General features: G+C 66.9%; 49 protein-coding genes and 3 pseudogenes (1 of these 52 running past the window's edge). 32 read left to right on the forward strand and 20 right to left on the reverse strand.

The genetic code is table 11. The features are described from left to right. Positions 1 to 240, reverse strand: a pseudogene (locus tag GOPIP_RS06185) (HNH endonuclease); the annotation flags it as partial. A 410-nt stretch (positions 241 to 650) separates the two neighbouring features. Then, on the reverse strand, positions 651 to 1070 hold the full coding sequence (locus GOPIP_RS06190) for a hypothetical protein (RefSeq protein WP_006368721.1): 420 nt from the start codon (positions 1068 to 1070) through the stop codon (positions 651 to 653). Positions 1071 to 1084: 14 nt separating this feature from the next. Here GOPIP_RS06190 and GOPIP_RS06195 point away from each other — a divergent pair, with 14 nt between their 5' ends. The 4 genes from GOPIP_RS06195 to GOPIP_RS06210 all read left to right on the forward strand — a co-directional run bounded on the left by GOPIP_RS06195 (position 1085) and on the right by GOPIP_RS06210 (position 5165). After that, positions 1085 to 2278: a sensor histidine kinase gene (locus tag GOPIP_RS06195; protein ID WP_006368722.1), complete on the forward strand. Its 1194-nt coding sequence runs from the start codon at positions 1085 to 1087 to the stop codon at positions 2276 to 2278. Continuing rightward, entirely contained in the window at positions 2275 to 2916 is a 642-nt protein-coding gene (locus tag GOPIP_RS06200; protein WP_006368723.1) for a response regulator transcription factor, read from the forward strand. Before GOPIP_RS06195 ends, GOPIP_RS06200 begins: the two co-directional genes overlap by 4 nt. A 126-nt stretch (positions 2917 to 3042) precedes the next feature. Continuing rightward, on the forward strand, positions 3043 to 3798 hold the full coding sequence (locus GOPIP_RS06205) for an ABC transporter ATP-binding protein (RefSeq protein ID WP_006368724.1): 756 nt from the start codon (positions 3043 to 3045) through the stop codon (positions 3796 to 3798). Continuing rightward, positions 3795 to 5165 (forward strand): ABC transporter permease, encoded by a 1371-nt coding sequence (locus tag GOPIP_RS06210; RefSeq protein ID WP_006368725.1) that lies wholly within the window; start codon positions 3795 to 3797, stop codon positions 5163 to 5165. The genes GOPIP_RS06205 and GOPIP_RS06210 overlap by 4 nt, the downstream gene beginning before the upstream one ends. Positions 5166 to 5210: 45 nt before the next feature. Here the strand turns inward: GOPIP_RS06210 and GOPIP_RS06215 are convergent, their stop codons facing one another. Beyond that, positions 5211 to 6431, reverse strand: coding sequence for an NAD(P)/FAD-dependent oxidoreductase (locus tag GOPIP_RS06215; protein ID WP_035727324.1), 1221 nt, complete (start codon positions 6429 to 6431; stop codon positions 5211 to 5213). A gap of 138 nt (positions 6432 to 6569) precedes the next feature. Between GOPIP_RS06215 and GOPIP_RS06220 the strand changes: the two genes are divergently transcribed. From GOPIP_RS06220 to GOPIP_RS06240, 5 genes and pseudogenes are all read left to right on the forward strand, one after another. Further along, positions 6570 to 7679 carry a polyprenyl synthetase family protein gene (locus GOPIP_RS06220; protein WP_006368727.1) on the forward strand — a complete coding sequence of 370 codons (1110 nt, stop codon included), beginning with the start codon at positions 6570 to 6572 and terminating at the stop codon, positions 7677 to 7679. Beyond that, positions 7676 to 8386, forward strand: coding sequence for a hypothetical protein (locus tag GOPIP_RS06225; RefSeq protein ID WP_006368728.1), 711 nt, complete (start codon positions 7676 to 7678; stop codon positions 8384 to 8386). The genes GOPIP_RS06220 and GOPIP_RS06225 overlap by 4 nt, the downstream gene beginning before the upstream one ends. Next, positions 8383 to 9210 carry a carotenoid biosynthesis protein gene (locus tag GOPIP_RS06230; RefSeq protein ID WP_006368729.1) on the forward strand — a complete coding sequence of 276 codons (828 nt, stop codon included), beginning with the start codon at positions 8383 to 8385 and terminating at the stop codon, positions 9208 to 9210. Before GOPIP_RS06225 ends, GOPIP_RS06230 begins: the two co-directional genes overlap by 4 nt. After that, the gene (locus GOPIP_RS06235) at positions 9207 to 10373 is read left to right on the forward strand and encodes a glycosyltransferase family 2 protein (RefSeq protein WP_035727326.1); all 1167 of its coding nucleotides are present in this window, start codon (positions 9207 to 9209) and stop codon (positions 10371 to 10373) included. The genes GOPIP_RS06230 and GOPIP_RS06235 overlap by 4 nt, the downstream gene beginning before the upstream one ends. After that, positions 10366 to 11851, forward strand: a pseudogene (locus tag GOPIP_RS06240) (phytoene desaturase family protein). The gene GOPIP_RS06235 and the pseudogene GOPIP_RS06240 overlap by 8 nt, the downstream one beginning before the upstream one ends. Before the next feature lie 333 nt (positions 11852 to 12184). Here GOPIP_RS06240 and crtI read toward each other — a convergent pair. The 4 genes from crtI to GOPIP_RS06260 form a co-directional block, all read right to left on the reverse strand. Beyond that, complete coding sequence (crtI, locus tag GOPIP_RS06245) at positions 12185 to 13765, reverse strand: phytoene desaturase family protein (protein WP_006368733.1); 1581 nt, start codon at positions 13763 to 13765, stop codon at positions 12185 to 12187. Next, positions 13762 to 14685 carry a phytoene/squalene synthase family protein gene (locus GOPIP_RS06250; protein ID WP_006368734.1) on the reverse strand — a complete coding sequence of 308 codons (924 nt, stop codon included), beginning with the start codon at positions 14683 to 14685 and terminating at the stop codon, positions 13762 to 13764. Before GOPIP_RS06250 ends, crtI begins: the two co-directional genes overlap by 4 nt. Next, on the reverse strand, positions 14682 to 15239 hold the full coding sequence (gene idi / locus GOPIP_RS06255) for an isopentenyl-diphosphate Delta-isomerase (protein WP_006368735.1): 558 nt from the start codon (positions 15237 to 15239) through the stop codon (positions 14682 to 14684). The genes GOPIP_RS06250 and idi overlap by 4 nt, the downstream gene beginning before the upstream one ends. Positions 15240 to 15362: 123 nt before the next feature. Next, positions 15363 to 17069, reverse strand: a complete 1707-nt coding sequence (locus GOPIP_RS06260; RefSeq protein WP_035727330.1) for an alpha/beta hydrolase — start codon at positions 17067 to 17069, stop codon at positions 15363 to 15365. A 109-nt stretch (positions 17070 to 17178) separates the two neighbouring features. Between GOPIP_RS06260 and GOPIP_RS06265 the strand changes: the two genes are divergently transcribed. Beyond that, positions 17179 to 17889, forward strand: coding sequence for a CPBP family intramembrane glutamic endopeptidase (locus GOPIP_RS06265; RefSeq protein WP_006368737.1), 711 nt, complete (start codon positions 17179 to 17181; stop codon positions 17887 to 17889). Between the two features lie 4 nt (positions 17890 to 17893). On the opposite strand, the gene GOPIP_RS06270 is transcribed toward GOPIP_RS06265, so the two are convergent. Continuing rightward, a complete protein-coding gene (locus GOPIP_RS06270) occupies positions 17894 to 18571 on the reverse strand; it encodes a TetR/AcrR family transcriptional regulator (protein WP_020173090.1) in 678 nt (225 codons plus the stop codon). Between the two features lie 116 nt (positions 18572 to 18687). Here GOPIP_RS06270 and GOPIP_RS06275 point away from each other — a divergent pair, with 116 nt between their 5' ends. Further along, positions 18688 to 19911, forward strand: coding sequence for an oxygenase MpaB family protein (locus tag GOPIP_RS06275; RefSeq protein ID WP_006368739.1), 1224 nt, complete (start codon positions 18688 to 18690; stop codon positions 19909 to 19911). Between the two features lie 39 nt (positions 19912 to 19950). Next, entirely contained in the window at positions 19951 to 21258 is a 1308-nt protein-coding gene (locus GOPIP_RS06280; RefSeq protein WP_026920468.1) for a competence/damage-inducible protein A, read from the forward strand. A gap of 117 nt (positions 21259 to 21375) precedes the next feature. Here the strand turns inward: GOPIP_RS06280 and GOPIP_RS06285 are convergent, their stop codons facing one another. From GOPIP_RS06285 to GOPIP_RS06295, 3 genes are all read right to left on the reverse strand, one after another. Further along, the gene (locus tag GOPIP_RS06285; protein WP_006368741.1) at positions 21376 to 21696 is read right to left on the reverse strand and encodes a GIY-YIG nuclease family protein; all 321 of its coding nucleotides are present in this window, start codon (positions 21694 to 21696) and stop codon (positions 21376 to 21378) included. 221 nt (positions 21697 to 21917) lie between these two features. Continuing rightward, entirely contained in the window at positions 21918 to 22961 is a 1044-nt protein-coding gene (locus tag GOPIP_RS06290; RefSeq protein WP_006368742.1) for an NAD(P)H-dependent flavin oxidoreductase, read from the reverse strand. Between the two features lie 2 nt (positions 22962 to 22963). Further along, positions 22964 to 23941, reverse strand: coding sequence for a GlxA family transcriptional regulator (locus GOPIP_RS06295; RefSeq protein WP_006368743.1), 978 nt, complete (start codon positions 23939 to 23941; stop codon positions 22964 to 22966). Positions 23942 to 24023: 82 nt separating this feature from the next. Here GOPIP_RS06295 and GOPIP_RS06300 point away from each other — a divergent pair, with 82 nt between their 5' ends. The 5 genes from GOPIP_RS06300 to GOPIP_RS06320 all read left to right on the forward strand — a co-directional run bounded on the left by GOPIP_RS06300 (position 24024) and on the right by GOPIP_RS06320 (position 29568). Then, positions 24024 to 24245, forward strand: coding sequence for a hypothetical protein (locus GOPIP_RS06300; RefSeq protein ID WP_006368744.1), 222 nt, complete (start codon positions 24024 to 24026; stop codon positions 24243 to 24245). 31 nt (positions 24246 to 24276) lie between these two features. Next, positions 24277 to 24951 (forward strand): FadR/GntR family transcriptional regulator, encoded by a 675-nt coding sequence (locus tag GOPIP_RS06305; protein ID WP_006368745.1) that lies wholly within the window; start codon positions 24277 to 24279, stop codon positions 24949 to 24951. Next, positions 24948 to 26144: a CynX/NimT family MFS transporter gene (locus GOPIP_RS06310; RefSeq protein ID WP_006368746.1), complete on the forward strand. Its 1197-nt coding sequence runs from the start codon at positions 24948 to 24950 to the stop codon at positions 26142 to 26144. Before GOPIP_RS06305 ends, GOPIP_RS06310 begins: the two co-directional genes overlap by 4 nt. Positions 26145 to 26215: 71 nt before the next feature. After that, the gene (helR, locus tag GOPIP_RS06315; protein ID WP_006368747.1) at positions 26216 to 28336 is read left to right on the forward strand and encodes an RNA polymerase recycling motor ATPase HelR; all 2121 of its coding nucleotides are present in this window, start codon (positions 26216 to 26218) and stop codon (positions 28334 to 28336) included. A 71-nt stretch (positions 28337 to 28407) separates the two neighbouring features. Continuing rightward, complete coding sequence (locus GOPIP_RS06320; protein WP_006368748.1) at positions 28408 to 29568, forward strand: acyl-CoA dehydrogenase family protein; 1161 nt, start codon at positions 28408 to 28410, stop codon at positions 29566 to 29568. Positions 29569 to 29573: 5 nt separating this feature from the next. Here the strand turns inward: GOPIP_RS06320 and GOPIP_RS06325 are convergent, their stop codons facing one another. Further along, positions 29574 to 30047, reverse strand: a complete 474-nt coding sequence (locus tag GOPIP_RS06325) for a winged helix-turn-helix transcriptional regulator (protein ID WP_006368749.1) — start codon at positions 30045 to 30047, stop codon at positions 29574 to 29576. 83 nt (positions 30048 to 30130) lie between these two features. Between GOPIP_RS06325 and GOPIP_RS06330 the strand changes: the two genes are divergently transcribed. From GOPIP_RS06330 to GOPIP_RS06345, 4 genes are all read left to right on the forward strand, one after another. Next, on the forward strand, positions 30131 to 31546 hold the full coding sequence (locus tag GOPIP_RS06330) for an MFS transporter (RefSeq protein ID WP_006368750.1): 1416 nt from the start codon (positions 30131 to 30133) through the stop codon (positions 31544 to 31546). Positions 31547 to 31766: 220 nt separating this feature from the next. Then, positions 31767 to 32552: an alpha/beta fold hydrolase gene (locus tag GOPIP_RS06335; RefSeq protein WP_020173087.1), complete on the forward strand. Its 786-nt coding sequence runs from the start codon at positions 31767 to 31769 to the stop codon at positions 32550 to 32552. Between the two features lie 10 nt (positions 32553 to 32562). Beyond that, positions 32563 to 33450, forward strand: a complete 888-nt coding sequence (locus tag GOPIP_RS06340) for an LLM class flavin-dependent oxidoreductase (RefSeq protein ID WP_006368752.1) — start codon at positions 32563 to 32565, stop codon at positions 33448 to 33450. Positions 33451 to 33456: 6 nt separating this feature from the next. Then, positions 33457 to 34287, forward strand: a complete 831-nt coding sequence (locus GOPIP_RS06345; RefSeq protein WP_170320181.1) for an SDR family oxidoreductase — start codon at positions 33457 to 33459, stop codon at positions 34285 to 34287. On the opposite strand, the gene GOPIP_RS06350 is transcribed toward GOPIP_RS06345, so the two are convergent. Then, positions 34284 to 34937 (reverse strand): hypothetical protein, encoded by a 654-nt coding sequence (locus tag GOPIP_RS06350; protein ID WP_006368754.1) that lies wholly within the window; start codon positions 34935 to 34937, stop codon positions 34284 to 34286. The genes GOPIP_RS06345 and GOPIP_RS06350 overlap by 4 nt on opposite strands. A gap of 150 nt (positions 34938 to 35087) precedes the next feature. On the opposite strand from GOPIP_RS06350, the gene GOPIP_RS06355 reads away from it, so the two are divergent. From GOPIP_RS06355 to GOPIP_RS06365, 3 genes are all read left to right on the forward strand, one after another. Next, positions 35088 to 35801 carry a hypothetical protein gene (locus GOPIP_RS06355; RefSeq protein WP_006368755.1) on the forward strand — a complete coding sequence of 238 codons (714 nt, stop codon included), beginning with the start codon at positions 35088 to 35090 and terminating at the stop codon, positions 35799 to 35801. Positions 35802 to 35838: 37 nt separating this feature from the next. Beyond that, complete coding sequence (locus tag GOPIP_RS06360) at positions 35839 to 36615, forward strand: crotonase/enoyl-CoA hydratase family protein (RefSeq protein ID WP_006368756.1); 777 nt, start codon at positions 35839 to 35841, stop codon at positions 36613 to 36615. Between the two features lie 81 nt (positions 36616 to 36696). Beyond that, positions 36697 to 38235, forward strand: a complete 1539-nt coding sequence (locus GOPIP_RS06365; protein WP_006368757.1) for an acyl-CoA synthetase — start codon at positions 36697 to 36699, stop codon at positions 38233 to 38235. Here GOPIP_RS06365 and GOPIP_RS06370 read toward each other — a convergent pair. Next, positions 38197 to 38658 (reverse strand): MarR family winged helix-turn-helix transcriptional regulator, encoded by a 462-nt coding sequence (locus GOPIP_RS06370; RefSeq protein ID WP_006368758.1) that lies wholly within the window; start codon positions 38656 to 38658, stop codon positions 38197 to 38199. The genes GOPIP_RS06365 and GOPIP_RS06370 overlap by 39 nt on opposite strands. Before the next feature lie 101 nt (positions 38659 to 38759). Between GOPIP_RS06370 and GOPIP_RS06375 the strand changes: the two genes are divergently transcribed. The 4 genes from GOPIP_RS06375 to GOPIP_RS06390 all read left to right on the forward strand — a co-directional run bounded on the left by GOPIP_RS06375 (position 38760) and on the right by GOPIP_RS06390 (position 42092). Continuing rightward, positions 38760 to 39677, forward strand: a complete 918-nt coding sequence (locus GOPIP_RS06375; RefSeq protein ID WP_006368759.1) for an SDR family oxidoreductase — start codon at positions 38760 to 38762, stop codon at positions 39675 to 39677. Then, entirely contained in the window at positions 39674 to 40567 is an 894-nt protein-coding gene (gene couO / locus GOPIP_RS06380; protein WP_006368760.1) for a 4-hydroxyphenyl-beta-ketoacyl-CoA hydrolase, read from the forward strand. The genes GOPIP_RS06375 and couO overlap by 4 nt, the downstream gene beginning before the upstream one ends. Positions 40568 to 40594: 27 nt before the next feature. Further along, positions 40595 to 41074 (forward strand): p-hydroxycinnamoyl-CoA hydratase, encoded by a 480-nt coding sequence (gene couM / locus GOPIP_RS06385; protein WP_006368761.1) that lies wholly within the window; start codon positions 40595 to 40597, stop codon positions 41072 to 41074. Between the two features lie 118 nt (positions 41075 to 41192). Beyond that, on the forward strand, positions 41193 to 42092 hold the full coding sequence (locus GOPIP_RS06390) for a hypothetical protein (protein ID WP_006368762.1): 900 nt from the start codon (positions 41193 to 41195) through the stop codon (positions 42090 to 42092). A 122-nt stretch (positions 42093 to 42214) separates the two neighbouring features. On the opposite strand, the pseudogene GOPIP_RS06395 reads toward GOPIP_RS06390, so the two are convergent. From GOPIP_RS06395 to GOPIP_RS06405, 3 genes and pseudogenes are all read right to left on the reverse strand, one after another. After that, positions 42215 to 44299 (reverse strand): annotated as a pseudogene (locus tag GOPIP_RS06395) (serine/threonine-protein kinase PknK); the annotation flags it as partial. Positions 44300 to 44353: 54 nt separating this feature from the next. Further along, on the reverse strand, positions 44354 to 44788 hold the full coding sequence (locus tag GOPIP_RS06400) for a hypothetical protein (protein WP_020173085.1): 435 nt from the start codon (positions 44786 to 44788) through the stop codon (positions 44354 to 44356). 16 nt (positions 44789 to 44804) lie between these two features. Further along, positions 44805 to 45635, reverse strand: coding sequence for an SHOCT domain-containing protein (locus tag GOPIP_RS06405; protein WP_006368767.1), 831 nt, complete (start codon positions 45633 to 45635; stop codon positions 44805 to 44807). 141 nt (positions 45636 to 45776) lie between these two features. Between GOPIP_RS06405 and GOPIP_RS06410 the strand changes: the two genes are divergently transcribed. Together GOPIP_RS06410 and GOPIP_RS06415 are read left to right on the forward strand one after the other, a co-directional pair. Beyond that, complete coding sequence (locus GOPIP_RS06410; protein ID WP_006368768.1) at positions 45777 to 46196, forward strand: nitroreductase family deazaflavin-dependent oxidoreductase; 420 nt, start codon at positions 45777 to 45779, stop codon at positions 46194 to 46196. 21 nt (positions 46197 to 46217) lie between these two features. Next, on the forward strand, positions 46218 to 48728 hold the full coding sequence (locus GOPIP_RS06415; RefSeq protein WP_006368770.1) for a type ISP restriction/modification enzyme: 2511 nt from the start codon (positions 46218 to 46220) through the stop codon (positions 48726 to 48728). Between the two features lie 16 nt (positions 48729 to 48744). Here GOPIP_RS06415 and GOPIP_RS06420 read toward each other — a convergent pair whose 3' ends face one another. The 3 genes from GOPIP_RS06420 to GOPIP_RS06430 all read right to left on the reverse strand — a co-directional run bounded on the left by GOPIP_RS06420 (position 48745) and on the right by GOPIP_RS06430 (position 51745). Then, complete coding sequence (locus GOPIP_RS06420; protein ID WP_006368772.1) at positions 48745 to 49032, reverse strand: hypothetical protein; 288 nt, start codon at positions 49030 to 49032, stop codon at positions 48745 to 48747. 243 nt (positions 49033 to 49275) lie between these two features. Further along, positions 49276 to 50568 carry a protein NO VEIN domain-containing protein gene (locus GOPIP_RS06425; protein ID WP_006368773.1) on the reverse strand — a complete coding sequence of 431 codons (1293 nt, stop codon included), beginning with the start codon at positions 50566 to 50568 and terminating at the stop codon, positions 49276 to 49278. 34 nt (positions 50569 to 50602) lie between these two features. Further along, positions 50603 to 51745, reverse strand: coding sequence for a hypothetical protein (locus tag GOPIP_RS06430; protein WP_138944082.1), 1143 nt, complete (start codon positions 51743 to 51745; stop codon positions 50603 to 50605). Positions 51746 to 51877: 132 nt separating this feature from the next. On the opposite strand from GOPIP_RS06430, the gene GOPIP_RS06435 reads away from it, so the two are divergent. Next, entirely contained in the window at positions 51878 to 56044 is a 4167-nt protein-coding gene (locus GOPIP_RS06435) for a protein kinase domain-containing protein (RefSeq protein ID WP_006368777.1), read from the forward strand. Between the two features lie 45 nt (positions 56045 to 56089). Next, positions 56090 to 57671: the 5' portion of a BREX-2 system adenine-specific DNA-methyltransferase PglX gene (gene pglX / locus GOPIP_RS06440; RefSeq protein ID WP_006368779.1), read on the forward strand. The gene runs 2015 nt beyond the window's last position; the window shows 1582 of its 3597 coding nt (coding positions 1–1582); the start codon lies at positions 56090 to 56092; the stop codon falls past the right edge of the window.

Consider the following 57671-nt stretch of genomic DNA (forward strand, 5'->3'; position numbering starts at 1 on the left):
GCGGCCGAGTTTCTCGGCATGCTCGATGACCGAACCCCACACGCTGGTCTCGGACCGACCGGCGAGATGCTCGCGATACACCCGCTCCGCCAGCGCCGCGGCAGCCAGCACCGTCCGGGCCTCGTATTTGCGGGACTCGCGTAGCAGATCAGGGCCGGTCTCGATGAGCTCATCCCGTGACATCGACGTGATTGCGGCAGCGTCGGCATCCGGATCGGTGAACGTCAACACACTCGACATCAGATACCCCCTCCCGCGATCGGTGATCGAACCTATGGGCACAAGTGTACGAGGGGGTACCGACAAAACCGGCGCGGCAGCGGTCGTGCGGCTCGAGAAATCTGTGGACAACTTTTTCCGCGCGCGTCAAGTGGGCGTCGATGTGGTTGCGATACTTGCCATCCCGCCGGGTCTCGAGGCTCGCCGCACGCGGCTCGCACCTCGACCATCGGGGAGGAACGGTCGACCATCGGTCAGGAAACGGCCATTTATCCGTTCCGATGGTCGAGGTGCCGAGGAGCGCCAGCGACGAGCCTCGAGACCCCGCTCGCCGACGAGCATCCGCACCACCTGCCGAGCCGGAACCAGGATCGGCACAAGCGATCTCGAGGCTCGACCATCGGGCGAAGCGAGGGCGTCCGCCGCGGGACCTAGCCGAACTGCCCCACCGCGAAGCCGATGAGAAGTACTGTTACGCCGCCGATCTCACCGAGGATGAGTGCGGCCATCGACAGGCGAAGGGCGCGGTCGGGGTGAGCGAACTGATTGCTGGTGTCGCGACGCATGCCGTGCCCGATGTAGGTGAGGATTGCGCCGAGGAAGAACACGATCGGGATGCCGGCGGCCACGAGATCGAGCCACGCGGGCCACGCGCTGAACTGCACGAGCGCGGCGAGCAGAGCCGTGGCAAAGGAGTACATCAGCGCCGCACGGTGGGCGATGTCGACGTAGGGGTGCGCGAGGTGATCGGGAGCGGTCAGCATCTGCTGGTACTTCCACACCCCGAGGACCAGTGCCAGCAACAAGATCAGCCCGGCGACGAACAGGACGATCGCGGCCTCGGTGCTCATGCGATCATCGTGCCATGCGCGATCCCCTCTCCACCGGTGGTCTGACCCGTCGCGGGTTGATCATCGATGTGGCGATCGCCGTCGTGTTCGCATTGGTCGCCATCCCGATTCACCTCGGACAATCCACGTCGGCCGCGGTCACCGCGGCCGTCGTGTCGATCGCCCTGGCGCTGCGGCGGCCGGCACCCAGCGTGATGATCGTGCTGGCCCTGGCCTCGGCGACGGTGCAGGTGGCCACCGACCAGATCGCAGTCGTGGCCTCCTTGGCCTACTTCCCGCTGTTCGCCACCGTCGGCGGACACCCCGATCGTCGGGTGCGGTTCGGTTCCCTGTCGGTGGCGATAGCCGGATGTGTGATCGCCGGTTGGGAATTCCCACACGTCTATGCCTCGGCCGATATCGTGGCGGCGCGGCTGTTCGGATTTGCCGGTGCGGCCGTCGTCGTCATCGGCGGCTGGGCCTTCGGTTTCATCCGCTACCAGCGCCGCATGGTGCAGCAGGCGTCGATCGCCGAGACCATCGCCGAACTCGAGCGCAAACGGTTGCTTGACCTCTACGACGAACAATCGGAGCGCACCAGGCTCGCACGCGACATGCACGATGTGGTGGCGCATTCCCTCGCCGTGGTGGTGGCACAGGCCGAAGGTGCCCGGATGGTGCTCGACGCCGACCCGGAAGCAACGCGGAAGGCGTTGCACGTCATCGCCGATACCGCGCGCGGAGCCCTCGGTGACGTCCGTGGACTCCTCGAGCAGCTCCGCAACGAGGATGTGTCGTCGGCGTCGCGCTCGGATCGCGACACCCTGTTCGACCGGATGCGGGCGGCCGGCATGACCATCGACACCCGGGAAACCGGGAACGACGAGTCGGTTGATGCGAACATCACCCGGGTCGCCGGGCGGGTACTCAGCGAGGCACTCACCAACGCGCTCAAGTACGGCGACCTCGCTGTACCCGTCGTCGTGCGCATCGAGTGGACGCACGGGTGCTCGATGACGGTGTGGAATGCCCTGTCGGACAATCCCTTGGCTCCCGGCGGCGCCGGACACGGTATCGCGGGTATGGCCGAGCGGGCAGCGCAGATCGGCGGAACGCTTCGCAGTGCCCGCGACAACCGCGACGGCTGGCTTGTCTCCCTGCAGATCCCCGCACCGGTCTCCGATACGACACGGAACACCCACGAATCCGGAGGGACACAGACCCGATGATCCGCATCGCCCTGATCGATGACCAACCGCTGTTCCGCGGAGGCATCGCCATGATCATCGGGAGCCAGCCCGACATGGAGGTGGTCACCGAGGAGTCGACCGCGATCGGCCTTGCCACGGTGGTCCGCACCACCCGACCCGACATCGTGTTGATGGATGTGCGGATGCCCGGCGTCGACGGCATCACCGCCACCGCCGACCTCATCGCCGATCTCGGCGACGATGCACCGAAGGTGTTGGTACTGACCACCTTCGATACCGATGAGGCAGCTGCGTCGGCAATCGCCGCCGGTGCCAGCGGGTTCGTGCTCAAGGACGCCCAGCCCGACTTCCTCCTCGCCGCCATCCGCGCCGTCGTCGACGGCAGCCAGGTGGTCGCCGCATCGGCGACCCGCCGGTTGTTCGAGACACATCGGACACGTGCGGGAGAACCCGGCCCGGAGTACTCGCAGTTGACCCCTCGGGAACGCGAGATCCTGGTGCGGGCCGCGCACGGCCTGTCCAACGCCGAGATCGCCGCGGCCGAGGTGCTGTCCGAGGCCACGGTCAAGACACACATCTCCCGCATCCTCACCAAACTCGCTCTGCGCGACCGCGTTCAGCTGGTCGTGTACGCCTACGATCACGGCCTCGTCTGACCCGGGACACCCGTCCTGCGCGGCCCGAGGTACATCTCCAGATGTACGACCGACCGACCTGCGATGTATCCGATTTCCACACCGCGGCCGACGATCTCACGGACACACGAACGTAGCGTCGAGCCCATGAACGCACCCCACACACCTGCCGTCGTCCTGCGCGACGTGTCACGCACCTACGGCGACGCCGCCAACCCCATCCACGCACTGCGTCACGTCTCCCTCGATCTGCATCGCCGCGAGTTCACCGCGATCATGGGACCCTCCGGGTCCGGCAAGTCGACGCTGATGAACGTCATCGCCGGACTCGACGACATCAGCTCCGGGCAGATCTGGCTCGGCGACACCCCGATCGCCGGACTCGACGACACCGCGCGAACCCTGCTGCGCCGCACCACCATCGGCTTCGTCTTCCAAGCCTTCAACCTGATTCCGACGCTCACCGCCGACGAGAACATCCGACTTCCACTCGTACTCGCCGGGATACGACCCGATGCCACACAGCAGGCGTGGATCGCACACCTCGTCGCGACGCTCGGCTTGCGCGACCGGCTCGATCACCTGCCGTCGGAACTATCCGGCGGACAACAACAGCGGGTTGCGATCGTGCGTGCTCTCGCATCCCGCCCGACGATCATCCTCGCCGACGAGCCGACCGGTGCCCTCGACACCCGCACGGGCCGAGAGGTGTTGACACTGTTGACCACCGCGGCCCGCGAATACGGTCAGGGCATCGCGATGGTCACCCACGATCCGGTGGCCGCGTCCTACGCCGACCGGATCGTGGTACTCACCGACGGCGCAATCGCCGGCGAGTACCGGGGTCTGAATCCCCGCCAGATCTCCGACCTGTTGATCGGGTTGCAGGAGGTTCCGGCATGAAGGCCACCTCAACGCGCCTGACCGTCGGGTCGCTGCGCGAGTTCGCCACGATCGGTGTGGTGTCGGCACTCTCGGCCACCTACGGCGCCGCCCTGGTCACCACGTCGCAGATGCTGTCGACGATCTCGGCGCACAAAGGCGGCTCCGCCGGGGCCGCCCTCGACGTCGTCGCCTCGGTCTTCATCATGATCGCCCTGTTCGTGTCGGCAATCGTCATCACCAACGGCGTCACCACCGTGATCGCCGGACGCCGCAACCAGTTACGGCTACTGCGTCTCATCGGCGCGAGTTCGGCACAGTTGCGTGCGAGCCTGACCCGGGCCGTCGCCCTCGACGCGGCCATCGGCGCCGTCATCGGGGTGATCCTAGGCACCGTCGGCACCGACATCACTCGAATCATATTGGTACACAACGGCACCATTCCCGGTCTCGACTATCCGTCGTTTCCACCCGGGGTGATCGTGGCCGGGCTCGCCGTCGTCGCCACCGCCGTGGTGGCTGCTCGGGTCGGCACCCGCGGCGTGCTGACCGGTATGGCAGCCGCCCCGGCACGAAGGGAGATCGGCATGGTTCGACGCGTCGTCGCCGCGGCACTGCTCCTGGCGGGTGCCGGTCTCCTCACGCTGGCTGCACTGTTGGGCGAGCGCGGCAGCCTTGCGGGTTTCGTTGTCGCATTCTTCGGTGCCGCAACACTTTCCGTCGGCGTACTGATCGGCGCACCGTTGATCGTGCCGAGCCTCGTGCGGCTGAGCGGACGCACTCTCGGCGCCGGCGCGCCGTCGGTGGTGGCCCGCAAGAACGCGGTCAGCGACCCGCACCGCACCACCCGGTCGACCCTGGGTCTGTTGATCGGGGTCACCCTGGTGACCACGATCGCCACCGGTATGGCTGCGCTGACCCGTTCGGTCGACAGCTGGGACCTGTCAGCCGCCAACGCTGCGGCCACCCGTGAGACGTTGTCGGTGATCACAGCGATCTTGATCGCCATGGTCGCCATCTCGGTGATCATCTCCGCGGTCGGATTCGTCTCGACGATGTCGCTCACCGTCATCGGGCGAACCCGGGAGATCGGCATGCTCCGCGCGATGGGATTCACGACGGGACAGATCCGTTCGATGATCTTCCGGGAGTCGCTGGCGATGTCGGGGACCGCGGTCGCAGCCGGCCTGGTACTCGGCATCGTGTTCGGGACGGTCGGCAGTCAGTCGCTGGTCGGAGCACTCACGTCCGGTATTCCGCTCGGATTGCCCTGGGCGGCACTGGCATCGATCATCGTGGGAACGTTCGCGCTGGCTCTGGTGGCGTCACTGCCGCCGAGTCGGCGCGCGGTGGCGGTGACCCCGGTCGATGCCTTGGCGGTGCAGTGACCCAGCGGTGCAGTGACCCAGTGGTGCAGTGACCCCGATACCGGATCAGAGTAGCTGCGCCAGCGGCACATCGGCGTCCGCTGCCCGATCGAGATCGACGGGGCGGCCCGCGGTGATGAGCGCCTTGATGTCGTCGAGCTGATCCCAGATGTTGACCTGCATGCCGGCGAGCACCCGCGCATCCTCGGACACCCACAGCGCCACGAACTCGCGGGCCGCGACGTCGCCGCGCAGGATGACGGTGTCGTCGGCGCCGGCGAGTCCGGCGTATTCCATCCCGAGGTCGTACTGATCGGTGAAGAAGTACGGGAGGTTGTCGTACTCAGCCGACCCGCCCAGCAGATTTCGCACCGCAACCGCCGGCTGGTTCAGCGCGTTCGCCCAGTGTTCGGTTCGGACCCGCCGCCCAAGGACCGGGTGCTCGGCGTTGGCGATGTCACCGACGACGAAGACGTCGGGATTGCCACTACGCAGCCCGGCGTCGACGAGGACACCACCACCGTCGATGTCGAGGCCGGCGGACTCCGCAGGCCCGAGCGCCGGAACGGCCCCGGCGGCGACGAGCACCGCATCGGCGTCGACGGTGGTGCCGTCGCCGAGCCGGAGGCCGGTGGCGAAGCCCTCCGTCTCGAGGATCTCCTGCACCTGCACGCCGGTACGCAGATCGATGCCGTGCTCGCGGTGCAGGTCGGCGAAGACCTGCGCAACCTCACGGCCCATCACCGTGAGCAACGGCAGTTCACCGACCTCGGCCACGGTGACCTCGGCCCCGCGCTGGCGCGCCGACGCCGCGACCTCCAGGCCGATCCATCCGCCACCGATGATCGCCAGCCGACGCCCGGGACCGATGTCGTCGCCGAGCGCGGTCGCCTCGTCGAGCGTGCGCAGATGATGCACGTGCGCAGCGTCCTCGCCGGGAAGATTCAGGTGTCGGGAGGACGAGCCCGTGGCCAGCACCAGCTTGTCGTACGGGACGGTCGAACCATCGGGCAGCACAACCCGTTTGGCGTCGGCGTCGACGCGCTCGACGGTGGTGCCCGGACGGAGGTCGATGTTGTTGTCGCGATACCAGTCCGCGTCGTGGACGGTGAACTCGGCGGGTTGCTTCTTGCCCGCGAGGAATTCCTTGGACAGCGGCGGCCGCTCGTAGGGCAGGTGGTCCTCCGCCCCGATCAGGACGACGTCGCCGTCGAAATCCTGTTCGCGCAGCGCCTCGGCGGTCTTGGCTCCAGCCAGGCCGCCGCCGACGATCACCACTGAGGTCATGGCGTTCCTACCTTCCTGGTGGGTACTCGTCCCACCGTACGCGCGCCCATCCGGGGTCGGACCGGCTCCGAATGGTCCATGAGCATCCTGTCCACCCGACCTGTCCTGTCCCGACCTGTCCCGTTCTGAGGAGGCCGAATGGATTCGTTGCGCGAGCATCCCGCATGCCGCGCGGCGGAGGTGATCCGCACGTGTGTCGACCGGATGCTGCTGGCCACCATCGACGGCCACGCGACGATCCTCACCGGCGTCGACCCGGACGTCGGGCGTCTCACCGACGCCATCCGCGGTGCCGCGATCGGCGGCAAGCGGCTGCGTGGGCAGTTCTGCGTCTGGGGCGCGCGGGTCGCCGCCGAGGTGAGCGGCACCGCCGGGGCCCTGAGCACGCCCGGCGTGTGGGAGACGGCCACCGCGATCGAGATGTTCCACCTGGCCGCACTCATCCACGACGACATCATGGACGGCAGCGACGCACGGCGCGGGATGCCGACGGTCCACCGCGCCTTCACCGATCGGCATGTGGCCGAGCACCTGTCGGGGGACGCGCGGGCGCACGGGTCGGCGATGGCGATCCTCGCCGGCGACCTGTGCCTGATGTGGTCGGACGAGTTGCTCGGCGACGCCGTCGCCGACCTCGATCGCGCCACCCGATCGGTCGTCCGGTCGATGTGGTCGACGATGCGCGATGAGGCCTTCGCCGGGCAGACCCTCGACATGCTCGCACAGACGCGAGAAACCATCACCCGCCAACGCGCCCGGACCATCCTGCACTACAAGAGCGCCAAGTACACGATCTCCCATCCGCTGCGGCTCGGGGGCGCGCTGGCCGGTGCGCCCGCCGACCTGCTCGCGCGGTACGACGAGATCGGCGTCCTGGCCGGCGAGGCGTTCCAACTGCGCGACGACGTCCTCGGCATGTTCGGCGACCCCGCCGAGACCGGCAAACCCGTCATCGACGACCTCCGCGAGGGCAAACGGACCCTGCTGGTCGCCCTGACCCAGGAGCGCGCCGACCCCGCCGGCAGGCGCCTGCTGAGCACGTCGCTGGGCAACCCGGAGGTCACCGACGACGACCTTCTCGCGGTGCGGGAGCTGATGGCGGCAACGGGCGCCCTCGCCGAGACCGAGGTCCGCATCGATGATCTGACCGCGGCTGCGCAGGAGGTGATCGATCGCATCGAGGTCGACGAATCCGCGCGCGAGGCACTGCGGGAATTGGTGCGGCAGTCGGTGAGGCGACGCTCATGACGGTGGCACCGTCGGCGAAACCGGTCGTCGAACTGCGCATCTGGGGCGTCGATCGGGTGGGACCTGCACTCCTGCGCGTCGCGTCGGGTCGTACGGCGTTGCGCCATCTGCCCGGCCTGCGGTTCGCGAAGGTGATGGGGACGGGATCGGCGCGCACGTTCACCCCGCGCGACGCCGACACCCATCATTGGGCGCTGCTGACGGTGTGGGCCGACGCCGATGCCGCGGCCACCGGTGCGGCGTCACGTTATCTGCGGTCCTGGGATCGAGCGGCGAGCGAGGCACTGACCGTGCGCATGGTGCCGCTGGCCTCGCGCGGGCGGTGGTCGCGGCGAGAACCGTTCGGCACCAACGCCCCTCGAGCTCGCCGTACCGACTGGACAGGCCCGGTGGCGGCATTGACCCGGGCCCGGCTGCGGCCCACGCGCATGGCGTCGTTCTGGCGGGCGGTGCCCCCGGTGGTCGGCGACCTCACTGCCGCACCGGGAGTGCGCCTGGCACTCGGAGTCGGCGAGGCACCGATCGGTCTGCAGGGCACCTTCTCACTCTGGGAGAACTCCGGCGCACTGACCGACTTCGCCTACCGGAGTGCAGGTCACGTGTCGGCGATCCGTGACACGGGCCCACAACGCTGGTACGCCGAAGAATTGTTCGCCCGGTTCGGCGTCGAGTCGGTGATCGGAACCTACCGGGGGATTACGCCGTGACCGCCGACGACGTGGTCGATCGCACCGAAGCCACATCCCGACGGCGACCCCCGCCCCTACGGGTGGCGGCGTGGATTCTGTTGGCCACCAGTGTCGGTGTGCAGATCGCGTTCCCCCTCACCGGTGGCGGCAACGTCGTGCTCACCACGATCGTCGTGGTGGCGATGTCGGCAGCAATGCTGTGTCATAGTGCGGCGACGCACGGTGTGCGGGGACTGCTCTGCCTGCTCGTCGTGGCCGGCGGTGGCGGTCTGCTCGCCGAGGCCGTCGGGGTTCACACCGGAATCCCGTTCGGGGACTATGCCTATACCGGAGCACTCGGTGGGGAGATCCTCGGCGTCCCGGTGGTGGTGCCGCTTGCCTGGATCATGATGAGCTGGCCGGCGTTCGTCGTGGCACGACGGATCTCGGGCCGAAAGCTCTGGGCGGTACCGCTTCTGGGCGCGTATGCGTTGACCGCGTGGGATGTGTTCCTCGATCCGCAGATGGTGGACGCCGGGTACTGGCGATGGTCGTCGCCGCATCCGGCGTTGCCCGGTGTCGAGGGGATTCCGCTGACCAACTTCCTGGGTTGGCTGCTGGTGTCGGCGTTGATGATGGCGGTGCTCAGCGTGGCGATCGGGCGTCGGGAACCGGCATCGACGACCGATCGTCGCGCCGCGGAGTTGCTTCCGCTGGTCGCCTACCTGTGGGTGTATGGGTCGTCGGTGATCGCTCATCTGGTGTTCTTCGGTCGTCCGCCGGTCGCACTGGTCGGCGGACTGGTGATGGGCGTTGTCGCAATCCCGCTGGCCGTCAGCGTGTTTCGGGAGGTTCGACGATGATCATCCGGCCGCGGGACGTCCTCCGATGGGTCGTGAACTCCGGTACCGCATTGGCGTCGGCCTCCCTTGTGCTGACGATCTCCAATGCCCGACGGATTCGTACCCCGGATGTCGATGCGCTGCCCGTCGCCGAGCCGTTGTCGGTGCTCATCCCGATGCGCGACGAGGCCGCGAACGCGCCGGGGTGTCTGCGTGCGGTGCTCGCGGCGATCGATCGTTGGCCAGGGCCGGCCCGGATCGTGGTCGTCGATGATGATTCGACCGACGACACCGCGGAGATCCTCGCGATCTGCGCGGCCAACGACCCGCGCGTCACGGTTGTCGCGGGAACACCGCCGCCGGCCGGATGGCTCGGCAAGTCGTGGGCGTGTCATCAAGCAGCACAAAATGTTCCGTGTGGCGGGATTCTCGCCTTCGTCGACGCCGATGTGCGGGTCAGCCCGTTCGCCTTCACCGCGACCGTCGCGGCCCTGCGCGTTGCCGGGCTGGCACTGTTGTGCCCGTATCCCCGTCAACTCGCCGACAGCCCGGCCGAGCGGCTGATCCAGCCGCTGCTGCAATGGTCGTGGATGAGCACGCTGCCGCTCGGGATCGCGGAGCGGTCGTCGCGTCCGAGCCTGTCCGCGGCAAACGGCCAGTTCCTCGTCGTCGATGCCGAGATCTACCACCGAGCGGGCGGCCACGCGGCCGTCGCGGGTGAGGTTCTCGAGGACATCGCCCTGCTCCGTGCGATCAAGTCCGTCGGCGGCCTGGGCGGGGTGGGTGCCGGTGCGCACCTGGCGCAATGCCGGATGTATCACGGCCACCGCGAGATTCGGGAGGGCTACCGTAAGTCGTTGTGGTCGGCGTTCGGCTCACCCGCCGGGGCCGTCGGTGTGGTGGCGATGCTGGTGCTGGCCTACATCGTCCCGGCGGTGGCGGCGCTCACGGGTTCTCGGATCGGGCTGCTGGGGTACGCCGCCGGGGTGGCGTCGCGAGCGATCTCGGCGTCTGTCACCGGCGGGCGCGCGTGGCCGGACGCGTTGGCTCATCCGTTGTCCATCGCGGGTTTCGCGGCGCTCACCGCGGATTCGCTGCAGGCGCATCGCCGAGACCGATTGCGCTGGAAAGGGCGTTCGCTTCCCGGGACGACACCGCGAGGGCGGGTGACTCGCCGTGGCTGAGGTCATCGTGGTCGGGGCGGGCGTCGGCGGGCTGGCCGCAGCCCTCCGGCTGCAGCACGCCGGGCATCGGGTGAGCGTCCTCGAGCAATCGACTGCGGTGGGCGGCAAACTCGGAACCCTGGAGCACGACGGCTTCGTCTTCGACACCGGCCCGTCGTTGGTGACGATGCCACACATCCTCGCCGAACTGTTCGCGGCGACCGGCGCACCCGTCGACGACGTTCTCGAACTGCAGCGGCTGCCGATCGCCGCCCGGTACCGGTTTCCGGACGGCACCGGTCTCGATCTTCCCGGCGATTTCGCCGAGATCCCTGCTGCACTCGACGCCGCTCTCGGAGCCGGATGCGGCGCGCAGTGGTCGGGGTTCCTCGATCGCGCCCGCAGGATCTGGGACGCCACCCACGGGCCATTCCTCGAAGCGCCGATCAGCCTGCGCGACATGGCTTCGCTCGCGCGCAGTGTGGACGACATGCGGACTGTCGCCCCGTGGTCGTCGTTGCGGGGCCTTGCGTCCCGGTATCTGCGCGACCCACGGCTGCGCATGATGGCCGACAGGTATGCCACCTATACCGGCTCCGACCCGCGTCGCGCCCCGGCCGCGCTGGCGAGTGTTCCCTGGGCCGAACAGCGCTGGGGCTCCTGGTATGTGCGCGGCGGCCTCGGCCGCATCGCGGTCGGTCTCACCGATCGGCTCAACGCTCTCGGCGGACACATCGAGACCGGGACCGCGGTGCGCGAGATCCGTGTCCGCGACGGCCGCGCCGACGGTGTCGTCACCGCGTCCGGCGACCTGCGTCGCGGATCTGGTGGTCGCCAACGCTGATGCAGCTCAGGTGTATTCCTCACTTGTGTACACATCGACGGCGCGGCGACAGCTTCGCCGATTGCAGCGGAGCACACCGTCGTTGTCGGGGTTCGTCATTCTGCTCGCCCTCGACGACGAGCCACCCGGACAGCCACATCATCGGGTGTTGTTCCCCGCCGACTATGACGCCGAGTTCGACGCGGTCTTCGGCCGCCACGGAGCACCACGTCCCGTCGCCGATCCCACCGTTTACATCACCGCACCGGACGACCCGGCCATCGTCCCCGCCGCGGGAACCGGCGCGTGGTTCATCCTGGTGAATGCGCCGCGCCACGACCCGGATTCGGGGATGGATTGGGACAGCGACGGTCTCGTGCAGACCTACGCCGACCACGTGCTGGAGGTGATGGCCGCTCGCGGAACCGACGTCCGCCATCGCATCCGTCACCGGTTCGTACTCAGCCCCGCTGATCTCGCCCGCCGCACCCTGACACCCGGCGGTTCGATCTACGGGAGCTCATCCAACGGTCCGCGCGCCGCGTTCTTGCGCCCCGCCAACGCCTCCCCCATCCCCGGTCTCTACCTCGTCGGCGGTTCGGCCCACCCCGGCGGCGGCCTGCCGTTGGTTTTGCTGTCCGCGAAGATCACCGCAGGGCTCATCGGCCGGGCGTAGGCGAGCGCTCCATCGCCACACCGGATACCCTTCGGCACAAGAGGTCTCGAGGCTCCTCGCTAGCGCTCGCCGGCACCTCGACCACCGTATGGAAGCCGTCCCCCTCTCGATGGTCGAGGTGCGAGGCGCATGCGCCGAGCCTCGAGACCACCGTCGCCGGTACTGTTTTCGTCCCACCGTGGCCCGGAAACCCTTCAGCACAAGAGGTCTCAAGGCTCCTCGCTAGCGCTCGTCGGCACCTCGACCAGCGTAGTAATACCTCGATGGTCGAGGTGCGAGGCGCATGCGCCGAGCCTCGAGACTGCCTGCCACAGAGTCGGTTTCACACCACCACTAGGGAGCCACCGACGGCCCGGTGGAATGGTCTCCGCGTAGGCGCTTGCGGATCAGTTCGGCGCTGATCAGGCACATGGGCAGTCCGATGCCGGGGCGGGTCGAGCCGCCGGCATAGTAGAGGCCGTCCACCTTGCGTGATCGATTGGTGGCGCGCAGGAAAGCGCTCTGGCGCAACGTATGTGCGGGCCCGAGCGCACCACCGGACCACGAGTTGACGTCGACGGCGAAATCGCCCGGACCCATCGTGCGGCGTACGACGATCCGATCGGCGAGGTCCTCGATGCCCGCCCAGTCGGCGACGAGTTCGATGGCGCGGTCCGCGGCCTGCTCGATCACGGGATCGCCTGCCCCGTCGACACCACCGCGCCCCAGCGAGGGATCGGGCGGTACGGGTACCAGGATGAACAGATTCTCATGCTCGCTCGGCGCCACCGTATCGTCGGTCGCCGACGGCCGACACACATACAGCGATGCGGGCTCGGGGACGCGGGTGGGTTCGGTGAAGATGGCGTCGAAGTTCGCGTGCCAGTCCTGCGTGAAGAACAGCGAGTGGTGCGCGAGTTGTGGCAGCCGCCCACGCACCCCGAGAAAGACCAGCACCGCCCCGGGCCCCGACATCCGGCGGTCCCACCACCGTTGCGGGAATGTCTGCAATCTTCGTGGCAACAAGCGAGTTTCGAGGTGATGCAGATCGGTCGCGCCGATCACGATGTCGGCAGGCAACACGTGCTCGGCACCGTCCGCAGCGGTCACCCGCACCCCGGTGACCGTCGCCCGCCTCCCGACCGGTCCGCGACCCGAATCGCGGGTACAGATCTCGGTTGCCGCCACCCCCGTTTGCAGCCGCGCGCCGTGATCGACGGCGACACCGACGAGCGCGTCGACGAATCGGGTGAAACCCCCTTGCGGGTATCGGACTCCGTCGTCGAGATCCAACCAGCTCATCAGGTGATACATCGCGGGCGCACGCTCGGGCGACGCCCCGAGGAACACTGCCGGGTAGCCGAGGATCTGCCGTAGTCTCCGGTCACGAAAGTGCCTGGCGGTGAACGACTCCAGGCTCTCGGTCAGCAGTCGCGCCAGCCGCGGGAGACGGCGCAGCAGTTCGGTGGCGGTGAAGGCCCGGGCCGACTCGAAGCTGGTGTACAGGAATCGTCGAACGGCCACGTCGTAGGTGTCGCGTGCCGACTCCAGGTACTCGTCGAATCGCACGCCTGCACCGGGTTCGTTGCGCTCGAACAACTCTCGGTTGCGAGCACGGTCACCGGAGATCTCCAGCGGGTCCTGCTCACCTTCGAAGAACACCCGGTAGCCGGGTTCGAGTCGGGTGAGCTCCAGTTGCTCCGCCGTCGACGTCCCCAGCAGCGCGAAGAAGTGGTCGAAGACCTGCGGCATCAGCCACCACGACGGCCCGGTGTCGAAGCGGAAGCCGTCTTTCTCCCAACTCCCGGCCCGCCCACCGGGATTCGCGTTCTTCTCGACGATATCGACGTCGTGCCCGTCGGCGGCCAACAACGCCGCAGTGGCCAGCCCGGCCACACCGCCGCCGATGACGACGACCTTCTTCGGTGTGGTCACCGGCTCGATACCCCTCCCGCTCGTGGATACCCGCGACGCACCGCCGCCGCAGCAGCGATACGGGCCTTCACCGGTCCGGGCACCCGTACGCGCGTGGTCACCGCGTCCGCCGGTGCCACCTTGCGCAGACGCGCCGACAACTCGGCGAACAGATCATGGGCGGTACATACCGCGACCCGTGCCTCACCGGGCAGGTCGGGAATGATGCGCGCCGCGGCGGCCAGATCGTCGTCGACGTCGTCGAGCCACCGCTGCCACGCCTCATCGCTCGGGGCCTGCGGGTCGAGGCCGGTCAGATAGCGTCGGCCGAGTTCACCATCATCGACTCCGAGGTCGCGCAAGAAGTTGACCTTCTGAAAAGCGGCCCCGAGACGCTTCGCCCCCGGCGCCATCGCCGCGTAGCGGACGTCGCGGTCGGGTTCCTCGGCAAGGAACGCCCGCAGACACATCAGCCCGACCACCTCGGCCGACCCGTAGATGTAGGTGGACAGACTGTCCTCGTCGTGCACTCGGCAGGTCAGGTCGGTGCGCATGGACGCGAAGAACGGCGCGGTCAGCGCGGCGTCGACGCCGACCCTGCGGGCGGTGCGGGCGAAGGCGTGGACCACCAGGTTGGTGCTCGCCCCGGTGTCCATCGCCGCGAGGGTGTCCGCCTCGAGCTGATCGAGCGCGACCCGCCTGCTCTCGACGTCCTGGCCGGGCCGCGGGGCGTCGACGATCTCGTCGGCCACACGCACCAACGCATAGATGTTGCGGACGTCTCGGCGGATCGGGCCGGCCAGTAATCGAGAGGCGAGGCCGAAGGAGGACGAATACGAGCGGATCACCAGGTCGGCGCTGGCGTCGGCGACGTCGTCGTAGCGCACATACGGACGGGTCATCGCAGCCGATCGGTGCGACCCCATCTGGCGCAGGCTCATGACGTCTCTCGCTCCGGCACACGGTAGGGGTGAGCACCGAGCGCATGCACCTGATCGACGAACCACGGGCTGAGCAGCCACGGGGTGCGTCGCGCCGCCGACCACACGTCGTCGACGTCGGTCCACGCGACGTCCATCACCTCATCGGGGTTGGGCCGCAGTGGACCGGCCGGGCGCGCGACGAACACCGGGCACACCTCGTTCTCCACCACACCGCTGGCATCGACGGCCCGGTAGCGGAAATCGGGTAGGACACAGCGCACATCGGTGACGTCGAGACCCAATTCCCGTTGCGCGTAGCGATGCACGGCGTCGACGGCACTCTCCCCGGGTCGGGGGTGTCCGCAGTAGGAGTTGGTCCACACACCCGGCCAGGTCTTCTTCCTCAGCGCCCGGCGGGTCATCAGCAACCGGCCGGCTTCGACGAGATGGCAGGAGAAGGCAAAGTGCAGCGGGGTGGAGGTGGTGTGCACCGATGTGCGGTCGGCGGTACCGCACGGCGTGCCGTCGGGCTCGACGAGTACCACCAGGTCCTCGGCCAGGTCCTCGGTCATGCGCGGTCTGCTCCTCGTTGGTCGGTCGGGCCCCGATCGGCCCGGCGTGCCTCCAGACAACAGCACTTCGACGCCGACGCAAACTCGGATGGGCCCGGCCCGCAGCCCTCGTGAACGGGTGGCTCAGTCCCGATGCAGCAGCGGCAACAACCGCTCGGTCTTGTCCTGGGTCCAGCCGGGCGGTTGCAGGATGTCGGCCCACGAGTACGGGATGGCGCTCAGATAGTTGTGGCCGTGCCCGTCGGGCACGTTCACCGACACGGCCATGTCCGCCGACACCTGCAGGAACGTGACGAACGGCATCCACGTCATCGCCCCGAGCACGTCACGGCCGTGCTCTTCCTTCAGCCACTCCGGCTCGTTGAGGATGAGCCGCGGCGACCACCAGGCGATCGGGTCCGACGCGTGCTGCAGGTAGACGACGCGGGGGTCGAGCCACGGCGTGTCGGGACGGTTCAGGTCCGAGGCGTCGGCGATGAACCGGACGTGCCGGCCGTCGTCGTAGATCGGCAGGACCTGTGGCGAACCGGGATCGCGGGCAGCGGTGGCGTCACTCCACAACTGGTTGTTGAACGTCGGCCCGACGAACAGGGCACCGTTGGTGCGGGCGACGACCGTCGGCACGGTACCGAAGGCGGCCTCGGCACCGAACGAACCGAGGCTCTCCCCGAACACGACGACCTTGGGTCGGCGGCCCTCGGGCAGTTGCTGGATACGTGCGTCGACGGCCTCGAACAACGCACTGCCGGCCTGACGCGCGCGTTCGCTGTCGACGAGGAACGACAGCCAGCTCGGCAGATACGAGTACTGCATCGACACCGTCGCGACGTTGCCGTTGTACATGTACTCCAGTGAGTCGACCGTCGCCTTGTTCAGCCACCCCGATCCGGTGGCCGACCCGATGGCCACCACGGCCCGGTCGAGACCGCCGGCACGGACCAGCTCATCGGCGGCCAGGGTGGCGTTGGCGCGCAGATCATTTCCCGATCCGAGCCCGACGAACGCGCGGATCGGCTCCATCGCGGGCGCCCCGTTGAACGCCGAGAGCTGTTGCACGTCGGGGCCGTTCGCAACGAATCGCCGGCCCTCCCGGCCGAGCGAGCCCCACGTGACCAGCGAGCCCGGACCACCGGATCGAACCGTGGTCGTCGGTGCCGACGTGGTCGCATCGGTCTCGTCGTTCGCCGCGGCAAAGGAGGCATTGAGCCACTTCATCGAGTAGTTCGCGACCACGCCGTTGAGGATGAACACGGTGATCAGGACGATCACCGTCGCACCGGCGACCGCAGAAATACGGGGCGGCGCAAAGCGATTGAGCTTGCGCACCGACCAGACGACGAGTGCGGCCCAGAGTTGTCCGATCACCATCAGCAGCACGAACACGACGACGGAGACGACGATGATCAACGGGTAGGCCGTCCACGAGAGCTGGTCGACCTTCATCAGCGAGCGGATCTCGGTCTGCCACACCGAATACCAATAGAACATCACCGAGGTGCCCACCGCGAAGATCACACCCAGCGCGGCCCATAGGTACCACGGTGGTGAGGGCCATCGCCGATCCCTCGACAACATGAACCGCACCAGCCAGGCGAAGAAGGCGCCGAGACAATAGCCGACGGCGGCCGCGGCGCCGCTGACGATGCCCTGGAACAGCGGCCCGCGCGGTAACAGTGACGGTGTCGCCGAGAACCAGAGGAATGCCGTTGCCACCGCCAGGCCGGAGTAACTGATCCGGCCGAGGTAGGCCACGGCGCGTTCCCGTGCCCGTGACCGGTGCGGCTCCGGATTCACGTCCTGCGGGGCGTCGGCGCCGTCGACGGCGTCCACATCAGATTCCGGCACTGGCCACGCTCCTGTCGTCCGCGCCCCGACGGTCGGGCACAATCGGTCGGAAACATCTTGTCAGACGGCATATCGCGGCAGAAGGGCAGAATGTATGTCTCTCCCGGGGCGCCGGTTCGCGTGGCTGTGCGTCGGCGTGGTGGCGGTTCTCGTCGGGGTGCAGGTGCTGATCTTCGTGACCCCGGTTCCCGGTGTGCAGTGGGCGGTGCCGATCGCCGCAGTGCTCATCCTCGTTCTTGCCAAGGTCGTTGGTCTCTCGTGGACGGATCTCGGTCTGGGTCGACGATCACTCGGTACGGGTCTGCGCTACGCGGCGGTCATCATCGGTGCGGTTGCCGTGGTCACCGCGGTCGGCGTCGCCCTTCCGTGGACGCGCGATCTGTTCCACAACGACGCCTATCGGGACGTCCACGCGGCGCTGGTGTCTGCACTCGTCCTCATCCCGATCCACACCATCCTGGCCGAGGAGGTGATCTTCCGCGGTGTGCTGCTCGGTGCGCTGCGGCGGATCTGCAGTCCCCGGACAGCGCTGATCGTGCAGGCCGGGCTGTTCGGACTGTGGCACGTCGGCTCGTCGATGGGGCTCTCGGCACACAATCAGGGCCTCGGTGACATCGTGGGCAGCGGCCCGTTGGCCACGTTCGCCGGTGTCGCGCTCGCCGTCGTCGTGACCGGCGGCGCGGGAACCTTGCTCGGCTGGTTACGGATTCGCAGCGGGAGCCTGCTCGCGCCGATCGCCTTGCACTGGTCGGTCAACGGCCTCGGCGCGATCGCCGCGGCGATCGCGTGGCAGCTGCCGGGGTGAACGGTCAGCTCGGGGCGTCGAGCATCGGCACCAGATAGCGCCGGGCGATGTCGGCGAGCTGATCGTCGTCGTCGGTGTCGACGAGCGCACTCGGCGTGGTCAGAAACGACGCCGAGATCCGCGCCATCATCTCGGCGGTGAGGTCGGTGTCGAGGTCGGCGCGCAGGGTTCCCGCGCGCTGCTCCTGGCGCAGCTGCTGGGCGATGAACTGTGCAACGGTGGCCAGCAGCCGCCCGTCGGCGCCGAGCGCACCGGCCAGCAAGGTGGGTTCGGTCTGCTGCAACCCGCTGATCAGCGGGTTCGTCGACACCGCGCGATAGGAACTGACGAAGGCCAGCACCAGGCGCTCGGCGATGGTGCGCGCCGGGGCGATGTCGGCGAGAAACTGAACGAGGTAACGCCGGAACTCCCGCAGCATCACCTCCTCGACGAGCACCTCCTTGTTGGTGAATTTGCGGTAGATGGTGATGCGCGAGGTGCCCGCGCGCTTGGCCACCTCTTCCAGCGAGGTGCGTTGAATACCGAAACGACAGAATTGTGCATATGCGGCATCGAGCAATTTCTCTCGGGTCGCGTCCGCATTCGCGCTTTCTCCCCCTTCGGCAACGACGTCGTCATATGCCCTCTCCAACAACGACTTCGGTGCCGACGACGCCGAGACCACCATGAACCTCCAACGCATTCGGGGTGAATCTGTTGTGATGCCAATCACTGTATGCTACTCCTGATGTTACAACGTTACTCACGTTGTTACATCGCGTCATCGAGTCGGGTGGCGATAGACGGGAGCACAACATCATGGAACAGCTCAACAGGCGCGCGGTCCTGCGCGCCACAGGCACGATCGGCGCCGCAGGCGCCCTCGCGACACTCACCCAGGCCACGCCCTGGACGTGGGCACCGGCCAACTCGATCCCGGGTGTGGGAACGGGAGCCGATCCGCGAACGATCTTCGACGACGAGGCCGACCAGGTGATCGCTCGGGTCATCGACAGCGGCAAGGTCGTCGAGGTCAACAATCTGCTCAATCAATGGCGCACCAACTCCCAGCCACTACCGGCCGGGTTGCCGCCGGAATTGCGGGACTTCATCGAACACGCCCGCCAACTGCCGTCGTGGACCGATCGCGGCAAACTCGCTGCCGCGGTGCGATTCAATCAGCGACGGGGCACCTACCTCGGAGTGCTGTACGGCTTCGCCAGCGGCATGATGAGCACCGTCATCCCCAAGGAGGCGCGCGCGGTCTACTACTCCAAAGGCGGCTGGGACCTCAAGGACCGGATCTCCAAGACGGCCAAGCTCGGTTACGACATCGGGTCGCTCAATGCCTATCAGCCCGACGGTGAGATGGTCGTGACCTGCGTCAAGACCCGGATGGCCCATGCGGGTGTGCGGCATCTGCTGCCCAAGTCCGCACACTGGGTGCGCTCGGCTCCCGAGGAGAAGCCGATCAGCCAGGCCGACATCATGGTCACCTGGCACAGTCTGCCGACGACGGTGATGCGCAACCTCGAGAAGTGGAAGGTGCCCCTGCCGGCCGACGAGTCCGAAGGGTTCCTGCATTCCTGGCAGGTGACCGCGGCGATGCTCGGCGTGCAGGACCAATACATCCCCAACTCGTGGGCCACCGCCGATTCGCAGGCCAAGCAGGTTCTCGATCCGATCCTCGCATGGACGCCGGAGGGCCAGAAACTCGCCGACATGCTCCTCGATCTGGGGATGGATCTCGACCTCACCCTGCTGTCGCGCCCCATCCTCGGTGCGCTGACCCGGTTCATGCTCGGCGACAAGATCGCCGACTGGTTGCACATCCCCCGTGAGCCCGTCTGGACTCCGCTGTTGGAAACCGCTTGGGGCCCTTACGTCGCGGTCCGCGAGGGCCTGCTCAACGCCGGCCTGCCGCGGGAGACCTACTGGCTCTTCGACGAGTTCCTCCGGCAGTTCGTGCTGTTCTACATGGCCGAGTTGCGGATGCCGATCAGCATCCAGATTCCCTACTTCAACAACCCGAACTACAACTGACGCCGCGGCCCACGATCCCGCCGCACTATGCTCGATTGCGTGAATGTGCGTGCGGGAATCGTGGTCACCGGAACCGAGGTCCTCACCGGTCGGATCTCTGACGCGAACGGCCCGTGGGTGGCCCGGCGCCTCCTCGACCTCGGCGTCGACGTCGCCCACATCACCATCTGCGGCGACCGGCCGGACGACCTGACCGCGCAGCTACACTTCCTCGCCGCGTCCGGGGTGGACCTCATCGTCACCACCGGCGGTCTGGGCCCGACGGCCGACGACCTCACCGTGGAGACGGTCGCCCGGTTCTGCGGACGCCCGCTGCATCTCGACACGGAGATGGAAACCCTTATCGCGCGAATCATCTCACGCTGGCAGCAGCAGCGCGGCGAGCCCGCGACGGAGTCGTCGCAGGCCGGCACACGCAAGCAGGCGATGATTCCTCAAGGGGCGCAACCGATCCCTCCGGTCGGCACCGCGCCAGGAGTCGCGATACCCGCGGTCGCCGAGGACGCACTCCGCGCACCGGCGATCCTCATCCTTCCGGGCCCGCCGCGTGAGCTGCAGGGCATGTGGGACACGGCGATCGGTACCGAACCGATCGCCGCGGCGATCGCCGGACGCGGCGACTTCCGCGAACAGACCATTCGCGCCTTCGGGCTCTCGGAGGCCGACCTGGCCGCCACCCTGCGCACCATCGAGCCCGGGATCGACGGCGCCGACGAGTTGGAGGTCACCACCTGCCTGCGCCGAGGTGAGGTGGAGATCGTGACCCGCTATCCGATCGACGCCCAACCCGCCTACGACGCCCTGGCCGAAGGGTTGCTCGAACATCATCGGACACAGATCTTTTCGGTCGACGGTTCCACCATCGACGATCTCGTCGCCGCGGCGCTGCAGGGCCGCAGCGTCGCCACGGCCGAGTCGTGCACCGGCGGCATGATCGCGGCGCGCCTCACCGACCGCGCCGGGTCCTCGGACTATGTGATGGGCGGGGTCGTCTCGTACTCCAACGAGGCCAAGGCCGGAATGCTCGACGTCCCAGCCGAATTGATCGTCGAACACGGCGCCGTGAGCGAGCCGGTCGCCGCGGCGATGGCCCAGGGCGCGGTCGGTCGCTTCGCTGTCGACATCGCCGTGTCGACCAGCGGGATCGCCGGCCCGGGTGGCGGAACCCCCGACAAACCGGTCGGCACCGTCTGTTTCGGTGTTGCGCTGGCCGGTACGGCACCGCGCGCACGGACGCTGCACCTGCCCGGTGACCGCGCCGCCGTGCGCGAGCGGTCGGTGACCATCGCGATGCATATGCTGTACCGCGCGCTGCGATCCGATGGTCGAGCTGACAGCCTCAGCTGACGGCGGTCTCGAGGCTCGTCGCTATCGCTCCTCACACCTCGACCATCGGGCAAAAGACCCCCATTCCGATGGTCGAGGTGCGTAGGAGCGCCAGCGACGAAGCCTCGAGACCCCTTGCTACGGTGCTGGTTCCGCCCCACGAGCGTCCTTTGCCCGCGCACCGGGACGACGCGCCAGATCCCGGAGTAGGTCGAAATCGCCATCGATCAACGCTCGCCGCTTGCCGCGTGACCACCCCTGTATCCGCTTCTCGAGCCGGTACGCCTCTTCAACAGTCGGAAACTCTCGACTGAACACCACCCGCACCGGACGACGGCGACTGGTGTACGCAGCACCCTTCCCCTCATTGTGTTCGTTCACTCGTCGGTCGAGATCCACCGTGCTGCCAACGTAATAGCTGCCATCGGAGCATTCGAGAATGTAGACGTAGCCGGACATGGGGTCAGTATCGCGTGCGATCGAGCGGTGGCCGGAAATCTATCCACAGGTAGGGAAACAGCCTTGGCTGACGGCGGTCTCGAGGCTCGTCGCTATCGCTCCTCACACCTCGACCATCGGGCAAATAGACCCCGTCGCCGGTGACCCGCCCGGCCGTCGGCTTCCCACACCGATGGTCGAGGTGCGTAGGAGCGCCAGCGACGAAGCCTCGAGACCCCTTGCTACGGCACTGGTTCCGGGCCGCGCTGGGCGTCGGACCACAACTCCGCGATGATGTCGGACGCCGACCCGCCGCGGATGGAGGCGAATGAGGTTCCGGCCCAGAGGTTCACGTCGCGGCGCTCACCCGCGGCGACTGCGGCCCTGCGAAGCGGGCTCGTCAGATGGTGGACGGCGGGGTACTCCGCCGGGGCGAGGGAGTCGTAGGTATCGACGAAGCTGTTACGTAGGGCCCGCGCCGGTCGGCCCGAGAATGCGCGTGTGACAACGGTCTCCGCCGACGACGGGCTCCGCAGAGCGGCGCGGTGAACCCCGTTGGTGCCCGCCTCGTCGGAGTCCAGGAGCGCGGTACCGATCTGCACGGCCGTCGCCCCGGAGGCCAGGGCCGCTGCGACAGCTCGGCCGTCACCCACCCCGCCGGCGGCAATAACCGGAACTTCGTTCCTGGACACCACTTCTCGCACCAGATCCACCGTGGGGGTGTCGTTCGGCGTCGCGTCGAGATCCAGGGTCCCCCGATGCCCACCCGCCTCGGTTCCCTGCACGCACAACACATCGACACCGACGGCCACCGCGCGATCGGCATCGGCAACGCTCGCCACGGTCGCTATCACCGTGATGCCGGCGTCGTGCAGCCGCCCAACGACGTCGACCGACGGCAGACCAAAGGTGAACGACACCAACCCAACCCGTCTCTCGATGACGAGGTCGATCTTCGCGTCGAAGTGATCGTCGTCGGCGTCGACGATGTCCGGCAGGTGCACACCGTAGCGCTCGGCCACCGGAGCCAGCGCATCCCGGTAGCGTTGCACGGCACCACGATCACGGATCGGCGGTCCAGGCGTGAAGATGTTGACGCCGAACGGTATTCCCGCCTCGGCGACCGCGGTGATCTCCGATTCCAGGAGCTCGGGGGACTTGTATCCCGCTGCCAGGAAGCCGATCCCGCCGCCGTGCCCGGCCGCGATCACCAGACCCGGCGTCGACGGCCCGCCTGCCATCGGGGCCGCGATGATCGGCACCTCGAGATCCCGAAGATCGAACATGCTCACTCCTGTCCCACCGCATGGTCGGTGATACCGCCGGCGAATCGTCTGCGGTAAATGACCGGCGCCACCCCCACAGTCGTCGTGAAGTGGTGGCGTAGCAACGTCGCCGATGCGAATCCCGACAACCGGGCCACCTCCTCCACCGACAAATCGGTCGATTCCAGCAGGTTCTTGGCGTGCAGGACGCGCTGTTCGGTGAGCCACCGACGTGGCGGAATGCCGACCTCGTCGACGAATCGGCGCGCGAAGGTCCGTCCCGACATGTGCATTCGAGCAGCGAGGGCATCGACGGAGATGTCGCTGTCGAGGTGCGTGACCATCCAGTCCAGTAGCTCGCCGAAGCCCTCGTCGGCGCACGTGGGCATGGGCGCATCGATGAACTGCCGTTGCCCGCCGTCGCGGTGCGGCGGGACCACCATTCGGCGGGCGATGCGATTGGCAACGGTCGGTCCCCAGTCCTCGCGGACGAGGTGCAGCGCGGCATCGATACCCGCGGCGGTACCCGCACTGGTGGTGATCGGGCCGTCGTCGACGAAGAGGACGTCGGTGTCGACCTCGGCTTCGGGGAACATCCGCGCGAGCTTGTCGCCGTAGCGCCAATGTGTGGTGCAGCGTCGCCCGTCGAGAAGTCCGGCAGCGCCGGCAGCGAATGCTCCGGAGCAGACCGTCAGCACCCGGCCACCGCGGTCGACCACCGTACGCAAGGTGTCGAGGATCTCCTGCGGATACTCGCCGGACGTACTGCCCCCGGGAATCGCGACGAGGTCGACGTCGAGGCAATCGTCGAGCGTGTACGGCGCGGCAATCGTCACGCCGCCATCAACCCGCAGGGCAGCATGCGGAGTCGGTGAGGCGACGCGGAAATCGAAGGCGGGGACGCCGTCATCGGTGCGATCGAGTCCGAACACCTCGTGCAGCACCCCGAACTCGAAGAGTGCGACGCGCCCGTAGAGCAGAACGGCAACAGAATTCAACACCCCACCAGTCTGGCAGATAATTTGCGAAGCATGTCACTTCGGCCACTGGTGGCAGGTAATTTATGGGCGCATTGTTTCTGTCATGACCGCACTCATCGTTCTCCTCGCCGTACTCGTCGTCGTCCCGACCGTCGTCATCATCTACCGTGTACACCGCAAAGTCGATGACGCACAACCCATTCCGCTGGGACATCTCGCCGGTCTCGCGGTCGGCGACGATCGTCCATGGAAACGCGGACCGGACTCCGACCGCATCGCCGCGGAACTACGCGTACTCCATCTGCAACGGCGAGACTCGGCCTAGACATCCAAACATGGGATGTTAGGCTCTTTGGGTGCCGCCTCTGATCACCCCACCGCCCCGTACCAGTTCGCTCGTCGTCGATCGCATGCACGAGTTGATCCGGGACGGGGTGTGGGCGGTCGGAGCCCGAATCCCCGCAGAGCCCGAACTCGTCGAACAATTCGGCGTGGGCCGCAACACGATTCGTGAGGCGGTGCGCGCGCTCGAACACTCCGGGCTGCTGATGCCGCGCCGCGGTGACGGCACCTATGTGCGCAGCCGCAACGTTCTCGCCGCAGCGCTGCAACGCTGTGCTCCCGACCCCGAGATCACCGATCTGCTGAGCACCCGGCGGGCTCTCGAGACCGAGGCCGCCGACCTCGCTGCCCTGCGTGCCTCGGCCGCCGACGTCACCCGACTGCAGAACAAGCTCGACGCTGCGCTCGCCGCCATCGCCGCCGGAGACCTGGGCCGCTACGCCCGGCTCGACATCGAGTTCCACGCCACCATCGTCGAGATCTCGGGCAATCGGCTCCTGATCGAACTCTATGAGGGTGTCGGCGAGGTGATGCGCCGCACGCATGAGGCGATTGCCGCGGCAGCGGTCGACGACGGACATCCCGACGGTCACCGCGAGGTTGTCGCGGCGATCGCTGCCGCCGACCCGGCGGCGGCACGTGCGGCTGTGCACACCTACCTCGACCTCGCCCACGAGATCGTCCGATGAGCGTGGCCAACACCGCGCCCGTGACGTCCGAACCGCGTGGACGCCGACCTCTCGGCACGGTGATCACCGCCGTCGGCGTGATGCTGGTGGCGGCGAATCTGCGGCCCGTCGTCGTGTCGGTGGCACCGCTGATCGACGAGATCACCCGCGACGAAGGCTTTTCCAGCGCCACCGCCGGCCTGCTGACCACCCTTCCGGTTCTGTTCTTCGGGCTCAGCGCGCCCGTGGCGCCACGGTTGGCGGCCCGGTTCGGGATCGAACGCACCATCTTCGGGGCGCTGCTCCTGCTGACCGTTGGCACCCTCATGCGCCTGATCCCCGGTGCGCCGATGCTGTTCATCGGGTCGGCGGTGGTCGGTGCCGCGATCGGTATCTGCAACGTGGTGTTGCCTGCGCTGATCAAGCGCGATTTCGCCCATCGGTCGGGATTGATGACGGGGTTGTACTCGATGACGCTGTCCGGCGGTGCCGCCGTTGCCGCCGGAATCACCGTGCCCCTCGACAATGCGTTGGGCAACAACTGGCGGCTCACGATCACCTCGTGGGCGATTCTCGCCGTGATCACCGTCGTCATCTGGGCACCGCAGATCGTCCGGCACCGTCCGGAAACGGTCGCCGGCACCGGATCGTTGCGCCGCAACACGATTGCGTGGGCGATCACCGTGTTCATGGGCGCACAGTCGCTGGTGTTCTACACCTTCACCGCCTGGCTGCCCGCATTTCTCATCAGCGAGGGACATTCGCGGGCGTCGGCCGGCACCATCCTGGCCATCGGTCAGGTCGTCGCGCTGCTGGCGTCGTTACTCATCCCGATCATCGCCGGGCGCTACCGGGACCAACGTCTGATCACGCTCGTCGTGATCGTCCTTTGCGGAATCGGATTGGCCGGACTCCTGCTCAGCGACCACGCCACACTGCTGTGGACGATGCTGGTGATGTTCGGCCCCGGGTCGTCGATCAGCCTCGCGTTGTTGTTCATGGTGCTGCGCAGTTCTTCGGCCGAGCAGACCGGCCAGGTGTCGGGAATGGCGCAATCGGTCGGCTACATCCTGGCCGCGTTCGGGCCCATCGCCGTGGGAGCACTGCATGATTCGACCGGATCGTGGACGATCGCGCTGTCGGTGCTGGCGATCCCGCTGCTCGCGCAGGCTGCCTCGACCCTGATCGCCGGGCGTGATGTGAAGATGGACTGACCTCTTCCCCTTCCCCTTTCACTGTAACCCGCCGGTGGGGGCTTGCCGCAAGGCCCCACCTCGGGTTCACAATGGCGCCCATGGTTTTTCGCGCCTCGTGCGATCCTGCCGTCATCGGTGACGACGACCGGCATTTCGCCGTCATCACTGACCACCTCACCCACACCATCGCCGACCTCAACGAACGCCTCGACGCGCTACGTCTCGCCGACGGCGGTGGCGGCCGTCGCGCACTCGACCGCGACCTGGAGATCCACGAGACGAATCGCCGGCTCCGTGTGTTGCGCCGGTACAGCCTGGATCTGTGCCTCGGACGTATCGTCCGCACCGACGGCACCATCAGCTACATCGGCCGCATCGGGATGACCGATCGTTGCGGCGAACAATTACTGGTCGACTGGCGTACCCCGGCGGCCGCACCGTTCTTCGCCGCCACCCACGCCGATCCCCAGGGGTTGGCGAGTCGGCGGCGGTACCGGTGGAGTCAGGGACAGGTCGTCGACTTCTGGGACGAATCATTCGACGGTGAGATCGCACATCTCGCCCTCGACGACGATTCGGCGTTCCTCGCCGGCCTCGGCGCCTCCCGCGAGCCGCGTATGCGAGATGTGTTGGGCACCATCGCCGCCGACCAGGACGCCATCATCCGAGCCGACAGTCACGGTGCCCTCGTCGTCGACGGTGGCCCCGGCACCGGCAAGACCGTGGTCGCGCTACACCGTGCGGCGTATCTGCTCTACGCCGACCCGCGGCTGGCGGGCAATCGCGGTGAACTACTCGTCGTGGGACCTCACGAGGAGTACCTCGGTTACATCTCCGACGTCCTGCCCAGCCTCGGCGAGGACGGCGTCCGCACCTGCACCTTGCACGACCTCGTGCCCGAAGGTGACGGTGCGACAAACGAATCCGATCCCGTCGTCGCCGCACTCAAGGACGGCCTCGACCCGATCGCCATGATCGAGCGGGCCGTCGCCTTCTACGAACAGCCGCCCACCAACACCGTGGAAGTCGAGACACCCTGGGGTGAAACGGAACTCACGGCCCCCGAGTGGGCCGAGGCCTTCAGTACCCCCGAGCCCGGCACCAGCCACCACGAGGCGCGCGAACAGGTATGGGACGCACTCACCGACATCATCGCCGACGCTCTCGATACTCGTGATCTGCCCCGGCTCCGTCGAGCGTTGGCCGGCAACGACGACCTCGTCTCCGCGTTCACCACGGCATGGCCGATTCTCGACGCCCCCACCCTGGTTGGCGATTTGTGGTCGGTGCCGGCGTACTTGCGTCTGGCCGCGCCGGAGCTGAACACCACCGCACTCCGAACATTGCAGCGGGAGAACCCGACCGCGTGGACCACCTCGGATATCCCGTTCCTCGATGCGGCGCGGCGTCGGCTCGGCGATCCCGGCTTCTCCCGACGCCGACGCCGGCGTGAGGCGGTGTTGGCAGCCGGTCGAGACGCGATGGATCGCGTTGTCGACGACCTCCTTGCCGCACACACCTTCGACGACGGCGAGGGTCTCGCGCCGATGCTGCGCGGCGAGGATCTGCGGAACTCACTGGTCGACGACTCCGCTGCGCCTGGCGCCGAACATGATCCATTGGCCGGGCCGTTCGCCCACATCATCGTCGACGAGGCGCAGGAGTTGACCGACGCGCAGTGGTCGATGCTGGTGGCACGCTGCCCGTCTCGCAGCGTCACCGTGGTCGGCGACCGCGCCCAGTCGCGGCGCGGATTCACCGAAAGCTGGCCGGAGCGATTGCGCCGGGTCGGATTCGGCGAGGTCCGTGTCGCCGGTCTGTCGATCAACTACCGCACGCCCGAGGAGATCATGGCGCAGGCCGCGCCGGTGATCACGGCCGCGATACCCGACGCGAATGTCCCGACCTCCATCCGGAGCAGCGGCATAGAGGTCGGCCACGGCACAGTCGCCGACCTCGCTGCGATCCTCGACGAGTGGGAGCGGACTCATCCCGAGGGTGTCGCTTGCGTCATCGGCGATCCGAGCAGCCTGCCGGCACCGATCCACCGCCCGCGCGTGCGGTCGCTCGCACCCGAGCGCGTCAAGGGTCTCGAGTTCGACCTGGTGGTTCTCGTCGCGCCGGATCGCTTCGGTGCCGGCATCACCGGCGCCGTCGACCGTTACGTCGCGATGACCCGCGCCACCCAACAGCTGGTGATCCTCTCCTGAGCAGACGCCAGGCTTGCGCATCCCTCAATTTTCCATAGACTATTTTTTACAGAGTTGAGAGGAACACTGCCATGGCCATCAAGCTGTCCGTCGAAGAAGAAGCCATCGTCAAGACCGTTCGCGACTTCGTGGACAAGCAGGTGCGTCCGGTGGTGCGTGAACTCGAGCACGCCAACACCTACCCCGAAGAGCTCATCGAGACGATGAAGGAGCTCGGGATCTACGGCCTCGCGATCCCCGAGCCCTACGGCTTCGCGCAGGTGTCGATGCCCTGTTATGCGCAGGTCACCGAGGAGTTGGCCCGCGGCTGGATGAGTCTGGCCGGGGCGATGGGCGGGCACACCGTCGTCGCCAAGCTGCTGCTCACGTTCGGCACCGAGGAGCAGAAGCAGAAGTATCTGCCACAGATGGCCAGCGGCGAGCTGCGCGCGACGATGGCGCTCACCGAGCCGGGCGGCGGCTCGGACCTGCAGAACATGCGGACCGTCGCGGCCAAGGAAGGTGGCGAGTACGTCATCAACGGGTCCAAGACGTGGATCAGCAACGCACGCAAGTCCGGGCTCGTCGCACTGCTGTGCAAGACCGATCCCGCCGCGCAACCCGCACACACCGGCGTCTCGATCCTGCTGGTCGAGAAGGTGCCCGGCTTCACCGTCTCCAAGGATCTACCCAAGCTCGGATACAAGGGCGTGGAGAGTTGCGAACTCAACTTCGACGGCGCCCGCGTTCCCGTCGACGCCGTGCTCGGTGGCGTGGAGGGCAAGGGCTTCGCGCAGATGATGAAGGGGCTGGAGACCGGCCGCATTCAGGTGGCCGCCCGCGCGACCGGTGTGGCCCGCGCCGCCTTCGACGACGCACTGCAGTATGCACAGGACCGCGAGAGCTTCGGCCAGCCGATCTGGAAACACCAGGCCGTCGGCAACATGCTCGCGACGATGGGCACCAAACTCGCCGCCGCCCGCAGCCTGCTGCTCGACGCGGCCGAACGCGTCGACACCGGCAAGCGCGCCGACATGGAGGCAGGTATGGCCAAACTGTTCTGCTCGGAAACGGCGATGGAAATCGCCCTCGACGCGGTGCGCATCCACGGCGGATACGGCTACTCCACCGAGTACGACGTCGAACGGTATTTCCGCGACGCGCCGCTGATGATCGTCGGCGAGGGAACCAACGAGATCCAGCAGAACGTCATCGCCAAGCAGCTCATCAAGCGGGGTGGGTTGGACCTCTGAGGGGATCAGCGTTCGGGCAACGGGGAATTCGGTCCCGCGCCCGGACCCCGGCGCACTGTCACCGATCCCCGATCCACGTGCTCACCACACTCGGAGCACACCGGTTCGAGCGTCGTCGTGTGACCGCAGCCGGTGTGCACGAGCTCGACCGGAGCGCCGTCGGGTGCCGACCACTTGTCGCCCCATTGACGCAGGGCGTTGATCACCGTCCACAGATCGCGGCCTTTGTCGGTCAGCCGGTAGTCGTAGCGAACCGGATTGTCCTGGTACGGATCCCGGATCAGGATTCCATGCTCGACGAGCGTGTCGAGCCGCTGGGTGAGCACGTTGCGAGCGATACCCAGCCGGGTCGAGAAGTCGTCGAAGCGCGTCACCCCGAACAGCGCGTCGCGGATGATGAGTAGCGTCCACCACTCGCCGACGACCTCGAGGGTCTGCGCGACCGAACAATTCATTCCGGAGAAGCTGGCGCGGCGCATGCGTCGAGTCTAGTGGGTTGCGTCAGACAACTCAATCTGCTTTCCTCAGTTTCGTCACGAAACTCACGACTGAGGAGACCCCGATGACCGACGTGGCTCATGCCCAGGAATCCGGCGTCGCGTCGGCTCCTCGGCGTCCGGCATTGATCCTGGCGTTGCTGTCGCTGGCAGCTTTCATGGCGAGCCTGGATGTGTTCATCGTGAACGTGGCATTCGACGACATCGGACGCGACTTCCACGGCGTCTCACTGTCGGAACTGTCGTGGGTACTCAACGCGTACACCATCCTCTACGCCGCATTGCTCGTCCCCGCCGGCCGGATCGCCGACCGCTACGGACGCAAGGCAGGCTTCTTGATCGGCGTCACGATCTTCACGCTCGCCAGCGCGGCATGTGCTGCCGCTGAAGGTATTTGGTGGTTGGTCGCTTTTCGCGCCATCCAAGCGGTCGGGGCCGCGATCCTGACCCCGGCAAGCCTCGGGCTCGTCGTCGCCGCCATGCCGACGGAGGTCCGCGCGCGATCGGTGCGGATCTGGGCCGCGACCGGTGCAGTGGCCGCGGCCCTCGGGCCGGCCGTCGGCGGTGTACTGGTGGAGGCCTCCTGGCGGTGGGTGTTCCTCGTCAACCTGCCCGTGGGCGTGCTCGCGCTCGTCGGGGGCGCGGTGTTGCTCCCGCGATCGCGCAACGAGGCCGCCGAGCACCTGCCGGACCTTCTCGGTGCCGGTTTGCTCGCAATCACCATCGGCGCGTTGACCCTCGGCCTCGTCGAGGGGCCGACCTGGGGCTGGACCGACGGCCGGATTCTGCTGGCGTGGGCCGTCACCGTCGTCGGACTGATCGGTTTCCTGATCAGTTCGGCACGACACCGAGAACCGGTGATCGACCCGAACCTGTTGCGCGTGCGCGCATTCTCCTTCGCCAACATCACCGCCGTGCTCTTCTCCATCCCGTTCGCCGGTGCGCTGCTCGCGAATATCCTCTGGATGCAGCAGGTATGGGGGTACTCGGCCATCAAGACCGGATTCGCGGTCTCTCCCGGACCACTGATGGTCCCGATCTTCGCCGCCGTCGGGCACCGGCTCACCGCCCGGATTCCGGTCGGCGTGGTCATCGCTGCCGGATGTGCACTGTTCGGCCTCGGTGGTCTGCTGATCTCGCTGTCGATCTCGTCCACACCCGCCTACGCGACGGCACTACTGCCGGGCTGGCTGATCGGCGGCGTCGGTGTGGGCCTGGCGCTGCCGGCGATCCTGTCCTCGGCAACCGCGGATCTGCCTGCCACACAGTCGGCGACGGGCAGCGCCGTGGTCAACATGAGTCGCCAGATCGGGATGGCGTTGGGTGTGAGCGTCCTGGTCGCCATCATCGGCAGTCCCGTCGGCTACGACGCCGTACATGCGGTCTTCCAGCACGCATGGTGGACACTGGCCGTGGTCGCGGCAGCGGGTGCGATCACGGCATTCGGGATGACGCCTCGCCAGGGTGGCTCCGAGGCGTAGCGGGTAGAGACATCCGAGAAATCTTCCCGTCGCGGGCGGTGACCCGGCGACGAACCTCGAGACCGCCGACGCCGATGCGGTAAGGGCGCAGTACGAATACAGATTCCACATGAGCGGACGAAAACCCCGATTTTTCGGGGTCAAGCACCGCTCACGTGGAATCTGTATTCGTAGTCGGCGATGGTGGGGTGCCGCGGGCAACGCTATTAGGCTCACCCACGTGCCCGCCGCCGAATATCACGAGATCGCCCGCACCCGAGACCGGGTGCGGCTGGCGGTGCAGGTGCGCGGGTCCGGGCCGACGCTGCTACTCCTGCCCGGGCAGGCCAACAATCACCACTGGTGGGATCGCACCCGCGGCGACTTCGACGCCCACCACACCACTGTCACCTTCGACTATCGCGGGACCGGCGCAAGCGGTTCCGGTGGCGAACGCTACAGCACGCGATTGTTCGCCGAAGATGCTCTGGCGGTGATGGATTCGCTCGCCATCGACAAGTTCGCGGTGTACGGCACGTCGATGGGCGGTCGTGCCGCGCAGTTCCTGGCGGCATCGGCACCACGTCGAGTGCGCCGGCTGGTCCTCGGATGCACCACGCCCGGTGGGGTTCATGCCGTCGAACGAGACGAGTCGGTGCGTCGTGCCCTGGCCGGTCCGGACGCAACCGCGGCGCTGCTGGATTACATGTATTCGCCGCAGTGGCGTGCCGCCAATCCCGGCCCGTATCACGTACTCGGCGATCCGGACATGTCCGACGCCGACCGGCGGGCGCATCTGCTGGCGAGCAATCGACACGATGCGTGGGCGGTCCTGCCCGACATCGCGAGCCCCACCCTGATCCTGCACGGCACCGACGACCAGATGGCGCCGGTGGCCAACGCCGAGATACTCGCCGAGCGCATCCCCGACGCCCGCGCCCACGTTCTCGATGGCGCACGACACGCCTACTTCGACGAATACCGTTCGCAGACAGTGCCTCTCGTTCTGTCCTTCGTGACCGGCTAGGCTGGGTGCCATGCGTTTCGGCATCTGCATCCTGCCCGATCTGACCTGGCGAGAGTCGCGCCCCCGGTGGCAACGCGCCGAGGAGATGGGCTTCGATCACGCCTGGACCTACGACCACCTGGTCTGGGGTGGCCTGCCCGACTCCCGCTGGTTCTCCTGCATCCCGACCCTGACCGCCGCCGCGACCGTCACCCGACACATCGACCTCGGTGCGTTCGTCGTCTCCCCCAACTTCCGCCATCCGGTCGCGTTCAGTCGCGAGGTCGCCACCCTGGTCGACATCTCCGACGGCCGCTTCCTGCTCGGCCTCGGTGCCGGCGGGACCCCCGACGACACCGTCCTCGGCGGCGACCGCCTCCCACCCAAGCAACGCGTCGACCGCTTGCAGGAGTTCACCCTGCTGCTCGACCGCACCCTTCGTGACGATCACGTCGATGCCGACGGGCAGTATTACCGCGCCCGTGACATGCGCCTGGTCGGCGAACCGGTACGGCCGCGCGTGCCATTTCTGTTGGCGGGCAACGGTCCCCGATCGGTGCGCTTCGCCGCACGGCACGGCGACGGCTGGATCACCACCGGCACGCCGTCGGAGACCGTCGACGACTGGTTCGACGGGATCCGCGCGAGCTGCGATGTGCTCACCGAGACGCTCGGCAAGGACCGGATCACCGAGGAGTTCCCGCGCTACCTGAGTCTCGACGCCTCGCCGCGCAACGCTCTGGAGAGCATCGACCTCTTCGACGAAATGGTCGGACGCGCATCGTCTTTGGGATTCACCGACGTCATTGTGCATTGGCCGAGATCCTCGGAGCCCTACCTGGCTCCCGACCACGTCCTCGACGAGGTTGCCGCCCGACTGCAACCCGGGCGTACCGACACCGTCGATGTGACAGACTGAGTGGCCATGAGCAAGGGCACACCGATAGCGGGCAGGGTCATCGCCATCACCGGCGGCGCAGCGGGCATCGGACGCGAGATCGCCCGGCACCTCGCCGACGCCGGGGCACGGGTGGCCATCGGCGATCGCGACCTTGACGGTGCGCGTGTCACGGCGAGTGAGATACCAGGCGAGGCACATGCTTTCGCGCTCGATGTCACCAACACCGAGTCCTTCGAGGCCTTTCTCAATGCGGTCGAGTCGTCCGTCGGACCGATCGACGTCCTGGTGAACAACGCCGGGGTCATGTGGGTCGGCCCCTTCGACGCCGAGACCGATGCGGCAGCCGACGCGATGCTGGCGGTCAACCTGCACGGCGTGATCCGCGGGGTCCGACTCACCGCGCCGCGGATGCGCCACCGCGGACACGGCCACATCGTCACGATCGCTTCTGCCGCTTCCAAACTCGCCCCTCCCGGCGAGGCGACGTATGCCGCGAGCAAGCACGGCGTGCTCGGCTACCTGACCGCAGTCCGTGAGGAACTCCGCGGCTCCGGGGTTCTCCTGACCGCCGTCATGCCGACCGTCGTCGACACCCAACTCGCTGCGGGCACGGCGACCGGTTCGGCAGCCATGCTGCAGCCGGCCGACGTCGCCGCCGCCGTCGTCGCGGCGATCGAGAAGCCGCGCTTCGAGGTGACCCTGCCGTCCTTCGTGGGTCCCGCGGTGCGGGCGGCAGGGCTGCTCCCGCAGGCGATACGAGATCTGTTGATGCGCCGGATGGTGCCCAACCAGGTTGATGCGGTGCGCAATTCGACGACGCGAGCCGAGTACGAAGCCAAGGCGCTGGGCGACTAGGGCACCCCGACACCGGTGGCGATCCGAAGTTGTTCGGGGTCACGCCCGTTGGCGGCATTCATGTCGCATCGCACCGTTCCGTAGCCCTCCGGCAGGCCGTGCCCGTAGCCGTCTCCGTTGGTGTACTGGTGTGCGATCATCTGTCTGCGCAGATCGTCGGTGCCGGCCGGGAACCTCGGAAGGGCCCCGTAGGACGGGATGACGAAGCCGATCGGTGGCCGCACCCGCCAGATGCGTGCGTCATTCGGGTTGAGGTAGCCGATGACGCGGCGGGGCCGGCCGTCGATGTGCGGCCCGCGCCAATCACCGAGTCCCCACACCAGACGGTTGATGGAATCGCTGTTGTCGGTCCGGATCTGGCCGCCCCACGATTCCACGTCGACCATCGACACCACGTCGGGTCGGTTCTCGCCCTGCATCTCGATGTGCGTGGTCATCACGTCTCGCCAATTGGATCGGTAGACGCAGTACACGATCAGCCCGCGCAGTCGACCGGAGTCCAACCAGGAGCGGGCGATCGTCCAGTTCTCCTGGAAGTGTCGGTCCCGATAGGTCCCGTCGTTGGACCGGATGGACAGCCACCGGTACGGGTAGGAGTCGTCGAGCACGGGCTGCCATTCGGAGATGTCGGCGAACAGGATGTCGGTCATGGTCCTCCCGATTGACGGCGGTCGGGTTCTCTCGACGATCACGTATAGCCATCGATGTCGCACGGCAAACCCGCCGGGCCCCGCCCGACTCTCAGCAACTCGACAACCGGATGTCAGGAATCGGTTAGACCCAGGTCACATGCTCTGTTCATGCGACTGATCATGGGAATCCACCTGACCGACGACCAGGTGGTCGTCGTCACCGGGACGGCGGCCTCGGTCGCCGGCTCGCATCCCGGTCCACCGCACCTCTCGTCGCATCCGGCGCGGTTGTACTGGCCGCCGACCGCGGCACCGAGGTGGTCGCGTCCCGCCGACAACCCCGACGACGTCTATGGCCACTTCCTCACCCGCATCGCCGATCTGACCGCGGTGCGCACCGCGTCGGGTCGCGGCCGTGCTCCGCATCAATTGGTCACCGCAGCACTGCATGTGGCGATCGATGGCACCGAGCGCTCCGACCACGGGCACGTGGTGTCGGTGACGATCGCCCATCCCCCGCACTGGTCGGCCGAGCAGATCGGGATGCTACGACGTGCCGCGGGCCGCGCGGTCGGTGCGACCACGAGCGTGTCGGTGGTCTCCGAGTGCGCCGCGATCTCCCGTTGTGTGCGGTGGTCGGCGCAGATGGGTACCGCCGATCTCGTCGCCGACCACCCGTCGTTCCTGGGCGCGTGGGGCGCGGCGATGCTCGCCGCCACCGCCGTCACCCGGGTGCCGGTACCCACCGACCGGACCGCGCGCAGACCGGTTCGCACCGCCCCCGCGCACCGCATGGCGACGATCACCCATCCGATGCGCCACATCGTCGATTCCTCCGTCGCCGACCTGCGATTACGGTGGAACGCGCTGGGTCACGCCTGACCCGGCGCCGTTCTCACCGTCGCGAAAGGTCTCCCACATGCATTCACCTCTGGACATCGCCACCACCGGCGCGACCCAGATCTGGACGATCAACAAGCCCGAGGTCGGCAACGCGATCACCGACGTGGAGTTTGTCGAGGCCTTCGAGGCAGCGGTCGACGCCGCCAACGCCGACCTCGAGATCAGGGCGATCATCCTGACCGGGGCGGGCAAGATCTTCTCCGCGGGCGGCAATGTCAAGGAGATGGCAGACCGGACGGGCATGTTCGGCGTCGACGAGCGAGCGCAGCGACGTGCCTACGTGGCGGGTATCCAACGTCTGCCCCGTGCCCTGGCTCGCCTCGAGGTGCCGATCATCGCCGCGGTCAACGGTGCGGCCGTCGGCGCGGGCTGCGACCTGGCGATGATGTGCGACATCCGGATCGCCTCCGAGCGCGCATCCTTCGCGGAGAGTTTCGTGCAGGTCGGGCTGATCCCGGGCGACGGCGGAACGTGGTTCCTGCCGCGTGCCGTCGGATATGAGCGGGCCGCGGAGATGACGTTCACCGGCGACCGCGTGGATGCCGCGACGGCTGCCGAGTGGGGCATGGTGAGCCGCGTGGTCGGCCCCGACGCTCTCCTCGACGAGGCCCGTACGCTCGCCGAACGCATCACCAAGAACCCCGCTGAGGCGCTGCGGATGGCCAAGCGCCTGCTGCAGGAATCACGAACCAGCCCTTTGGAATCGGTCCTCGGCATGGCCGCGGCGATGCAACCCCTGGCCCATCTCTCGCCCGAGCACACCGAGCGGGTGGAGAAGTGGCGCTCCCGCTGACGACACCACGTAACCATTGACATTCTCAACGATTGCGTTCTATCGTGATCTCGATTACATCGGGCGATCGAGGAGTACACGATGCGCAATCAGGGCGTGGGCACGTGGCCGCTACGGGCCTCCCGGCAGGCGCCGGACACCGAGGCCATCGTCTTCCGTGACCAGGCGATCACCTATCCCGAACTCGACGAGCGCACCACGCGGCTCGCACACGCCCTCGCCGATCTCGGCGTCGGACGTGGCGACCGCGTCGCACTGCTCAGCGCCAACCATCCCGCGTATCTCGAGGCGCTCTTCGCGGCCGGCTTGCTCGGCGCCATCCTGGTGCCGCTCAACGCCCGGCTGACCACTCCCGAGGTCGCCTACGCCCTGACCGATTCCGGCGCCACGGTGCTGATCCACTCCGCGGCGTTGGCGGACGTGGCGATCGCGGCCGCGGCCGAAGCCGGCGCGACCACCCGCATGGTCGTCGACGGCGATCCCGACCCGGACGCCGTCGGCTACGAGACCAGCATCGCCGCCGCATCCACCGACCGCATCGATCTGCCCGTCACCCACGACGACCCGTGCTTCATCATGTACACCTCGGGAACCACCGGAAACCCGAAAGGTGTTGTCCTGAACCACGGGACGGTGACCTTCGCGGTCCTCAACCCGATCCTCGACCTCGACCTGCGCAGCGACGAGGTCGCACTGGTCGTGGCACCGTTGTTCCACACGGCCGCATTGAATTTCATCTCGCTGCCCATCCTGCTGAAGGGCGGCACCGTGGTGATCGAGGAAGGCTTCGAACCGGGCCGGGTGCTGCGGGTCATCGCCGAGCGCAACGTAACCTACGGCTTCGGGGTGCCCACCATGCTCGACGCCATGAGCTCCCACCCGGACTGGGCGTCAGCGGATCTGAGCTCCATCCGCCGCTGGATCGTCGCTGCGGCACCGGTTCCGCCCCGCACTCTGCACACCTACACCGAACGCGGCATCGCACTGTGCCAGGGCTACGGGCTGACCGAGACCGGGCCCGGTGCGCTGGTCCTCACCCCGTCGCACACCGCCCGCAAGCTCGGAAGTGCCGGTGTGCCACACTTTTTCACCGATGTTCGGGTCGTCGGTCCCGATGGGGACGAAACCGCGCCCGGGGAGCGCGGCGAGATCCAGATCCAGGGCTCCAACGTCATGGCCGGCTACTGGAATCGCCCCGACGCGACCGCCGCGGCGTTCACCGACGACGGCTGGTTCCGTTCCGGCGACGTCGGCGTCCGCGACGACGAGGGCTACATCACCATCGTCGATCGTCTCAAGGACATGATCATCTCCGGCGGCGAGAACATCTACCCGGCCGAGGTCGAGGCCGTCATCCTCTCGATGCCCGGAGTGGTGGCGTGCGGGGTGTTCGGGGTCCCCGACGACAAGTGGGGTGAGGTCGGTTGTGCGGCCATCACCCTGGCCGACGGCGCGACGCTGACCTACGAGCAGCTCGCGGCGTTCCTGGGTGAACGGTTGGCGCGGTACAAGATCCCGAAGTCGATGGTGTTGCTCGAGGAGATCCCGCGAAATGCCACCGGCAAGATCCGCAAGGACCGGTTACGGTCGATGTTTTCCGGCGCGCCCGTCCACGCCTGAGAAGGCGATGCGACGCAACAGTTCCCGTGCAGCCGCCACATCCCCCGCATCGGTGCCGGCCACGTACTCGGCGGTCACCGCGGCACTGCGCCTGCGCGCCTCGTCGCACAGCTCCGCCCCGGCCTCGGTCGCGACGATGAGCTTGTTGCGCCGGTCATTGATGTCGGTGGTGCGCTGCACCAGCTTCCGGTCCTCGAGATCGTCGACGAGAGCGACGATCTGACTGGGGTCGAGGCCCACCACGGTGGCCAGTCGACGCTGGGTGATGCCGTCGGGTTCGTCGCAGACGGCCGCGAGCGCACTGTACCCACGCACCTTCAGCCCCAGGGGCGCGATGGCGCGATTGGTCTCCTTGCTCAGCACCACGCTGGCGCGAGCCATCAAGAAGCCGAGATCGTCGTCGAGCATTCGCCGGGATGTCATGGGCCCTCCCATCGCGAGCACGTTACCACTTCCACAATCATTGACTTTCTCAATGGTTAGCGTTCTAATCGAATACGTATCCCGAGCCTGAGGAGGCAACCATGGATCTGAACGGAAAAGTCGCCGTCGTCACCGGCAGTGGGCAAGGGCTCGGTCTGGCCTACGCCCGCGAACTAGCCCGCCGCGGAGCGGCAGTCGTCGTCAACGACGTCTCGGAGGAGACCGCGCAGGCCGCCGTCGCCGCGATCACCGCCGACGGCGGCCGCGCCGTGGCAGTGGTCGCACCCGTTGGATCGACGGAGACCGCGCAGGCGCTGGTCGCCGCCGCCGTGGACACCTTCGGACGCCTCGACGTCATGGTCACCAACGCCGGCATCCTGCGCGACAAGGTGCTCTGGAAGATGACCGACGAGGATTTCGACGCCGTCATCAACGTGCATCTCAAGGGCACGTTCACGTGCGTGCGCGAGGCCGTGCTGCGATTCCGCGAGCAGGGCGACGGCGGCCGCATCATCTGCATCGGCTCGCCCGCCGGGCAGCGCGGCAACTTCGGGCAGACCAACTACTCCGCCGCCAAGGCCGGCATCGTCGGCATGGTCCGCACCTGGGCGATGGAACTGAAGAAGGCCGGGATCACCGCGAACGCCGTCTGCCCGGTCGCCGTGACCGCGATGACCGCCACCATCCCGATCTTCAAGCCGTTCATCGACGAGGCCGAGCGGACCGGCTCCCTCCCCGACGTCATCCGTCGCGAGGTCGGAATGGGCACGCCCGAGGACGTTGCCGGACTCATCGCGTTCCTCGCCTCCGATGCCGCCGCCGACATCACCGGTCAGGCCATCTCCATCGGCGGCGACCGTCTCGCTCTGTGGACGCACCCGGAATTGTCCGAAACCGCCTATCACAACAGCGGTTTCAGCGCCGAGGACGTTGCGGCGGTCTGGCCGGGCGCCTTCGCCAACCAGCTCGAGACGGTCGGCGAAAAGTTCCCCGACGAAGTACTGGCGGCCGCGAAATGAGCACCCGCTACGAGTGCGCGGTGGACTTCGATGCCATCGACGCCATCGACATCCACACCCACGTCGAGATCGACGGCTGCGGGCATCGTTCGCTCGACGACGAGTTGATGGCCGCCTCCGAGAAGTACTTCCGCTCCGGCGAAGAGCGCACGCCGGGAATCGAATCCATCGCCGAGCACTATCGGCAACGCAACATGGCGGCGGTGGTGTTCACCGTCGACGCGCACTCGGCGTCGGGCCACTCGCCGAACTCGGTGGAGGAGATCGCCGAGCGCGCAGCGGAGTTCAACGACGTCCTGATCCCGTTCGGTTCCGTCGACCCGCTGCAGGGCAAGGCGGCGGTCAAGCGCGTGCACCGGCTCGTGGACGAATTCGGCGTGCGGGGCTTCAAGTTCCACCCGAGCATGCAGGGTTTCGAACCCAACGACCGCCGGTACTATCCGGTCTACGAGGCGATCACCGAAGCCGGCGTGCCCGCACTGTTCCACACCGGGCAGACCGGAATCGGCGCCGGACTCCCCGGCGGGCACGGCATCAAGTTGCGCTATTCCGATCCGATGCTGCTCGACGATGTCGCCGCCGACTTCCCCGACCTCACCATCGTGATGGCACACCCGGCGGTGCCGTGGGTCGACGCCCAGATCTCGATCGCCACGCACAAGGCCAACGTCTACATGGATCTGTCCGGCTGGTCGCCCAAGTACTTCCCGCCCCAGTTGGTCAAGGCCGCCAATTCGATGCTGCGCCACAAGGTCTTGTTCGGATCGGACTTTCCGGTCATTCAGGTCGACCGATGGCGCAAGGACTTCGCCACCCTCGACATGAAGCCCGAGGTGCTGCCGTTGATCTTCAAGGACAACGCACTCACCGTCCTCGGCGTCAAACACTGAAACCCACCCAGAGAAGGACTCGTACCGATGACCACCGCGTCACCCACCACCACACACCTGGCCACCCTCGCCGAGCTCGACGATCTCGTCGGCACCGTCCTCGGCGTCAGTTCGTGGCTCGAGGTCACCCAGGAACGCATCAACACCTTCGCCGACGCCACCGGCGACCACCAGTGGATTCACGTCGACCCCGAGCGCGCTGTTGCCGAGAGCCCGTTCGGCGGGCCGATCGCCCACGGATACCTCACGCTGTCACTGATCATCCCGATGTGGGGTGAGGTGCTCGCCGTCGACAGCGTGACGATGGCGGTCAACTACGGGCTCAACAAGGTTCGGTTCACCAACCCCGTGCCCGCCGGCGGACGCGTGCGTCTCAAGGCGACTCTCGCCAAGGTGGAGCACCTGCCCAAGGGCGGCGTCCAGGTCACCGTCGAGGGCGTCATCGAACTCGAGAACAGTGAGCGTCCCGCCGTCGTCGCCGAGGTCGTGTACCGCTACTTCGAGTGATTTGCCGGTTTTCGCCTACATCGGCCGAACGACTTCGCACCTTTGAATGACGTCGCAGGGCAACCGGTCTGGATATTCTGCCCGGGTGAGAACGAACATCGCCGAGCCACGCCGCCGCATGGCCGTGGCCTGTGTCGCGGCGGCCGCATTCGTCGCGGTCGCCGCGAGCGCGTGCGGCACCTCCACCGCCCCGAGACCCGCCACCCCGGCGACGCCGCAGATGACGGTGGCGGCGGATGCCGCGAAAGTCGATTTCGCGTCCGCTGATTCGGCGACGATCACCCCCGGCGTCCAGACCTACACCGGCGATGCGCAATGCACCACCAACTACGTCTTCGTCGACAAATCCGGCAACGTCTACCTCGGACAGGCCGCACACTGCTCGGGAACGGGTAAGGACACCGAGACCAACGGGTGCCAGAACAACAGCCTGCCGATCGGCACCGCCGTCACCTTCAACAAGGGCGGCAACCCGATCACCGGCGTGGGCACACAGCTCGGTGCCGGCACCCTGGTCTACAACAGTTGGCTCACCATGCATCAGAAGGGCGAAACCGATCAGAACACCTGCAGTTTCAATGATCTCGCACTGATCAAGGTGAAGCCGGACGACGTCGGCAAGGTCAATCCGTCGATACCGTTCTGGGGTGGACCCACCGGCATCGACACCGACGGCACAACCCCCGACGAGAAGATCTACAGCTACGGCAGTTCGAGCCTGAAGTTCGGATTCAAGAAGCTGTCGAAGCAACACGGCGTCAGCAAGGCCGACCAACCCGCCGACAACGGCTGGTCGCACATCGTGGAGATGCGTTTCCCAGGCATCCCCGGAGACAGCGGCAGCGCCTACCTCGACGCACAGGGGCGTGCCCTCGGTGTGCTCTCCACCATCGGTCTGGCGCTACCCCCGCTCAACAACATCGGCGACATCAGCCACGAATTACAGTACGCACGAGCCAATTCCGGGATCGACGGGCTTCAGCTGGTACTCGGGACCGCACCGTTCAAGGGCGAGTAGGGGCGATCACACCTGGACCGTCACCTGGCCGGCAACGGTAGGACACAGAACTTTGACATCCTTCGAACCGACTTTCGTGCGTCCGCCGACACATACGTCGACGACGCACGCAAGGCTTTGTCTCTGTCGGTGTCGCCGGCCGCCAATGCGTGATCGACAGCTTCCGAGAGCATTCCGTGCTCGCCGAACCACGTCGAGGCGATGCGGTGCAACTCCGAGACCTGCTCGGGCTGGTCGCGTTCGAGCCGTCGGCGCAGGAACTCCAGGAACAGCGGATGGAAGCCGAACCAGTCGCCATCGGCATCGATCCTGCGCAAGAACAGGTCTCGCGCCTCGATGTCCTCGAGCAACGCCTGCCCACGGATCTCACCGCTGAGCGCTGTCGCCAGACCCGCGCACACCTTGTCGGGGATCGACGTGGTGATCAGGAAGTGCAGGATCTCCGACGGGAGGGCACCGAGTACGTTCTCGGCGAGGAAGTCGCCTATCGCGCGATGCCGACCGGAGATGTTGGAGATCAGCTCGGCCGGGGTGTCGCTGCCGCGCAACGAGACACAGGCGAGTTGCAGTGCGGCGACCCACCCGTCGGTAGAGTTCCACAGTTCGGTGATGTCACGGCTCTCGAGGTCGAGCCCGGAGACGTCGACGAGAAACGACCGGGCTTCGTCGGCGTCGAAACACAGTTGTGCGATGTCGATCTCGACGAGTTCGTCGAGCACGCGCATGCGGCTGATCGGCAGACGTGTCCGCGACCGGCTGGTGATCAGCAACTGCAGGTGATGGCAGCCGTGCTCGAGCAGGAAGTCCATCGACGCGACGGCCGCCGGATCGGTGACCCGATGCCAGTCGTCGACGATGACCAGCATCCGGTTTCCGCGGTCGTGGATCGCATTGATCAGCGTGGCCAGCGCATGCTGGTCGGAGTGTTCGCGTCGTTCGTCGAGTAGATCGTCGAGTCCGGCGGTGACGTCGGGGTCGGTGCGTCGGATCGCCTCGATCAGATGCGTCACGAACCAGGAGGCGTTGTTGTCGTCGTCGTCGACGGTCAGCCAGGCCACCTCCACACCCTCACGGTGCAGGTATTCGGCCCACTGCGCGGCGACGGTGGTCTTGCCGTAGCCGGCCGGGCCGTGGATGAGGATGAGCCGTCGGCGTTCGCCTGCCCGCAGGATGTCCAGCAGTCGCTCCCGGACCACCTGTGCACGCGGACGCAATGGCGGCCGGAACTTCGTGGCCGGTGTCGGCGGTGCGGTATCGGTGCGCGACCTGCGAGCCGACGCCCCGGTCAGCGGATCCTGGGTGGCCTGCGCGGGGATCGCCATGTCGGCGACTGCCTGCCCGAATTGCGCCTGGATCGCCCGCAGTTCCTCGCCGTAGGCGGCCGCGCTGTCGGGACGGTCCTCGGGTACGCGGGCCATCGCGTGCTCGATCGCGCGGGACAGTTCGTCGGGGACATCGGTGGAACTCAGATCCGGGACGGGCTCACTGGCGATCCGCAGGAATTGCGCCACGACCTGCTCGCCGCTGCGTCGCTCGAACGCGGCGTGCCCGGTCAACGCGCAGAACAAGGTGGCGCCGAGGCCGTAGAGATCCGAGGCCACGGTCGGCGGATCGCCGGTGAGCAACTCGGGTGCGGTGAATGCCGGCGATCCGGTGACCATGTCGGCGCCGGTCTCGAAGCCACCGACGATGCGGGCGATACCGAAGTCGGTGAGCTGCGGTTCGCCGTACTCGGTGAGCAAGATGTTGCCCGGTTTGATGTCGCGGTGCAGCGTGCCCGTCCGGTGCGCGGTCTCCAGCGCGCCGGCCATCTTGATCCCGAGACGCAGCACGTCGGGCCAGTCGAGTGGGCCGTGCTTGCGGATGCGCGCGTCGAGCGAGTCGTGCGGGTGATACGGCATGACGATGTAGGGCATGCCGCCCGGCGTCGACCCCACCTCGAGGATGTTCACGATGTGCGGGTGCCCCGACAACCGGCCCATCGCCCGCTGTTCGCGCAGGAATCGTTCCAGACTCGCTTCGTCGAGGTGGTCGGTGAGGATCTTGATCGCGACGGTGCGCTCGAGGTTGGGTTGTTCGGCGCGATACACCGCGCCGAATCCGCCACGGCCGATCAACAGGGGATCGCTGAATCCGGCCGCAATGAGCTCCGAGGCGGCGTCCGGAACGACGTCTCGCTGCGTGTCCTGCGGATCGAACTCGACCATGGTGCCATCCAGCGTAGTCGGGTGTGACGCAGGACACAGTCCGAATTGGGGCGTCTACCTTCGCGGCGGAACCGGCGGCCGCCCGCACTGCACCCAGTTGCCCACGAGAACCGCGTGACACAGCACCGCGACGAGAAACCAACCCGACGCCACACCCAATCCGGTCTGCGTCGACCAGTAGCCGAGCACCGACAGCGGAACGGCGATCCCACTGACCGCGCCGGCCAGGACGCACCACCCGAATCGACGCCTTGTGGCCGCCGCTGCGGAGAGCACGGTGCCGCCGACGCCGAGCCCGATCGCGATCTGACCGAGCAGTGTCCGGTCGCCGCCGACGTCGCTGGTCACCCAGGCACCGATACTGGAGGCGGCCAGCACGACGATTGCCAGCCAGATCACCCGCACCGACCGGGGCCGCAACGGCACCTCGGCAAGCACCTGCCGCTCGATTTTGCGGAGCGAGGCCGCCAATCCCGGTTCGAGTTCCACCACCAACGCGCTTCCCCTACAGCCGGGCGAGCAGTTCGGCCTTCTTGGTTGCGAACTCCTCGTCGGTCAGGATGCCGCGCTGATGCAGACCGGCCAGCGACTCGATCGCGGCGAAGATGTCCTCGGAGCCGGCCGGAAGGTTCTGGGCCGGAGCATTCTGGGCGGGACCGTTCTGATCTGAAGGAATCTGGGCGGAGGAATACTGGGCCGAACCGTTCTGGGCTGGGGGTTCGGGCGCCGCCACCGGTGTGTCGACGATCTCCTGCCCACCGATTTCCCGCAGGCTCGAGACGTCGAAGGTGCCGTATTGGCTGGAGAAGCTCACCGAACCGGGGTACCCACCCTGTTGCTGCTGTACACCACCGATCTGGTGGTCGCCGGTGTCGAAAACCCTTGTCACACCGTTGACCTGGATGGCCAAACGCCGCGTCGCGGGGAACACCGCATAGCGGGAGTCGTTCTGTCCGCCGCTGGAGCTGGGCACCCCGAGGTCGGCGGGCCACCAGTTGTTGGCGGTACCGAAGCCGGCCCCGAACGAGCCGCCGAACGAATTGCTACTCGGCGCCGGCGGGAACACGATCGTGGTGGCGAGAAGCTGCGAGAGCTCGCTACACAGCGAGTCGACGCGGGCTTTGAGTGCGTTGTCGAACATGTTGCCGACCATCGTCATGCCGCCGCGCATCCACTGTCCCGACCCGCCGAGTTCGGGAATGGAGAACTGGGCCATGGTGCCACCGCCGCTGTTGACCGCGTACAACATCGCGAGCACCGCGTCGCGCGAGAGGCCGTACCGTGCGGCAATGTCGGCGACCGCGCCCTCTGCCTCGGGGGTGAGGGTTGCGTCCATGATGAGGCTCTTTCGTCGAGAGTGGATTCGCGTCCCGCACAGATCGTGCGGGTGAACTCCCCCAGTGTACGAGGGCTGCAGTACAAGGGCCGCACCGTCGCGGCCCTTTCTGGCCGGGTGATCTCCTGGCATGGTGGAACCATGAGTTCCGTCGATGATCTGCATGGTGACCCGCACGTCGAGGAGTACCTGAGGACCGGAGGTGAGCACGGCTATCACTGGAATGGCACCGAGATTCTCATCCTGTTCACCACGGGTAACAAGTCGGGCGAGGAACGCCGACATGCGCTGATCTTCCGTCCGTGGGGTGAGAACGCTTACCTCGTCGTCGCGTCCAAGGGCGGCACCGATGCGCCGCCGGCGTGGTTCCGGAATCTGGAGGCCAACCCGGACGCTGCGGTGCAGATCAAGGACGAGCGCTTCGCCGTGCGCGCCCGGGTCGCCACCGATGAGGAGAAGCCGCAGATGTGGGCGAGGATGGTCGAGGTGTGGCCCGACTACGATGCCTACCAGGCCAAGACCTCTCGCGTCATCCCGGTGGTCGTTCTCGAACGTGTCTGAGCGACAAGACTTCTGACGCCGGTGCAGCGGCCGCAGATGCTCGTCGCGACCCTTGTCGACCTCACGCGCGCCCTGCGGGAGTCGGCGGCTCTGCGCGAGTGCGCAGAGCGCGACGGGGTGCATCCCGACGAGTACGCCCGAACCGTGGTGTTCGGACTGGTTCTTGCGGTCGCCGAGGGCTCCGACCGTCACCTCACCGATGGTCGGTCCGCCGACCCGTTGCTCGCCTCGACGATCACCCCGATCGTGAGAGCGTTACGCGCGATCGATTGGGCCGCGCTCACCGCCGCCGACCCCGACCTCCACGTCTATCTCTACGAGCAGTTCCTACGCGTCGACGCGCCCACGCTCCGACGGTCATCCGGCACCTATTACACGCCGGTCCCGTTGGCGGACACCATGGTCCGGCTCATAGACCGGCTGCTGAGAACCCACTTCGACGCCCCCGCCGGGCTCGGTGACGATGCGGTGCGGATCGTCGACCCCGCAATGGGGACCGGCACGTTCCCTCTTGCGATCCTGCGCCTGATCGGCGCCGCCAAGGCGGGGCGACTTCACGGCGCAGAGCTGCACTCCGGCCCGTTCACCGTCGCCGAGTTCCGCATCCGAGCTCATGCACAGGGCCCGAACCTGTTCCGCGCCAACACTCTCGACGACCCGGACCGCTGGCTCGCCCTCGCCGGCGAGCGAGCCGAGCAACCGTCCGTCCGGGTCGTGATCGGCAATCCGCCCTATCGGGAGCGTGCACGCGGTCTGGGCGGGTGGATCGAGAACGGAACCGATCCGGCCACCGGGCGTCCGCCGCTCGACGCATTCCGGTTGCAGGCCAACGGCAGTACCGAGTTCGCGCTGTCCAACTCCTACATCCACTTCTGGCGCTGGGCGAGCTGGTGGGCGTTCGACACCCCGTGCGTCCAACAACCGTGCACCGAAGAAGCGTGCTCCGATCGACCGAGCCCGGGTCTCATCTGTTTCGTCACCGCCACCGGCTACCTCACCGGCCCCGGCTTCCGCGGGATGCGAGAGTATCTGCGCCGCAGAGCCTCTCACGGATGGATCATCAACCTCAGCCCCGAGGGCAAGAAACCACCCACCCGCAACGCGGTGTTCGCCATCGAGACACCGGTGTGCATCGGGATCTTCGCACGCACACCAGCAACCGATGACGACATCCCGGCCGACATCCACTACCTGGACCTCCACGGCACCAGCGCGGAGAAACTCTCCGACCTCGACACCCTGGCCTTCGACGATCCGCGGTGGAGACCGGTACGCACACAATGGCATTCGCCGTTCACACCGGCCGCCGCGAGCGGGTGGGACAACTTTCCCGAGGTGGCCACACTCATGCCGTGGCTGTCCACCGGCGTCACCCCCAACCGCAATTGGGTGAGCGCGCCGTCGGCGACGACCCTCGACACACGACTGCACACCCTCCTCGACGAGCACGACGCCGACCGCCGTTCGGTGCTGTTCAAGACCACCGACAGTCGCAGCCCGGACAGGCGCGGGGTGCGGCCGTTGCCGGGCGTTCCCCTCGACACCGCGCCGCCACTCGACGCGACCGCCTCAAACGACCACCGCGGACATCCGGTACCGGTGGAACGAATCACGTTCCGTGCCTTCGACCGTCAGTGGCTGATCGCCGACAACCGGCTGCTTGACCGCGCACGTCCGGACCTGTGGGCGGCACGCCGTCCCGGCCAGATCTTCGTCGTGGAGCAACACTCGATCCGCCCCGGTGCCGGACCCGCCCTGTACTTCAGCGCGCTGCTGCCCGACATCAACGCCTTCAACAATCGTGGTGGTCGTACGTTGCCGCGTCTGCATCCCGACGGCACGCCCAATGTGACGCCCGGTCTCGACGACGCACTGCGCACCCTCGTCGGAGCCGATGCCCGCGCCGAGGATCTCGTCTTCTACCTGGCGGCCCTCACCGGGCATCCCGGGTTCGTCGCTCACTTCGACGACGAGTTGGCGACCCCAGGCGTCCGCATCCCGATCACCGGGGACTCCGCGTTGTGGGATACCGCCGTGGAGCTCGGCCGGCGAGTGGTCGGGCTGATGACCTACTCCCCCGACGCAGTCATCGAGCTGGCCGCCCCGGGCGCCCCACCGCCGGAACAGACAGTGCCCGTGGGCACTCTGCGCCCGACGACGTTCTCCCACGACGCGCTCGCCCAGACTCTGCCCGTCGGGTCGGGACGGTGGGAGCACGTGCCGCAGGCGATCCTCGACTACCGCGTCGGCGGCATCGGCGTGGTGTCGTCGTGGCTGAAGTACCGGCTGGCCCGACCGGTCGGCAAGGTGTCCTCACCGCTGGACGAGGTGCAGGATCCCGCGTGGCCCGAACAGTGGTCGGACGAGCTGACCGAGGTGCTGTGCGCCATCGCCGCCCTCATCGCGCTCCACGACGACATGGATCACCTGCTCCGCGAGATCCTTTCCGGCCCCCTCGTCTCGGAGGCCGAGCTCACCGCGGCGGGTATGACGGCGCCGACGTCCGCGCTCGACCGAAAGCCCCGGCACTAGAGGAAATACATCGCGGTTACGACGTGGGGCCGTCGTGCGTCACGCTCGGTGCATTCAGACATCCGGACCGGTAGTAGAAGTTCTGGATGGTTGCGCTGTTGTAGCCCATGTCCGCGATCGCCGTGCTGATCATCCGGGCCGCTGCGCAGTAGCGGTGAAGGTACTGGTTCAAGCTGTAGGTTGCCGCGGCCGCGGACTTGTCGCCGATCACGTACGCGACGGCCTCGTTGTAGGTGAAGCGATTCATCGTCTGATCCCGGTAGGCCTCGGTGGCCACCTCGATATCGGTGCTGGCGTCGGTCACCGAACCGTTGAGCTGCGAGGGCGGGATTGCCTGTGCTGCACCGATTCCACCGAGCGCTGCGCCTCACGCAATGGCGATGCACACGATTCCACGCTTGACGATGGTCACCGTCTGTACTCCTTTGTCAGCAATCCGAACCACAGTCTTGACAACCTTCTCACGAAGGTCCGACAAAACGGTCACTCACAACCGGAGATGAGACCGATCGGAGGACAGCGGATCGGCTCGGCGGTTGTGCCTGACTTAGATTCCCGTGACGGCGTCGACAGGTAGGTGGTAGGCAAATTCCAACGGCTCCAACGCTTCCGGTTCGGGTCGCCACTGACCCCAACGACGTAGCCGTCCACCCGAACATTGGTAGCCGTCTTCGGTGACCTCGACGACGATCTCATCGACGACGATCAGCGACGTCACGTGGTCATCGGCATGCGATACCTCATTGCGGGTGAGGATCACCGCGTCGGCAGTCAGCATCGAGCCCTTCACTTCGACGTGCAAGTCTTCGATGCCGGGTCCGGTCGCGAGTAGGTCGTACGGCTTGCCGATGCGCTCGATCTCGGTGTAGCCCTCGGACTTGAGCAACTCGATGGCCTGGTCTTCGGCGTACACCTCGATCCGGCGCCGGAGCAGAGGGTCGACCGGTCCGCGAGCCCTGCGCACCACGCGAGCATCGGTGTCGTCGGGCGACCTATCTTGCTTGTCTTGAGCTCCGACCGCAGAGGTGAACTGTGTCGCCAACAACGGCACGGCATCAACGAGCGAGGAAGGGAACGCCACGAAGTACGTGACCGCCGCGCCGTGCAAATTCGGATCAGCCGACGATGCGTGGTCGATCTGGAACGGAAACTGCCTGTACTGCGGATCATCTCGTGTGTCGTGGTAGACATCGACGATGTCCAGCGTGCGGTCACGCAGATCGTCGAGTGTCACCGGCTCGGTAAACCAGACCATGTCGCGCAACGTGGTGGTGATTCCGTCATCGAGTACCTCCGGCGCGCCTTCGATGACCGACACTCCTCGAATCGCGTGCATCCAGTAATGCAAGACCAGGTCCCCGGGCTGCACCGTTCCAAGACGGGCGAAGGCTGGTCGCGCTGTGCCGTCCTCCTTGTATCGGTAGGCGTAGAGGTTCTCGCCGAAGCCGTCGGTGTTGCTCTCTCTGCGGATCTCCATCCAGATGCGCGGGCCCTGTGCTGCAGGAGCGGCGTCGAGGTCGATGGAGTCGATCGATGTCTGATCGACCGGCGGAATGGGACCGAGGTTGCCGCGGAAGCCGCCCGCGCGGGCACGATCGTACTTGTCGGCCTGGTCGGGGCGCGCGTCGCGAAGGTCCTCCAGGACAGTCTTCTTCGCGACGTATGCGATCTGCCATCCGTTGCCTTCATCGATGCCGACAACCGGTTGCTTGCGGAATCCCGACGTGTTCGCCCGCACATGATGCTCTAGCAGATCGAGCTGACGGCTGATCGCCTCGGGTGCTGACCCGGGTACACAGAAGTGTTCGTACGTCCGCCACCATCCGTACCGCGTAGTCATCGCGCCTCCTCGTTCCGCGTGGGTTCTCGACCACTCACGCTGTCTCACTCGGCTCGGAGTCGGACAGGTACTCCAGAGTGCTGTCGATCAGGGCGATGACGTCGACAGCGGATGCGAGGCGGAAGTCGACGTCCACGAGTGCTTCGAACCGAAGTGTGCGGTCCCCGTAGAAGCCGGGGCGCGTAGCGCGACGGCTGTTCTCCTTGCCGTTCGCCAGCGGTGCGCCGGAAAACCCGTGGCGCATGACCGCTTCCCAGTCGCCGCGTCGAGGTGGTCGACTCCGGCCTCGTGTGGAGACCATCGTCGCCAGTTCAGGCCGCGCTGAGTGCAGATGCCTGTGGAGAGGCTCAAAGTCCAGTTGGTCTTCCATCGTGCAGGCGAGATCGTAGGCTGCGCGTCGCAGACTTTCATCGACCGACTTCCCTGCCTCCGGATCGAAATCGACGCCGAACCTCAGTTCTCCGGTGAGCCTGTTCTCGCGCCAGCGAACCTCGGCAATGAAGTAGCGACCCTCGTGTTGGCTGCGGATGCGCGTCCATGCCTGGACGAAAGCCAACCCTCCGCTGCCACTGGATACCAGGGCTCGTGCATACGGATGCCGTGTGGCGAGATCCACTTCCATCCGACGAGTGACCACGCGAGCCAAGAACTTGTGAGTCAGCGACGACAGAGGGAGTGCGTCGGGATCGGTTCGCGGAGTGAACACCCCAACGACCAAGTCGTCCCAGCCCTGCAGGACCGAGGTGACTTCGCCGGCGATCACCCGCGCAGTCTCGTCGGCCACGTATTGCCACGAACCGAAGAGCTCCCTCAGGCTCAGAAACTTCCAGCGCTCGGAGCCCAGGTTGCTGAGGCGATCGCGGTCGGAGCTCAACGCGGCAAGATACAGCGTCGGTGCCCCGGGCAGGGCTTCGTACTTGCTCTGCTGTGACTGCCCGAGGATGTGTCCCAGCTTCACCTCAATGACGGCGCGCCCGCCGTCATCCGCCGTCAGCAACAGATCGGCGTTGTTGGCCGTGGGTTCCTCACGCGTGACCTCGGTCGGTTCGAATCCGACGAACTGCTGCCACGGCGAGCGGTCGCGATCGCTGAGGAGCTGAAGCATGTCGGAGAGCGACGGCTCGTAGGCGACGATGCGCTCCATTCCCCTACCGGCGGTCCACGTCGAATCCGTCATGTCAGACATGGTGGCACGGGTGTTCCTAGGCGAACGGCGATTCCTCCGACCGACCGACCCCGCCCGGTATCGGCGCCTGATTGATAGCCTCGGTACCTGCAGCTGTGACGGAACGTAGTAGGTGGGTGACGAGTGGCGGACGACCGGTGGATCGAGGTGTCCACGTCGGCGTTCGCCCACGAAACCGAGGGTCTGCGCCTGCTGCGTGAGATCGTCCCGAGCGCTTCGCCGTACCGTGCGTGGACCAACTTCGAGTTCATGGACAATCACGGCGGCTGGAATGAGATCGACGCCCTGATCCTGGGCCGCCGGCGGTTGCACATGGTCGAGCTCAAGAGCTGGAACGGCGTCCTGAGCGGCAACGAGAAGAACTGGATTCTCACCGGCAGTAATCGGCAGAGCCGCACCCAGCGGTCGGCGCTCCTGACCACTCGTCACAAGGCCCAGAAGCTGGCCTCACGACTCAAGGACGAGGTGCGCAAGGTCGCACAGGAGCATCACCTGAACGTCGACAAGGTGATGCGCCAGTTCCCGTTCATCCAAGAAGAGGTGTACTTCCACGGCGATCGCTTCGCTGTGAATCTCTCCGATCTCGCGAAGTCCAACCTCTTCGGTATCGACGGGCGCGAGAGCCAGACCGGCTTACCCGGGATCGCTGCACGCCTGCTGGAGCCACCGAACGAGGGCCGGGACGTGTACGGCGAGGACATGAGCGTCATCATCGCCCTCGCTCTACGCGAACTCGGTGCGACGCGACGTACCGAGCGTGACGCCGGATCGTGGACGCTGACCGGTGAGACCCTCGACAGCGGCGACGACTGGCAGGACTTCGATGTGGTCCACAAGGTGACCGGCGTGCACGGTCGCGCGCGGATCGTCACCACTCGTCGCGGTGCACCGGCACAGGCTCGCGCAGCGGCCCGGCGCCGCATCCAGCGGGAGTACGAACTGATCCGGTCGTTGCGGCAGGAGTCGATCGTTCCGCCGCTGGATCTGGCCACCGACGACGACGGCAACGCCGTTCTCGTCTACGAGAAGCTCGACGACTTCGCGCCGTTGGATCTGGCGCTGCTCACGCGCACGCTGACCGCCGAGCAGCAGCTCGAGGTCTTGACACAGGTGGCCGAGGCACTGGCCTACGCGCACCGCAACCAGGTCTCCAACCGTGGCCTGTCGCCGAGCACGGTCCTGATCAACACCAGCTGCCTCGATGATTCGGGCGCGATCCAGATTCGGCTCGCGGACTGGTCGTGGGCAGGCCGAATCCATGCGACCACGTCCGCGTCACCCACTCTGGCCGGTTCGCAGATCGCTGGAACCACCAGTGATGACGACGTCTATCAGGCACCTGAGGATCGCTGGTCGCCGACCGCGGACCGGATGGCGGTCGACCTGTTCTCGTTGGGGGCACTGGCCTACTTCGTGCTCAGTGGCGAGCCACCGGCGCGCGATCGCACCGACCTGCGGACCCGCCTGCGCGCACAGAACGGTCTCGACCTCGCAGCCGTGGACGGCCGGTTCGTCGACGAACGATTGCGCTCACTCGTCCTGCACGCCACCCGACCATCGGTCTCCGAACGCGTCGACCTCGACGCCAAGACCCAGCAGCCCCGATTCGGCGCGGCCGAGTTCCGCTCGGCGCTGCAGGAATACAAGAGCGATAGCGGCCCGGATCCCGAGGTGCGCACGGACCCTCTGAACCCCCAACCCGACGACGAACTCGCTGACGGCAGGTTCATCGTGCTCAAGGTCCTCGGAGCGGGTTCCACCGCTCGCGGCATCCTCGTGGCCGACAACGCTGCCGACGGCGAACACCGCGTCCTCAAGGTGGGCCTCGACGACTCCAAGACGGCACGGCTGTACGAGGAAGCCGAGGTGTTGACCGCGCTGGGAGAACTGACTCCCAAAGTCCCCGGCGTGGTGGAATTACTCGAGCCGCCCCTGCACATCGGTGGCCGAACCGCGTTGCTGCTCAGCGACTGCGGCGAACAAACCCTCTCCGACATCGTCCGGCACACCGCAGTCAGTGACGCTCAGCTGAAACTGTGGGGTACCCAACTCCTCGACACCGTGGTCGCCCTCGACGCCGCCGGGATAGCCCACCGTGACATCAAACCGTCGAATCTCGGGCTGGCCAAGCACGCGTCCGCCGGAAAGACCAAGCGCCCCAGGACGTCCCTCGCACTGTTCGACTTCTCGCTGTCGCGGGCCGGCGTGACGGAGACCGAGGCCGGCACACCGACCTACCGCGATCCGTTTCTGGGCATGGGTACAAGAACAGCGTTCGATTCCGCGGCCGAGCGGTATTCGGCCGCGGTGGTGCTGTACGAGATGGCCACCGGCACCACTCCGGTCTACGGCGATGGCCAGTCCGATCCGACGTCGATCACCAATGACGTGACCATCGACGTCGAGTCGTTCATCGACGCCGGACTCAGCCAGACCCGCGCCGACGCGCTGGCCGCGTTCTTCCGGACGGCACTCGCTCGCGAGGCACGTACCCGTCACGACACCGCAGCAGCGATGCGCGATGCGTGGCGAGCGGTGTTCGACGCGCGCAGCCCGGCACCGACCACCGATCCCACGCCCGTAAAGCCTCAGGGCGCGAAGGCATATCCGGCACCCGTGATCGTCATCGATGCGCCGGACGACGTCTCCATGCAGCCGGCGTTCACCTCGCTGCCGGAGTTCGTGAGCGCCCTCACCGAGCTCGCCGGCCGACGCCCGTCGGTGATGCGGCGCCAGGTACTCGAGATGCTGCTCGGGACTCACGAGGACGCACCCGACGATCCGTTCGTCACCTTCAACGAACTCGCGCTCCGGGTCCACCTCACTCCGGCCCGGATCTCGCAGATCTTCAGCGAGTTCCCGGCACTGCTGTCGACCGACGATCCGGTCCGCGCATTCGTCACCGGGCGCGTCAAGGCCACCGTCGACGACCTCTACCAGCGAGCGCAGACGTTGCTGACCGCATCCGGCGGCGCCTCCACGCCAGAGCTCATCGCCCGAGAACTGGTGGGACAGATGCAGATCGGTGATCTGCACGACGTCGGGCGCACCGCGTTGGGCGTACTCCGGTTCGTCCTCGCCTGCGCGCCCAAGCCGACTGTCGAGGACACCACCGCCGCCGACGCCCAGCCGACCGGCATCGAGATGGTCCGTCGCCAGGGTGCGGGAACGGTGGCGATGCTGGCGACCGCCGCAATCGATCGCCGGTTGCCGGCGATGCTTGCGCGCCGGGCCGAGCGCCTTGTCGCCGAAGCACAGGAGCAGGGCACCACGCTGGTGCCGTCCACCGATGCGGCACCCGAGCTCAAAGACGAGGTGGCGGCAGCGCTGGGCATTGCGCAGCAGAGCGAGGTGGAGATTCCCCCGCATGTTCTGCTGGCGATTGCGGTCACCTCGTCACCGGAGCTGGGACTCTCCTCGCGGAATGAGCTGCATTCGGCGTCACTGCCGGTGGAGTCAGCGTTGCGCGCAGTGCTGCAAGGACTCTCCGACACCGACACTTTCGGCCGAGCTGAACTCGAGACTCGTCTCCTCGCCCGGTTCCCGGCGCTGCGGGGTGCGTTGCCGCGGCGCCCGGCACTTGACGCAGTGGTGGCCACGGTTGCTCCCGGAATGGTGTGGGACGAGCCCAGTGCCCGTTACCGATTCCCGAGAACGGACGAGCCGAAGGGTTCGACCATCCCGACCTATCGGACCCGCACACCCCACCCCAACAAAGTGGTCGGCCCACGCTCGGACGTTCTCAGTGCACTGGGTGCTGGTGAGCGGGGGGGCGGTGAGCGCCGGTTCCGCGCGCTGGGGGTTCCCATAGGCCACAGCGACGCGGTCGCCGAAGCATTGAGCGAGCGTTTTGCGGCCACGCGTATCAACGTCACCGACGTCATCCTCGACGCGATGCGCGCCCGCGCCGCCGAGGTCGGGCTGGACTGGTCGATGATCCTCGCCGCCGACGCCGGCGCGACTGCCGATCGCGAGGGCTTGAAAGGGTTTGTCGCCCAATGTGCTCCCGCGATCATCGACGTGGTGGCCGCAGCCAACGGCCCCGTGGTTCTCACCGATCTGTCAACCCTGGCGGCCTACGGTCAGCTCAACATCGTCAGCGCCTGGACCGATCTGGCTGCACCTCCGCCGCACTCGGTGTGGGCGATGATCCCGCAGCCGCACACGACCGGCGGTGCCGGGCCACTTGTCGACGGCGTGGCGCTTCCACTCAATAGCCCCGAACAGTTCATTCCGCTCACCGACGACGACGTCGGAGCGCTGATCGCACCCGCCGACGCCGCCCCGTAACCAGCACCCGCACAGCAACAGTCACCACCAAGGAGCCGCACTGCCATGTCCCTCGCCACCATCGCAGGATCGCAGCTGACGGCAGACCTCAAGCCACAGTTGGCGTTGCTGGTCGAGGACATGCGCGCAGAACTCGACGCCGACGCCGATCTCACCGCCGCGTGGAAGTCCGAACACCAACAGGCACGTACACAGGAACGCACCGCCGCCTCGTGGACCGACTTCGTTGAGGACCACCTCGTACAGGCCGCCGTCGGCTGGCTCCTCACATCGGTATTTGTGCGTTTCTGCGAAGACAATCTGCTGCTCGGACCGACCGCGGTGTGGATCGCCGGACCCACACCAGCACTCCGGCAACGTGCACTCGACGCGGAAGACCAGTTCTACCGTGAAGAGCGCGGCGCCGAGCAGGGCACCCGCTCGTATCGCGAGTGGCTTGAGCAGGGATTCGCGGCGCTTCGCGCCAACCCGGGTACCGCGTCCTTGGTGGACGACCACGCCGCGATCGGTCTCATCGCACCGTCGTCATACGCGATCGAGCAGCTTCTCGCCTATTGGCGCCGCACCGATGACGACGGCGCGCTTCGATGGAGTTTCGCCGATCCGGAACTCTCGACCCGCTTCCTGGGTGACCTGTATCAGGATCTCTCCGACTACGCGAAGAAGAAGTACGCGCTCCTCCAGACACCGGAGTTCGTCGAGGAGTTCATCCTCGACCGCACGATGGAGCCCGCGTTGAAAGAGCGACCGCTGGAAGGGTTCACGCTCATCGACCCGACCTGCGGGTCCGGCCACTTCCTCCTCGGTGCGTTCACACGCCTGGTGCAGAGATGGGAAGAAGCCGCGCCCGGAATGGAGCCGAGGGCTCGGGCCGACAAAGCCTTGGCGTCGGTGCACGGCGTCGACATCAACCCGTTCGCCGTTGCCATCGCCAAGTTCCGGCTGATCGTGGCGGCCATGAAAGCCTCCGGCGATCGCGATCTGGTGAACGTCCCGAAGTACACGTTGAATCTCGCGACCGGGGACTCGCTGTTGTTCGGTCCTGAACGCGATGGACAACATGCCTTCGACCCAGCAGGCGGCTTCGTCGACAAAGATGCTGTAGCAAGCGGATTCGCGTACTCCACCGAAGACCGTGAAAGGTTGCAGTCGTTGCTGACACTGGGGCAGTACGACGTGGTGGTCGGCAACCCGCCGTACATCACCGTCGGCGACAAGGCGCTCAACGCGCGGTACCGGGAAATCTACAGCCACTGCAAGGGCGCGTACGCGTTGACGGTGCCGTTCATGGAGCGATTCTTTGCACTGGCCAAGCGCAGCGACCGACCCGGTTGGGTCGGCCAGATAACGTCAAACGCTTTCATGAAAAGGAGGTACGGGATACCTCTGATCGAAGATTTTTTCCCACAGCTCGACTTGACGAGCGTAGTCGATTCCGAAGGTGCCTGGATACCAGGGCACAATATGGATGGAACCCCGACCGTGATCCTCATTGGCCGAAACCGAGCACCGGTTTCAACGGTGGTGCGGACAGTTCAGAGCATGGGTGTCCGGGAAGTTCCGGAGGATGTAGGAGAAGGTGGCTACGGGCCCTACTGGGAGTCGATTGTCGAACACGTCGACGAAC

Origin of the sequence: Gordonia polyisoprenivorans NBRC 16320 = JCM 10675 (assembly GCF_000241325.1) — a bacterium.
Classification (GTDB): domain Bacteria; phylum Actinomycetota; class Actinomycetes; order Mycobacteriales; family Mycobacteriaceae; genus Gordonia; species Gordonia polyisoprenivorans.

Bases quoted from the DNA above. Each gene is read 5' to 3' on its own strand.
- GOPIP_RS06190 (WP_006368721.1), bottom strand. From the start codon at position 1,070: ATGAGCACCGAGGCCGCGATCGTCCTGTTCGTCGCCGGGCTGATCTTG.
- GOPIP_RS06195 (WP_006368722.1), top strand. From the start codon at position 1,085: ATGCGCGATCCCCTCTCCACCGGTGGTCTGACCCGTCGCGGGTTGATC.
- GOPIP_RS06200 (WP_006368723.1), top strand. From the start codon at position 2,275: ATGATCCGCATCGCCCTGATCGATGACCAACCGCTGTTCCGCGGAGGC.
- GOPIP_RS06205 (WP_006368724.1), top strand. From the start codon at position 3,043: ATGAACGCACCCCACACACCTGCCGTCGTCCTGCGCGACGTGTCACGC.
- GOPIP_RS06210 (WP_006368725.1), top strand. From the start codon at position 3,795: ATGAAGGCCACCTCAACGCGCCTGACCGTCGGGTCGCTGCGCGAGTTC.
- GOPIP_RS06215 (WP_035727324.1), bottom strand. From the start codon at position 6,431: ATGACCTCAGTGGTGATCGTCGGCGGCGGCCTGGCTGGAGCCAAGACC.
- GOPIP_RS06220 (WP_006368727.1), top strand. From the start codon at position 6,570: ATGGATTCGTTGCGCGAGCATCCCGCATGCCGCGCGGCGGAGGTGATC.
- GOPIP_RS06225 (WP_006368728.1), top strand. From the start codon at position 7,676: ATGACGGTGGCACCGTCGGCGAAACCGGTCGTCGAACTGCGCATCTGG.
- GOPIP_RS06235 (WP_035727326.1), top strand. From the start codon at position 9,207: ATGATCATCCGGCCGCGGGACGTCCTCCGATGGGTCGTGAACTCCGGT.
- GOPIP_RS06250 (WP_006368734.1), bottom strand. From the start codon at position 14,685: ATGAGCCTGCGCCAGATGGGGTCGCACCGATCGGCTGCGATGACCCGT.
- idi (WP_006368735.1), bottom strand. From the start codon at position 15,239: ATGACCGAGGACCTGGCCGAGGACCTGGTGGTACTCGTCGAGCCCGAC.
- GOPIP_RS06265 (WP_006368737.1), top strand. From the start codon at position 17,179: ATGTCTCTCCCGGGGCGCCGGTTCGCGTGGCTGTGCGTCGGCGTGGTG.
- GOPIP_RS06270 (WP_020173090.1), bottom strand. From the start codon at position 18,571: ATGCGTTGGAGGTTCATGGTGGTCTCGGCGTCGTCGGCACCGAAGTCG.
- GOPIP_RS06275 (WP_006368739.1), top strand. From the start codon at position 18,688: ATGGAACAGCTCAACAGGCGCGCGGTCCTGCGCGCCACAGGCACGATC.
- GOPIP_RS06285 (WP_006368741.1), bottom strand. From the start codon at position 21,696: ATGTCCGGCTACGTCTACATTCTCGAATGCTCCGATGGCAGCTATTAC.
- GOPIP_RS06290 (WP_006368742.1), bottom strand. From the start codon at position 22,961: ATGTTCGATCTTCGGGATCTCGAGGTGCCGATCATCGCGGCCCCGATG.
- GOPIP_RS06300 (WP_006368744.1), top strand. From the start codon at position 24,024: ATGACCGCACTCATCGTTCTCCTCGCCGTACTCGTCGTCGTCCCGACC.
- GOPIP_RS06310 (WP_006368746.1), top strand. From the start codon at position 24,948: ATGAGCGTGGCCAACACCGCGCCCGTGACGTCCGAACCGCGTGGACGC.
- helR (WP_006368747.1), top strand. From the start codon at position 26,216: ATGGCGCCCATGGTTTTTCGCGCCTCGTGCGATCCTGCCGTCATCGGT.
- GOPIP_RS06320 (WP_006368748.1), top strand. From the start codon at position 28,408: ATGGCCATCAAGCTGTCCGTCGAAGAAGAAGCCATCGTCAAGACCGTT.
- GOPIP_RS06325 (WP_006368749.1), bottom strand. From the start codon at position 30,047: ATGCGCCGCGCCAGCTTCTCCGGAATGAATTGTTCGGTCGCGCAGACC.
- GOPIP_RS06330 (WP_006368750.1), top strand. From the start codon at position 30,131: ATGACCGACGTGGCTCATGCCCAGGAATCCGGCGTCGCGTCGGCTCCT.
- GOPIP_RS06340 (WP_006368752.1), top strand. From the start codon at position 32,563: ATGCGTTTCGGCATCTGCATCCTGCCCGATCTGACCTGGCGAGAGTCG.
- GOPIP_RS06345 (WP_170320181.1), top strand. From the start codon at position 33,457: ATGAGCAAGGGCACACCGATAGCGGGCAGGGTCATCGCCATCACCGGC.
- GOPIP_RS06350 (WP_006368754.1), bottom strand. From the start codon at position 34,937: ATGACCGACATCCTGTTCGCCGACATCTCCGAATGGCAGCCCGTGCTC.
- GOPIP_RS06355 (WP_006368755.1), top strand. From the start codon at position 35,088: ATGCGACTGATCATGGGAATCCACCTGACCGACGACCAGGTGGTCGTC.
- GOPIP_RS06360 (WP_006368756.1), top strand. From the start codon at position 35,839: ATGCATTCACCTCTGGACATCGCCACCACCGGCGCGACCCAGATCTGG.
- GOPIP_RS06365 (WP_006368757.1), top strand. From the start codon at position 36,697: ATGCGCAATCAGGGCGTGGGCACGTGGCCGCTACGGGCCTCCCGGCAG.
- GOPIP_RS06370 (WP_006368758.1), bottom strand. From the start codon at position 38,658: ATGACATCCCGGCGAATGCTCGACGACGATCTCGGCTTCTTGATGGCT.
- GOPIP_RS06375 (WP_006368759.1), top strand. From the start codon at position 38,760: ATGGATCTGAACGGAAAAGTCGCCGTCGTCACCGGCAGTGGGCAAGGG.
- couO (WP_006368760.1), top strand. From the start codon at position 39,674: ATGAGCACCCGCTACGAGTGCGCGGTGGACTTCGATGCCATCGACGCC.
- couM (WP_006368761.1), top strand. From the start codon at position 40,595: ATGACCACCGCGTCACCCACCACCACACACCTGGCCACCCTCGCCGAG.
- GOPIP_RS06390 (WP_006368762.1), top strand. From the start codon at position 41,193: ATGGCCGTGGCCTGTGTCGCGGCGGCCGCATTCGTCGCGGTCGCCGCG.
- GOPIP_RS06405 (WP_006368767.1), bottom strand. From the start codon at position 45,635: ATGGACGCAACCCTCACCCCCGAGGCAGAGGGCGCGGTCGCCGACATT.
- GOPIP_RS06410 (WP_006368768.1), top strand. From the start codon at position 45,777: ATGAGTTCCGTCGATGATCTGCATGGTGACCCGCACGTCGAGGAGTAC.
- GOPIP_RS06425 (WP_006368773.1), bottom strand. From the start codon at position 50,568: ATGACTACGCGGTACGGATGGTGGCGGACGTACGAACACTTCTGTGTA.
- GOPIP_RS06430 (WP_138944082.1), bottom strand. From the start codon at position 51,745: ATGACGGATTCGACGTGGACCGCCGGTAGGGGAATGGAGCGCATCGTC.